Genomic DNA, 57,062 nt, shown 5'->3' with positions numbered 1-57,062 from the left:
GACCCTGGCCCCGAGAACGTCCGCCGCGTCGCCGCCACCCTGGCCGCCGCCGGATGGCCGCTGGCCGGCATCGACGTCAGCGAGGTTATCCCCGGTGACGAGGACGGCGAGGCCGCCGAAGAGATCGCGTGCGGGCGCAGTGTGGCCGAAGGTGCCTCACAGGCGTGAGATGTCGATGACGAAGCGGTAGCGCACGTCGCTGGCGAGCACGCGCTCGTAGGCTTCGTTGACGTAATCCGGCTCGATGAGCTCGATTTCGGGCGTCACGTCGTGCTCGGCGCAGAAATCCAGCATCTCCTGGGTCTCGGCGATCCCGCCGATGTTCGACCCGGACAGGCTGCGCCGCGCCAGCGCCAGCGGGAACGCGCCCACCTCCATCGGATGCTCGGGGATGCCGAGCTCCACCAGCGTCCCGTCGACGTCGAGCAGGCCGAGGTAGTCGTTGAGCTTCAGGTTCGCCGACACCGTGTTGAGGATCAGGTCGAAGTTGCTGCGCAGCTTCTTGAAGGTGTCGGGATCGGCCGTCGCGTAGTAGTGGCTCGCGCCCAGGCGCAGCCCGTCCTCCATCTTCTTCAGCGACTGCGACAGCACGGTCACCTCGGCGCCCATCGCGGCGCCCAGCTTGACACCCATGTGCCCCAGGCCGCCCAGGCCGATGATCGCCAGGCGGGTGTTCGCCCCGGCGTTCCAGTGCCGCAGCGGCGAGAACAGCGTGATGCCGGCGCACAGCAGGGGCGCCGCCTTGTCCAGCGGCAGCGAGTCGGGGATGCGCACGACGAAGTTCTCATCGACGACGATCGCCTGGCTGTAGCCGCCCTGCGTGGGCGTTCCGTCTTTGTCGATCGAGTTGTAGGTGAATGTCGCGCCCGGTTTGCAGTACTGCTCGAGCCCGGCCTTGCAGCTACTGCACTCGCCGCACGAGTTGACCATGCAGCCCACGCCGACGTGGTCGCCCACCTTGTACTTGGTGACCTCCGAACCGACCTCGGACACCACGCCGGCGATCTCGTGGCCGGGGACTACCGGATAATTCGGTTGGCCCCATTCGGCTTTGACGGTGTGGATGTCGGAGTGGCAGATCCCGGCGAACTTGATGTCGATCGCTACGTCGTGCGGACCGGGGTCGCGGCGGGTGATGGTGGTCTTGGTCAGCGGTGCGGTCGCCGACGTAGCGGCATACGCAGAAACAGTGCTCATGGCAGATCCCTCTTTTTCGTTGCGTCTTAGAAAAGCTTAGCTAAGGTAAGGTTTTTAGGCCAATCGGCCGGGGCTCGTTAGTTGATCGCGGCGTTGACCATGCGGAGGTCGTCCACGATGCCGCGCGCGGCGAGCACGCCCTCGCCGGTCTGCCATATCTCGTCGTTGACGACGTAAACCCGGTTGTCGTGATTGGCGGACAGCTTGCGCCACGGGTCGCTGTCCAGGACGGCGGCGGCGCGGTCCGCGGCGGCGGGGGTGGCGCACGACACGTAGATCACGTCGGCGTCGGCGGCGGACAGATTCGGCACCTCCGCGAGGTCGGCATCGGTGGCGGCGATCTCGATATAGGGCTTGTCGGTGAACCGCTGGGTGGCCGGCCGGTCCACGCCGACGGCGGTGAGCACGCTGGCGGGAAAGTTGTTGGACCCGTAGATCCGGATGGTGGTGGTGGTCAGTTGCACGACCGACGCCTGGAAGTGGGCCGCGTCGTGGCTGGCGCCGATCTGGGTGGCCCGCTGGGTGAAGCCGCCGATCAGTCCGTCCACCGCGCCGCCACGTGCCGTGGCCGCGCCGACCCCGCGCAGGTTGTCCTGCCAGGCGGCGCCCGGCGCCGCGGTGAATACCGTCGGGGCGATCGCCGCCAGCTGCGGGTACAACTTCGGGGTCAACCCTTGCGAGCCCAGGATCAGGTCCGGGTGGGCCGCCGCGATCGCTTTGAGGTCGGGGTTGCTGCGCGTTCCGACGCCGGGCAGGCCGTGGACCGCCTTGCCCAGGTAGGACGGCTGGCTCGGGGAGCCGTCCGGCAGGGCGGCGGCCACGATACGGGATTGCAGGCCGAGCGCGCACAGGGCGTCGAGCTGATCACCGGAGAGGACCACGATGCGCTGCGCCTCGGCGGGAACGGTGGCGACGTCGGGGGTGACCCCGGCGGCGTTGTGGGCCTGCCGCGTGGGTGGGCCCGGGTCGGCCGCGGCCACGTCCCGCGCGCACGACTCGTCGGGCTGGCGGTCGTTTCCCAGCACCCCGGCCCCGGCGATCTGGGTGGTGGGCGTGACCAGCGATCGGGCCGACGGTTTGGAGCCGGATCCGGACCCGCAACCGCCGCATGCCACGACCAGTGTTGCGGCCACGGCCACGGTCGATTGCCACCTGAGCACGCGTCCGACGCTAACATTCGGCGACTTCGGAGCGGATTACGACAGTTTGTAGGACCAGGCCCGCCACCGACCTGATCGGGGGCTAAGATTCGAACCATTGGTTCTGGGCCCCGGTCCGAGAATGTTTGGAGGAGCTGTTGACAGCTGAAGCGCCCCCCTTGGGAGAACTCGAGGCCGTCCGCCCGTATCCGGCCAGAACCGGTCCCAAAGGGAACCTCATCTACAAACTGATCACGACCACCGATCACAAGCTGATCGGCATCATGTACTGCGTCGCCTGCTTCATCTTCTTCTTCATCGGCGGGCTGCTGGCGCTGCTGATGCGCACCGAGTTGGCCGCGCCGGGTCTGCAGTTCCTGTCGAACGAGCAGTTCAACCAGCTGTTCACCATGCACGGCACGATCATGCTGCTGTTCTACGCGACGCCGATCGTGTTCGGTTTCGCCAACCTGGTCCTGCCCCTGCAAATCGGCGCGCCCGACGTCGCCTTCCCGCGGCTCAACGCCTTCTCGTTCTGGCTGTTCCTGTTCGGCGCCACCATGGGTATGGCCGGTTTCGTCGTTCCGGGCGGGGCCGCGGACTTCGGCTGGACGGCCTACACCCCGCTGTCCGACGCCATCCACTCACCCGGCGCGGGCGGAGACCTGTGGATCATGGGCCTGATCGTCGCGGGTCTGGGCACCATCCTGGGTGCGGTCAACATGATCACCACGGTCGTCTGCATGCGCGCACCCGGGATGACGATGTTCCGGATGCCGATCTTCACCTGGAACATCCTGGTGACGTCCATCCTGGTGCTGATCGCGTTCCCGTTGCTGACCGCGGCGCTGTTCGGCCTGGCCGCCGACCGCCACCTGGGCGCCCACGTCTACGACGCGGCCAACGGCGGAGTCCTGCTGTGGCAGCACCTGTTCTGGTTCTTCGGCCATCCCGAGGTGTACATCATCGCGTTGCCGTTCTTCGGGATCATCACCGAAGTGATCCCGGTGTTCTCCCGCAAGCCGGTCTTCGGCTACACCACGCTGGTCTACGCGACCCTGTCGATCGCCGCGCTGTCGGTGGCGGTGTGGGCGCACCACATGTTCGCCACGGGAGCCGTTCTGCTGCCGTTCTTTTCGTTCATGACGTATCTGATCGCGGTGCCGACCGGGATCAAGTTCTTCAACTGGACCTTCACAATGTGGAAGGGCCAGTTGACCTTTGAGACGCCGATGCTGTTCTCGGTGGGCTTCCTGGTGACCTTCCTGCTGGGTGGTCTGACCGGCATCCTGCTGGCCAGCCCGCCGCTGGACTTCCACGTCACGGACACGTATTTCGTCGTCGCGCACTTCCACTACGTGCTGTTCGGCACCATCGTGTTCTCCACCTTCGCGGGTATCTACTTCTGGTTCCCGAAGATGACCGGCCGGCTGCTCGACGAGCGGCTGGGCAAGCTGCACTTCTGGTTGACGTTCATCGGCTTTCACACCACGTTCCTGGTGCAGCACTGGCTGGGCGATCAGGGGATGCCGCGCCGCTACGCGGACTATCTGCCCACCGACGGCTTCCAGGGGCTGAACATCGTCTCGACGATCGGGGCGTTCATCCTGGGCGCGTCGATGTTCCCGTTCGTCTGGAACGTCTTCAAGAGCTGGCGCTACGGCGAGGTCGTCACGGTCGACGACCCGTGGGGCTACGGCAACTCGCTGGAGTGGGCGACCAGTTGCCCGCCGCCGCGGCACAACTTCACGGAGCTGCCCCGAATCCGTTCGGAGCGACCGGCATTCGAGTTGCACTACCCGCACATGGTCGAGCGGCTGCGCGCCGAGGCGCACGTGGGCCGAGCCCATGGGCCGGCGAGCGGCGACGTCACCAGAGCCGACGACGTCAGCGTTCGCAGCTGACGGGCGGCGGAGGCCCTAAGCGAGGCTAAGTCAGGGGTGAACACTCCATACAGGGTGTCGGTGCTGATCACCGTCACCGGCGCGGATCATCCGGGTGTGACGTCGGCCCTCTTCGACGCGCTGTCGCGGCACGGAGTCGAGCTGCTCAACGTCGAACAGGTGGTGATCCGGGGGCGGCTGACGCTCGGTGTGCTGGTGTCCTGCTCGGCCGAGGTCGCGGAAAGCCCCGCGTTGCGCGCCGACGTCGAGACCGCGATCCACGGGGTCGGGCTCGATGTCAGCATCGAGCGCAGCGACGACGTGCCGATCATCCGGCAACCGTCGACCCACACCATCTTCGTACTGGGCCGGCCGATTACCGCCGGCGCGTTCGGCGCGGTGGCCCGCGAGGCCGCGGCGCTGGGCGTCAACTTCGATGTGATTCGCGGGATTTCCGACTATCCGGTGACCGGGCTGGAGTTGCGGGTCTCGGTGCCGCCGGGAGCCGACGGCCGCCTGCGGACGGCCCTGAACCGGGTGTCCTCCGAGGAGCGCGTCGACATCGCGGTCGAGGACTACGGCCTGGCCTGGCGCACCAAACGGCTCATCGTGTTCGACGTCGACTCGACGCTGGTGCAGGGCGAGGTCATCGAGATGCTGGCCGCCCGCGCGGGCGCCGAGGGAACCGTCGCCGCGATCACCGAGGCCGCGATGCGCGGCGAGCTGGACTTCGCGCAGTCGCTGCAGCAGCGGGTGGCGACGCTGGCGGGCCTGCCCGCGACCGTGATCGACGAGGTCGCCGCCCAACTGGAACTGATGCCCGGGGCCCGCACCACGCTGCGGACGTTGCGGCGCTTGGGTTTTCACTGCGGCGTGGTCTCCGGGGGATTCCGGCGGATCATCGAACCGCTGGCACATGAGCTGATGCTGGACTTCGTCGCCGCCAACGAGCTCGAGATCGTCGACGGCACACTGACCGGCCGGGTCGTCGGCCCGATCATCGACCGGCCCGGAAAAGCCAAGGCGCTTCGCGACTTCGCGCAGCAGGCCGGGGTGCCCATGGCGCAGACCGTCGCGGTCGGCGACGGTGCCAACGACATCGACATGCTGGCCGCGGCGGGCCTGGGCGTGGCGTTCAACGCCAAGCCGGCGCTGCGTGAGGTCGCCGACGCGTCGTTGAGCCACCCGTATCTGGACACCGTGCTGTTCCTGCTGGGCGTGACCCGCGGCGAGATCGAGGCCGCCGACGCCGGCGATCTTGGAGTGCGACGTGTGGAGATCCCCTCGGATTAGTGGCCGCCGCGGGCAAGCACCCGGCGGCTTTGGCGACGCCGGGGTACGGCACGATGATCGGGTGCCCGAAACCGGCGACACCGCATCCGATCCCGATCTGCTGATCGACTTGCGGGCTGTGTCGTTACGCCGCGGCGGGCGCACCTTGGTCGGGCCGGTGGACTGGGCGGTCGAACTCGACGAACGCTGGGTGATCGTCGGCCCCAACGGCGCCGGCAAGACGTCGTTGCTGCGGATCGCGGCGGCCGCCGAGCACCCGTCCTCGGGCGTCGCCCACGTGCTCGGCGAGCGGCTGGGCCGCGTCGACGTCACCGAGTTGCGCGCCCGCATCGGCCTGTCGTCCTCGGCGCTGGCGCAGCGGGTACCCGACGACGAAGTGGTGCGCGATCTCGTCGTCTCGGCCGGTTACGCGGTGCTGGGCCGATGGCGGGAGCGCTACGAAGACATCGACTACCGGCGCGCGATCGACATGCTGGAGAGCCTGGGCGCCGAGCATCTCGCGGAGCGCAGTTACGGCACGCTGTCGGAAGGCGAACGCAAACGGGTGCAGATCGCCCGTGCCCTCATGACCGACCCGGAGCTGCTGCTGCTCGACGAGCCCGCCGCCGGCCTGGACCTGGGCGGCCGGGAGGAGTTGGTGGCCAGGCTGGCGGATCTGGCCGCCGACCCCGACGCGCCCGCGCTGGTGCTGGTCACCCACCACGTCGAGGAAGTCCCTCCAGGCTTCAGCCACTGCATGCTGCTGTCGGAGGGCCGGGTGGTCGCGGCGGGCCTGCTGTCCGACGTGCTGACCGCCGAGAACCTGTCGGCGGCGTTCGGGCAGTCGATCGCCCTCGAGATGGTCGACGGGCGCTATTTCGCGCGGCGCGTCCGCAGCCGCGCGGCCCACCGGAGGCCGCTATGACCGCACCGCACGACGAGCCCCCACTGGTTCCGCGGCCGGCCGCGACCGTGATGCTGATCCGTGACGACGGGCCCGGCCTCAGCGTGTTCCTGATGCGACGGCACTCGCGGATGGAATTCGCGGCGGGCACGATGGTGTTCCCGGGCGGCGGCGTCGACGACCGCGACCGCAACGCCGAGATCGCGTGGGCGGGCCCGCCCCCGCAGTGGTGGGCGCAGCGCTTCGGCATCGAACCCGACCTGGCCGAGGCGCTGGTCTGCGCCGCGGCCCGTGAGACCTTCGAGGAATCGGGGGTGCTGTTCGCCGGGCCGGCGGGGCAGGCCGGTTCGGCACCGGACAGCATCGTCGGCGATGCCTCGGTGTACGGCGACGCCCGCCGCGCGCTGGCCGCCGGCACGCTGTCCTTCGCCGACTTTCTGCGCCGCGAAAACTTGGAACTGCGGGCCGACCTGCTGCGGCCGTGGGCCAACTGGGTCACCCCGGAAGCCGAACGGACGCGGCGATACGACACCTATTTCTTTGTGGCGGCGCTGCCGCGGGGTCAGCGTGCCGACGGTGAGAACACCGAATCCGACCGCGCCGGCTGGACGACACCGCAGGACGCCATCGACGACTTCGCCGCCGGCCGTTGCTTCTTGCTGCCGCCCACGTGGACGCAGCTGGACTCGCTCGCCGGCCGCACGGTGGCCGACGTGTTGGCGGTCGAACGGCAGATCGTGCCCGTGCAGCCGCATCTCGAAATCCAGGGCGACAACTGGATTTTCGAGTTCTTCGACTCCGACCGCTACCACCAGGCGCGCGAGGCCGGGGGAATGGGGTGGCGGCATTGAGCGAGTTCGTCAGCGTCGTGGTCAGTGACGGCTCGCGCGACGCCGGCCTGGCCATGTTGCTGCTGTCGCGGCCGCCCACGAACGCGATGACCCGGCAGGTCTACCGCGAGATCGTGGCCGCGGCCGACGAGCTGGGGCGCCGCGACGACGTCGCCGCCGTCATCCTGTTCGGTGGCCACGAAATCTTCTCCGCCGGCGACGACATGCCCGAGCTGCGGACGCTGAGCCCGAACGAGGTCGACACCGCGGACCGGGTGCGCCGGGCAGCCGTCGACGCCGTCGCCGCGATCCCCAAGCCGACCGTCGCCGCGATCACCGGATACGCGCTGGGCGCCGGCCTCACCCTGGCCCTGGCCGCCGACTGGCGGATCAGCGGCGACAACGTCAAGTTCGGTGCGACGGAGATCCTGGCGGGCCTGGTCCCCGGCGGCGGCGCAATGGCTCGCCTGGCCCGCGTGGCCGGGGCGAGCCGGGCCAAGGACCTGGTGTTCAGTGGGCGCTTCTTCGACGCCGAGGAGGCCCTGGCGCTGGGCCTGATCGACGAGATGGTGGCCCCCGACGACGTCTACGACGCCGCCGCCGCGTGGGCGCGCCGCTTCCTCGACGGGCCGTCGCGCGCGCTGGCCGCCGCCAAGGCCGGCATCAACGCCGTCTTCGACCCGCATCCGGGCGCCGGTTAGGCTGCCCTGCATGACGAGGAGTTCGACTGACGCCGTCCCCAACCCGCGTGCCACCGCCGAGCAGGTCGAAGCCGCCCGCCATGACAGCAAGCTCGCCCAGGTGCTTTATCACGACTGGGAAGCCGAGACGTACGACGAAAAGTGGTCGATCTCGTATGACCAGCGCTGCATCGATTACGCCCGGGACTGTTTCGACGCCGTCGCGCCCGAGGAGGTCCTGCGCGACCTGCCCTACGATCGGGCCCTCGAATTGGGTTGCGGGACAGGGTTTTTCCTGCTGAACCTGATCCAGTCGGGCGTTGCCCGCCGCGGTTCTGTCACCGATCTCTCGCCCGGCATGGTCAAGGTCGCCACCCGCAACGGCCAATCGTTGGGACTCGACATCGACGGCCGGGTGGCCGACGCCGAGGGCATCCCGTACGACGACGACACCTTCGATCTGGTCGTCGGGCACGCCGTCCTGCACCACATTCCCGACGTCGAGCTGTCGCTGCGCGAGGTGGTCCGGGTGCTGCGCCCGGGCGGGCGGTTCGTCTTCGCCGGGGAACCGAGCAATGCCGGCGAGGTCTATGCGCGCGCGCTCTCGACGCTGACCTGGCGGATCGTCACCAACGCCACCAAGTTGCCGGGACTGACCGGTTGGCGGCGCCCGCAGGCCGAGCTGGACGAGTCCTCGCGCGCGGCGGCGCTCGAGGCGCTCGTCGACCTGCACACCTTCGCGCCGGAGGACCTGGAGCGGATGGCCACCAGCGCCGGCGCCGTCGACGTCGCGACCTCGACCGTCGAGTTCACCGCCGCGATGCTGGGCTGGCCCCTGCGGACCTTCGAGTGCGCGGTGCCGCCGGGGCGGCTGGGCTGGGGCTGGGCGAAATTCGCGTTCACCAGCTGGAAGACGCTCAGCTGGGTGGACGCCAACGTGATGCGGCACGTGGTGCCGAAGGGCTGGTTCTACAACGTGATGATCACGGGGGTCAAACCGTCCTGAGCGTCGGCGGCCTGAGCTTCGGCACCGACGACGTCGAATATCTGCGGTCGGAAGCGGGCACCGCGGCGCTCGCCGCCGTCGCTGACCTCCCGCTGACGGACCGCACCCGCATCGCCGACGTCGCCTCCGTGCGCGCCCGCTTCGGCGGCCGGGCGCCGGTTCTGGTCGAGACGACACTGCTGCGCCGCCGTGCGGCGGACAAGCTCGGCCAGCTCGGTGACGTGTCCGATTGGCTGTTCACCGACGAGGCCCTGCAGCAGGCGACCGCGGCGCCGGTGGCCCTGCACCGGGCCGGGCGCCTGGCAAAGGCCGGGAGCGCACTGGTTCACGACGCGACGTGTTCGATCGGCACCGAGGTGGCCGCGCTGCGCGCGTCCGGCACCGACGCGGTGGGCAGCGACATCGACCCCGTGCGCCTGGCGATGGCGCGCCACAACCTGGGACCCGGCGCTGCCCTGTGCCGCGCCGACGCGCTGCGTCCGGTAACCCGCGACGCCGTCGCGCTCGTCGATCCGGCGCGACGGGTGGGCGGGCGGCGCCGTTGGCGCCCGGCCGACTATCAACCGGGCCTGGCGCAGTTGCTCGACGCCTATCGCGGTCGCGATCTCGTCGTAAAGTGCAGTCCCGGAATAGATTTCGAGTACCTGCGGCGCGCCGGATTCGACGCCGAAATCGAGGTGACGTCGTATGGCGGTTCGGTTCGGGAAGCGTGTCTGTGGTCGGCCGGGCTGACCGCGCCGGGGGTGCGTCGTCGAGCGAGCGTCCTGGATATTGGCGAGCAGATCACCGACGCCGAGCCCGCCGACTGCCCGACGCGGCCCGCCGGCCGATGGATCGTCGACCCCGACGGCGCCGTCGTACGGGCCGGGCTGGTGCGCCACTACGGCGCGCGGCACGGGCTGTGGCAACTCGATCCCGATATCGCCTACCTGTCCGGTGCCGAGCTGCCCCCGGCGGTCCGCGGCTTCGAGGTGCTCGAGCAGCTTGCGTTCGACGAGCGTCGGCTCCGGCAGGCGCTGTCCGCGCGGGACTGCGGGGCGCTGGAGATCCTGGTCCGGGGCGTGCGCGTCGACCCCGACGGGCTGCGGCGCCGGCTGCGGCTGCGCGGCAGGGGTTCCCTGTCGGTGATCGTCACCCGGGTCGGCTCCGGACCCGCGAGTCATGCGACGGCCTTCGTGTGCCGTGCCTCTCGATAGTGCCCAGGTAGGCTGGCTGCCATCGATCTTCCAGGCGCCCCGCCTGCGTGATTTTGCGAGGGACGAATTCGAACAATGCGCTACCTGATAGTGAGCACCGTGCTGGCCGCCGTGGCCCTGCTGGGCTGGCCGGCCGCCGCCGCGCCGGCGACGTGTGCCGGGATGGGGGGCACCGTCGACGACACCCAGCTGTGCCACGTGCACACCACGGGGTCCACCTACGCCATCACCATGACGTTTCCCGCCGACTACCCCGACGAACAGGCGCTGACCGACTACATCGCCCAAAACCGCGACGGCTTCCTCAACGTCGCCCAGACGTCCGGCGGGCGCGACCAGCCCTACCAAATGGAGACCAGCGCCGACCAACGCACCTCCGGTCAGCCGCCCCGCACCCGCAGCGTGGTGCTGAAGTTCTTCCAGGACCTGGGCGGATCGCATCCGTCCAGTTGGTACAAGGCGTTCAACTACAACCTGGCGACCAAGCAGCCCATCACCTTCGACAACCTGTTCGCGCCCGGCACGACGCCGCTGGACAGCATCTTCCCGCTGGTGCAGCGCGACCTGGAGAATCAGAGCGCGTTCGGTGCCGCCATCCTGCCCTCGACGGGCCACGACCCGTCGCACTACCAGAACTTCGCCATCACCGACGACCAGCTGATCTTCTACTTCGCCCCCGGTGAGATGCTGCCGGCGGTCGCCGGTCCCGCCCAGGCCCAGGTGCCGCGCAGCGCGATCCCGCCCCTGGCCGTCTAGAGCCGCCTGGTCAGTGCACCGGGCCGGCCAGCCACTCCATGGCCGCGGCACCGATGCCCAGCGCCACCTGGGCCACGCAGCCGATGATCGGGACGAAGAACGCCCGCCGCTGGCGCACCAGGAGGTATACGGCGACCACGAAGTCGGCGACCAAGACCGCGGCGCCGCCCCAGATCCCCAACGTCGTGGCGCGGTCAATCCAGGCCGGGTCGCCGCATTTCACGGAACCGCACGGGTCGGTAACCATGACGAACAGGCCGAGCAGCACGATCGTCACCCCGAACAGCGCCCCATGCACGATCAGCAGGACAAGCGTCGCGGCGAGGTCCGCGGGCCGGCCGCGTCGATCGGCGCTCATGCCGGCCCGAATCCGTAGACCTGGCCGTCGCTGGTGCACGCCACCACCCTGCGATCCACCCCGACCGACACCCCGACGGGATACCCGGTGGCCGCGGGCAGCGGATAGCTGCCCAGGGTGTGGCCGTTGCCCGGATCGAAGGCCAGCAGCGACATGCCGGGCGCGCCCTGGCCGGGCGGGGCGCCGACGACCGTGTAGCCAACGCCGCCGCCGGCCAGGCTCGACGACGACAGCGGGCCGACGTCGTCGCGCCGCCAAGCCTGATCGGCGTGATCGCCGGCATCCTTGAAGGCCGCGAGCCGGGTGTCGGGTCCGCCGCCGGCCACGATCAAACCCTGCGGGGTCACCGAGGGCGGCGTCTGCGCCAGAAAACCAAGCGGCACAGACCATTTCACCTTCCCATCGGCGGCGTGCAGCGCCCACAGCCGTTGGTCGCGGCCATTGACGTAGACGGTCGATCCGTCGGCGGAAAGCACCGGGCTGGCGATCACGCCGGCGCCGACCGCGTCGCTGCTCCACTCGCGCGTGAGCAGCGGCGTCTGGCCCGGATGGTATTTCAGCCCGACGAGTTCCGCGGCCACCGCGCCCGGCTGCCAGACGCCGATCACCGCCATCTGGCCGGCCTGCGAGAAGGCGGGGGCCGCGGCGACCGGACAGCCTTGGCGCGCCGGCGCGCAATCGGCCAGCCCGCGCGTCGCATCGGTCGGGTCGACGCCGTCGACCAGATCCAGCGCACTGCCCACCACCATGCCGCGGTGGGCGTCGAACGTCAGGACCTGACCCAGATGCGTGATGACCAACAGTTGACCATCACCCAAAAACCTTGGCGTGGTGGGCATTCCGATCACCGGCTGGCGCCACCGAGTCCACTGCGTCACCGGAAAGGAGAGGAAGGCGCCGGGCTGCCCGACGTAGAGATTGTCGAAGCCGTCGAACAGCGGACCGGCGAAGCCGCCACCCTGGACCATCCGGACGCACCAGCGTTGCCGGCCGTTGTCGTCGTTCTCCCACTCCATGAGCGAACATCCGCCCGGGGTCTGCGCGTTGAGGGCGAGATAGCCGCGTGCGCTCAGTGCGGGCCCGGCGGCCAGGCTGCCCTTGACGGACCGCGTCCACTGCAGCGACAGTTTGGTGGCCCCGCTGGTGGGGGTGTAGCTGCTGTTGGTCGCGTCGGCGTATTGCGCGGGCCAGCCTTGCGATGCCGAGGCTTGCACCCACGAGTCGGTGTTGGCGCAACCGCCGAGCCCCACGATCAGCGCGGCGACCGCCCCCACGAATGACCAACGCCGAAGACCGAGTTGTCGGGCAAGCACCTCGATTTCCCAAATCCTTCCGCGGCCGTTGGTTCGTTTCCAGAGCAGCGATCGAGTACAGGTGAGGGTAACCCGTGGCGGCTCGGATAAGCTCTCCGGCCATGACGACCATGTGGGGTGCTCCGCTCCATCGCCGTTGGCGTGGATCGATGTTGCGCGACCCACGCCAGGCCAAGTTCTTCACGCTGGCCTCGCTGAAGTGGGTGCTGGCCAACCGCGCCTACACCCCGTGGTACCTGGTGCGCTACTGGCGGCTGCTGAAGTTCAAGCTGGCCAACCCGCACATCATCACCCGCGGCATGGTGTTTCTCGGCAAGGACGTCGAGATCCATTGCACGCCCGAGCTGGCGCAGCTGGAGATCGGTCGCTGGGTGCACATCGGCGACAAGAACACGATCCGCGCGCACGAGGGCTCGCTGCGCTTCGGCGACAAGGTGGTGCTGGGCCGCGACAACGTCATCAATTGCTATCTCGACATCGAGCTCGGGGATTCGGCGCTGATGGCCGACTGGTGCTACATCTGTGATTTCGACCATCGCATGGACGACATCAACCTCCCGATCAAGGACCAGGGCATCGTCAAGTCCCCGGTCCGGATCGGGCCGGACACCTGGGTCGGAGTGAAGGTGACCGTGTTACGGGGCACCACCATCGGACGCGGCTGCGTGCTGGGATCGCACGCGGTGGTTCGCGGCGTGGTGCCCGACTACTCGATCGCGGTCGGCGCACCGGCCAAGGTGGTCAAAAACCGGCAGCTGTCCTGGGAGAGTTCGGCCGCGCAGCGCGCGGAACTGGCGGCCGCGCTGGCCGATATCGAGCGCAAAAAGGCTGCCCGCTAAGCGATTTGGAGTACTACGAGGGCTGGTCGTCGACCTCGAAGCGGTAGTTGACGGTGCCGCCGTCGACGCCGGTGACGGTCACGTTCACCCCGTAGTTCTTCCCACTCGTGGTCAGCTGGCAGCGCAGCGTCGCGCCCTCGACACCCTTGAGGTTGTCGGGGCACGTCACCGAATCGGGTTTGGTTCCAATCTGCGGGGTGAGTTTCTCGCTGATCGTCTTGGCGACCTGGTTTTTGTCGACCGTCTCGACCATGTCGAACTTGACGTCGCTGCCGTTGACGCTGGTGACGGTGACATTGACGTTGTAGGTCTGCCCGCCCGCCTTCATCTCGCAGTTCAGCTGCGCCCCGACCTTCGCGTCCAGGTCGCTGGGGCAGTTCACCGACTCCGGCTTGTTGCCCGCGGGGTCCGTCATCTTCGAGGTGATCTGGCCGGCGACATCGCTTTTGCTGACGGAGTGCGATGACGACACCGAACACGAACACGCGGCGACGCCGGCCATCAGGCCCGCTGCTGCTCCGGAAACCAGCAACGTCCGAACGATCGACTGAGCCATAACGCCTCCCGTGGGCTGTGCAACTGCGGGCAACTGTGAATCGGCTGATAATTGCATGCCAGACATCTTGGGGTGGGCGGATTGCGTAAACATCCGCCGAACGGCGATCTCGCACCGGCGGCTTTGCTGGTGAAACCGTGCGGCGGTTGGTTACGGTACCGAGGTAACACAGCGGAGGGGGTGCCGCGAATGACGAGCCGGGTGATCGCGGTTGCGAGCGCCGCGGGGGCCACGGTGTTGGCCGGCATCGTGGTTACCGCCTGCAGCGGCACGTCCACGATGGCGTCGACACCCTCGACGTCGACATCCGTGGTGTCGATTCCGGCCGCTTCGACCGACTACACCACGCTGCTGATCCAGGGCAGCGACGTCAGCACGACACCGCCCAACGTCTTCACCCCGGCGGAGCCGCCCGTCCAAAACCCCAACGCGATGCCCGGCGCGGCGGTGGTGTTCAAAAACCAGGATGACAGCACCCGAATCGGCGACACCGTCCTGATCCTGACCGACGCCGGCGCCGCGGCCAACGCGATGAACGGGTCGGTCGCGTCACTGGGCAACACGGTGACCGGCGGTAACCCGCAGCCGATTTCGGTGGGCGACGGGGGCACGATGGTTGCCGGCACGTCGCCGGATAGGTCCAAAGAGGTGACCGTGCTGCTGTTCACCGAGGGCAAGGCGTTCGTCACGCTGGAATTCGACGGCGCGCCCGGCAACGACGTGCCCACCGACTACGCTCTTACGGTCGCCCAGCAGCAGGACGGCGCCGTCAAGAACAAGCTGCCCGGCTGAGGGCGGTTTAAGTAGGGCGGTTGAGCCGCCAGATATGGGTGGACAGAACGGTGGCGAAGGCACACCACAATCCATAAGGCGAAAGTGCCAGTCCCGCCTTCGGTTTGGCCTGCGCCGTCCGGCGGATCAGGTCCGCGCTGCTGGCCGCCAGGACGGCTGCACCGAGGGCGGACGCGCCGAGCTTGTGATACCGGAAGAAAAGCCAACTCCACCCGGCGTTGAGGAGCAGGTTGGCTCCGAACGCGGCGGCATAGCGACGCGCCTTGTCGTGCTGTGCTGCTTGGCGCAACTCATCGATAGCCGCCGCCGACGTGGCGGCGATGTCGGCGTAGAGGGCGGTCCAGACGACGGGAAAGACGACTCCGGCTGGCTGGTATCGCGGTTTGCGAAGCCGTGCATACCAGGTAGGGACACGTCGTGGGCTGGCGATGCTTCCGGTGCCGGCTGCCGCGCCGACGGCCAGCGTTGTCGCGGCCAGTGTCGAGCTGTTCATACTGTGCTCCGGTTCATGACGGGCCAACTCCGCTTGCTGCTCAACAGGTTTGGCGTTGGTGCAGAGCTACCCAATCGCGACGCGGGTATGCCTACCGGTCCGGCAGGGCGTGCTCGACGATGGGCAGCCGCGGTTGTGGTTGCCGTTCACGGCGTTTGGCGGCCAGATACACCTGGGCGGTTTGGATGGCCACGGTGTGCCAGTCGAAGTCGGAGGTGAGACGCTCGCGGGCGGCGTCGGCGCGTCGCTGCGCGGCGCGCGGGTCGTCGAGCACCGTGCGCACCGCGGCGGTCAGCCCGGCCACGTCGCGCGGCGGACAGGACACCCCGGTCTTGCCGTTGATCACCGCTTCGCCCAGGCCGCCGATGTTCGACGTCACGAGCGGGGTGCCGGCCGCGGCGGCTTCCAGAGCGGCGAGCCCGAACGGCTCGTAATGGCTGGGCAGCACGGCGGCGTCGGCCCGATGCAGCAACGCCAGCAGCTCATTGTGATCGCAATGCCCGACGAACCGAGTTGCCTTGAGCACCCGGTGTTTACGGGCCTGCTCGACGAGCCAGTCCTGCTTGGTGCCCTCGCCGGCGACGGTCAGCGTGGTGCCCGGATGCGTGCGCCTGATCCGCGGCAGCGCGGCGATCACGTCGTGCACGCCCTTCTCGTACTCCAGCCGCCCGACGTAGAGCAGCTCGGCCGGCCCGCTGCGGGGACGGCGGGGCGCGAACGGCCAGCGCGCCGCGTCGATGCCGTTGGGGATCACCGTGGTCTCGGCCAGGCCTGGACCGAACAGTTCGGTGATCTCGTCGGTCATCGACGCCGAACACGTGATCAGCGAATCGGATTCACGCACCAGCCACGACTCGACCGCGTGCACCTGACGGCTGATCGCCCCGGAAACCCAGCCCGAATGCCGCCCGGCCTCCGTCGCGTGGATCGTGGAAACGATTGGCACGTCGTAGTATTCGGCGAGTGCGATGGCCGGATGGGCGACCAGCCAGTCGTGGGCATGCACCACGTCGGGACGCCACGGCCGGTCGCTGCCGTATTTCTTCAACCGCAGACCGGCGCGGATCATCGCGTGACCCATCGCCAGGGTCCAGGCCATCATGTCGGCACCGAAGCTGAATTCGTGCGGGTCCTGCGCGGCCGCGATCACCCGGACGCCCTCGCTGAATTCGTCGGAGGGCGGATGCGTGCTGGGATCGGTGCCCGACGGACGCCGCGACAGCACGACGACGTCGTGACCGGCCGCGGCCAGCGCGGTGGACAGGTGATGCACGTGCCGGCCGAGCCCGCCGATCACCACCGGCGGGTATTCCCACGACACCATGAGGATCTTCATCGGGGCAGCCTTCGGGCGTCCAGGGCGCCGAACAGGCCGTCGGCGCGGTTCCAGCCGTCGGCCAGGCGCTCCGCGGTCTCGCGCCGGCCCGATGCCAGCGCGCCGGCGATCTCGCGGGTCGCGTGCGCATGCAGGTGCGCGCGGTAGCGGGCGTAGTCGGCGGCCGAGTCCTTACTGACCATGAACGGCCAGTCGCTGGAGACGGTCAGCAGGGTCTCGCGCAGGATCTGATCGGCGACGCGATCGCGGGGGAGCGGCCCGTCCAGCGATGCCGTCTGCGACCTGGTCTGTGACAAGGCCTTGTCGACGGTGCTCAGGGCGGTGTCGACGACTTCGGTGTTGAGCTGGACTAGATCGGCGACCTGCTCGCCCGCCCAAACCTGCCAGTCCTTGCCCGAGCCCCACGAACTCGGCGGCAAGGCGACGGCGTCGCCGACGAATCCGCCGGCCAGCGCGTCGCTGAGCGTGCCCACCCGGACACCGGCGGCGGGCAGGGCGCGCAGCAGCCGCGCCAGCCACGTCGGCCCCTCGTACCACCAGTGGCCGAACAGTTCGGTGTCGAACGCCGCGACCACATGGGCGGGGCGCCCGATGCGATCCGACTCGGACAACAACCGCGCGCGCACCACGTCGACGAAGTCGGCGACGTGGACGTCGACGGCGCGGTCGGCCCGCTCGGGGTCGTAGGGCGCCTTGGCCTCCGATCCCACGTTGCGGCCGGTGACACGGGCCGGCTTGAGGCCGGTGAGGTGGTCGTAGGTGTGGAAGTCGCGATAGGCCGCATGGCCGGGATAGCCCGACTTCGGCGACCACACCCGGTAGCTGACCTGCAGGTCGCGCCCGAACGCGACCACGCCGGTGTCGCCGACGGGCCGCCCCAGCGCGGTATCGCCGTGCAGCGACGGGCCGTCGACCATGAAGTGGGTGACGCCCGCCGCGGCGTAATCGTGTTCCATGCCCGGGGCGTAGGCGCATTCGGGCGCCCAGATGCCGCCCGGGGTGTGGGCCAGCCGCAGCTGCGGGTCGGCCAGGCCTTCGCGCAGCGCGAACTCGCGCAGCCGGGGCGCGAGCAGCGGCTGGAACGGGTGGGCCAGCGGGCCGCCGAGCAGCTCCACCGTGCCCGCGTCGATCAGGCCGCGCAGCAGCGGGCTGCCCCCGTGCCGCCACAGTGTGGCGAAATCCTCCAGCGCGGCATCGGCTTCGGCGCATTCGCGAATCCCGAAGGCCCGCAACGCTTCCGGTGTGCACGATTGGTAGCCGGCCGACTTGGATCTGGGAACCGAGCGGACACTGGCCGCCTCGGCCGCCCGCAGCCGCCAGTTGGCCAGCCAGTGATGCATGCCGTCGAGGCAGTACGGGTCGTCCAGCTGGGCGTTGACCACCGGCGTGACGCCGAGGGTGATCACGCCGCGGCGATCCTCGTCGGCCAAGGTGCGCAGCACCCGCAACAGCGGCAGGTAGGCCGCGGCCCAGGACTGGTAGAGCCATTCCTCGCCCACCGGCCAGCGCCCGTGGTGGGCGAGCCACGGCAGGTGGGTGTGCAGCACCAGGGTGAACATCCCGGGCACGCGGTCGATGTTCACGGGCGCACCGCGATCGCGATGAGATCCAGGCTGTCATCTATGTCGTGCGCGCTCGAGTCGCCCGCCTCGATCAGGTCGAAGTCGTCGGTGCTGACGGCGGCGACGTCCGCGGCCAGCTCGGGCGGCCACGGCGCGTCGGCCACCGCGCGCGCGATCTGCGCGTCGATGATCGAGCCGCCGTGCCGGGCGTCCATCTCGCGCAGCCGCGGACCGTGGAACACACCACTGATCGACACCTCGCCGAAACCGCCGTCGACCAGCAGCTCGGTCAGCTCGCGCGCGTTGAGTTCGCGGGTGTGGAACGGATTGACCGGGGTGTCGCGACCCGGGGAGAAGGTGATGCGGTTGGGCGTCGACATCATCAACAACCCGGACGGACGCAGCACCCGGGCGCATTCGGCCACGAACCGGGCCTGGTCCCACAGGTGCTCGATCACCTGGAAGTTCACCACCACGTCCACAGACGCATCGGGCAGCGGCAGGTCGGCCAGGTTTGCCTGCATGACGTCCACCCTGGCGTAGCGGGCGCGGACGTGGGCCACCGCGGCCTCGTCGTAGTCGACCGCGACGACCCGGCGGGCGACGCCCGCGATCAGGTCGGCGCCGTAACCTTCGCCACATCCGGCCTCGAGCACGTCGCGGCCGGCGCAGCGCGGCGCAAGGCGTTCGTACACCACCTCGTGGCGGCGAAACCAATAGTTCTCGATGTCCAGATCGGGGATCGTGCGCTCGCCTGTCAGCGTCAACACCGCGTCAGGCGCAGGCGAGGTGCTGCCGGGGACGCGTTGCGGGACGTCGGGGACGAATGCGCTCATTGCATAGGGAGGCTAACGCGAAGTGTCCGATTCGCGAACCGGGCCGAAGGAACGTGCACTACGACCCGCTATGGTGTGAGTGCAGAACGCACAAACTTACCTCGTAGTAATACCGCTGTGCGTTGCTAAACGTGTACCGAGTTCCCGCAGTCGCGCACTGCGGAACTCCTTCGAGGAGGACGAACCACACTCATGACGAACATCGTGGTCCTGATCAAGCAGGTCCCAGACACGTGGTCGGAGCGCAAGCTCACTGACGGCGATTTCACGCTGGACCGCGAGGCCGCCGACGCGGTGCTGGACGAGATCAACGAGCGCGCCGTGGAAGAGGCGCTGCAGATTCGGGAGAAAGAGGCCGCCGACGGCGTCGAGGGGTCGGTGACCGTGCTGACCGCCGGTCCCGAGCGCGCCACCGAGGCGATCCGCAAGGCCCTGTCCATGGGCGCCGACAAGGCCGTCCACCTCAAGGACGACGGCATGCACGGCTCGGACGTGATCCAGACCGGGTGGGCGCTGGCCCGCGCGCTGGGCACCATCGAGGGCACCGAGCTGGTCATCGCCGGTAACGAGGCCACCGACGGCGTCGGCGGTGCGGTGCCGGCGATCATCGCCGAGTACCTCGGGCTGCCGCAGCTCACCCACCTGCGCAAGCTGTCGCTCGAGGGCGGCAAGGTCATCGGCGAGCGCGAGACCGACGACGGCGTGTTCACCCTCGAGGCCACACTGCCCGCGGTCGTGAGCGTCAACGAGAAGATCAACGAGCCGCGCTTCCCGTCCTTCAAAGGCATCATGGCCGCCAAGAAGAAGGAAGTCACTGTCCTGACGCTGGCCGAGATCGGGGTCGAGGGCGACGAGGTCGGGCTGGCCAATGCCGGCACCACGGTGCTGTCGTCGACGCCGAAGCCGCCGAAGACCGCGGGCGAGAAGGTCGCCGACGAAGGTGAAGGCGGCAACCAGATCGCCCAGTACCTGGTCGGCCAGAAGATCATCTGAACCCCACGCCCGTCATCTAACGAGAAGAGCGATATAACCCATGGCTGAAGTATTGGTGCTCGTCGAGCACGCCGAAGGCGCCCTGAAGAAGGTCACCTCCGAATTGATCACCGCCGCCCGCGCGCTGGGTGAGCCGGCCGCCGTCGTTGTCGGCGCGCCCGGCACGGCCGCGCCGCTGGCCGACGGGCTGAAGGAGGCCGGCGCCGCCAAGATCTACGTCGCCGAGTCCGACGCCGTCGACAACTACCTGATCACCCCTACGGTCGACGTGCTGGCCGCGCTGGCCGAGTCCAACGCGCCCGCCGCCGTGCTGCTGGCGGCCAACGCCGACGGCAAGGAGATCGCGGGACGGCTGGCGGCCCGGATCGGCTCCGGTCTGCTCGTCGACGTGGTCGACGTCAAGGAGGGCGCCAAGGCCACCCATTCCATCTTCGGTGGAGCGTTCACCGTCGAGGCGCAGGCCAACGGCGACACCCCGGTGATCACGGTGCGGGCCGGCGCCATCGACGCCGAGCCGGCCGCGGGCGCCGGCGAGCAGGTCACCGTGGAGGTGCCGGCTCCCGCCGAGAACGCCACCAAGATCACGTCGCGCGAGCCCGCCGTCGCCGGTGACCGCCCGGAGCTGACCGAGGCCACCATCGTGGTCTCCGGTGGCCGTGGCGTCGGCAGCGCCGAGAACTTCAACGTCGTCGAGGCGCTGGCCGATTCGCTGGGTGCTGCGGTCGGGGCGTCACGCGCCGCCGTCGACTCCGGCTACTACCCGGGCCAGTTCCAGGTCGGCCAGACGGGCAAGACGGTTTCTCCGCAGCTCTACATCGCGCTGGGCATCTCCGGTGCGATCCAGCACCGCGCGGGCATGCAGACGTCGAAGACCATCGTCGCGGTCAACAAGGACGAAGAGGCGCCCATCTTCGAGATCGCCGATTACGGCGTGGTGGGCGACCTGTTCAAGGTCGCCCCGCAGCTCACCGACGCGATCAAGGCCCGCAAGGGCTGACGGCCCCACCGAGTTAACCAACGGCCCCGCGGATTACCCCGCGGGGCTGTTGTTTTCGCCACTATTTCTGCGACATTTCGTCACCTGACGTGCACCGACACGTCACAGCGGCGATGCCGATCGGTACATCGACTGCGCGACGTTGTTTCCCATGAGCATTGCTTCTGTCCTGATAGCCGGCGACCAGCCGGAGGCGATCGGTTCGTCTGGACCGCGCTACTCGCTGCTGTTGGCCACCGACCCCGATTCGATCGAGGCGGCCCAGCGGCTCCGCTACGAGGTGTTCACCAGCACGCCGGGCTTCGCGCTGCCGGCCGCCGACCACGTCGACGCGGACCGCTTCGACGAGTACTGCGATCACTTGCTGGTCCGCGACGACGACACCGGTGAGCTGGTGGGTTGTTACCGGATGTTGGCGCCGGCCGGGGCCATCGCGGCCGGTGGGCTTTACACCGCAACGGAATTCGACGTACGCGCCTTCGACCCGCTGCGGCCGTCGCTGGTGGAGATGGGGCGCGCCGTGGTGCGCGACGGTCACCGCAACGGCGGCGTGGTGCTGCTGATGTGGGCGGGCATCCTGGCCTACCTGGACCGCTACAGCTACGACTACGTGACGGGGTGCGTGTCGGTGCCCATCGGCGCCGAATCGGACGGTGACGTCCCGGGCAGCCAGCTGCGCGGCGTCCGGGACTTCATCCTGAGCCGGCACGGCGCGCCGGAGCGGTACCGCGTCGAGCCGCACCTGCCGGTGCGCGTCGACGGGCGGGCCCTCGACGACATTCCCGCGCCGCCGCGGCCGTCGGTTCCAGCGCTGATGCGTGGCTACCTGCGGCTGGGCGCGCAGGTCTGCGGCGAGCCGGCGCACGATCCGGATTTCGGCGTGGGTGACTTCTGCGTGCTGCTGGACAAACGACGGGCCGATACCCGATATCTCAAGCGGCTCCGGTCGGTGTCGGCGGCTTCTCAAATGGCGGATGAGATGGCCGGCGGCGCACGATGACCGCCGCCCACGCCTGGCTGCCCCGCGCGACGTGCGATAGCAGCTGCGTGGGTGTGGGTACCGCGTCGTCGTCGCGGTGGCGGGTGGTGCTGCGGGTGACGCTTCGCGTCCTGTTGGCGGTGCTGCTGGCGCCCGGGGTACCGCTGGCGCTGGTGCCGCTGCCGGGCCAGCTGCGGGTGCAGCGCTTCTATTGCCGCGCGGTGCTGCGCTGTTTCGGGGTGCGGATTCGGGTGTCGGGCAGCCCGATTCGCAACCTACGCGGGGTCCTGGTGGTCAGCCCGCACATGTCCTGGCTGGACGTCTTCGCCATCGGTTCGGTGTTGCCGGGGTCGTTCGTCGCCCGCGCGGACATGTTCACCGGACCCCTGGCCCGCATGCTCAAGATCATCCCCATCGAGCGGGCCAGTCTGCGACGGCTGCCCGAAGTGGTAGACACCGTCGCGGATCGGCTGCGTGCCGGTCAAACCGTGGTGGCCTTCCCCGAAGGCACCACCTGGTGCGGCGTCGCCTGCGGTTCCTTCTATCCGGCGATGTTCCAGGCCGCGATTGACGCCGGCCGCCCGGTGCAGCCGCTTCGGTTGACCTACCACCACGCCGATGGCGCCGTTTCCACCGCTCCCGCGTTCGTCGGCGACGACACCCTGTGGCGGTCGATCTGCCGGTTGCTCACCGTGCGCCGCACGTGGGCGCACGTTCACGTCGAATCCCTGCAGCTACCGGGCGCCGATCGGCGGGCGCTGGCCCGCCGCTGCCAGTGGGCCGTGGGCGTCGGGGTGTCGCGGCGCGCGGGGCAGCAGTCGGGTCGGGGACACGTGCTGGTGGCTTCCTAGCTTCGGGGCCGCCCTGGCCTGCAGGTATCGTGGGGCGGGTCATGGTCTATCTCGATCACGCCGCGACGACCCCGATGCACCCCGCCGCCATCGAGGCGATGACGGCTGCGCTGGCCACCGTGGGCAACGCCTCCTCGCTGCACACCAGCGGCCGCGCGGCGCGGCGCCGGGTCGAGGAATCGCGCGAGCTGATCGCCGAGAAGCTGGGCGCGCGTCCGTCGGAGGTGATCTTCACCGCGGGCGGCACCGAGAGCGACAACCTGGCGGTCAAGGGGATCTATTGGGCCCGGCGGGGAGCCGAGCCGCGCCGCCGGCGCATCGTCACGAGTGAGGTCGAACACCACGCCGTCCTCGACTCGGTGAACTGGCTCGTCGAACACGAGGACGCCGAAGTTACCTGGCTGCCCACCGCACCCGACGGGTCGGTGTCGGCGGCCGCGCTGCGCGAGGTGCTGACCCGTCATGACGACGTCGCGCTCGTGTCGGTGATGTGGGCCAACAACGAAGTCGGCACCGTCATGCCGGTCGCCGAACTCGCGGCCGTCGCAGCCGAATTCGGCGTCCCGATGCACAGCGACGCCATTCAGGCGGTCGGGCAGCTGCCCGTCGACTTCAGCGCCAGCGGGCTGTCGGCGATGAGTGTGGCCGCACACAAGTTCGGCGGTCCGCCGGCGGTCGGGGCGTTGCTGCTGCGGCGGGACGTCACCTGTGTACCGCTGTCGCACGGCGGTGGGCAGGAGCGCGACATCCGTTCCGGCACACCCGATGTGGCCGGCGCCGTCGGAATGGCGGCGGCGGCCCGCATCGCGGTGGACGGACTCGCGGCCAACGGTGCGCGGTTGCGAACGTTACGCGATCGCCTGGTCGAGGGCGTACTCGCGGGCATCGACGACGTCGTTGTCAACGGCGCCGCCGACCCGTCCCCCGCAAGCGGGAGGTACCCCCAGCGGCTCCCGGGCAATGCGCACTTCACCTTCCGCGGCTGTGAGGGCGATGCGCTGCTGATGCTGTTGGACGCCAACGGGATCGAGTGCTCGACCGGTTCGGCGTGCACCGCCGGTGTCGCGCAGCCGTCACACGTGCTGATCGCGATGGGCGCCGATCCGGCCAGCGCCCGCGGCTCGTTGCGTCTTTCGTTGGGGCACACCAGTGTTGACGCCGACATCGACGCCGTGTTGGGGGTGCTGCCGGGCGCGGTGGATCGGGCCCGGCGCGCCGCCCTGGCGGCGGCTGGAGCGGGTCGATGAAGGTCCTCGCCGCGATGAGCGGTGGCGTGGACTCGTCGGTCGCCGCCGCGCGCATGGTGGACGCCGGGCACGACGTGGTCGGCGTGCACCTGGCGCTGTCCAGCGCGCCCGGCACGCTGCGCACCGGATCGCGCGGGTGCTGCTCGAAAGAAGACGCCTCCGATGCGCGCCGAGTGGCCGACGTGCTCGGAATCCCGTTCTACGTATGGGATTTCGCGGACCGGTTCAAAGCGGACGTGATCGACGATTTCGTGTCGTCGTATGCGCGTGGGGAGACCCCCAACCCCTGCGTGCGATGCAATCAGCGCATCAAGTTCTCGGCGCTGTCCGCGAGAGCCCTCGCGCTCGGCTTCGACACGGTGGCCACCGGGCACTACGCCCGGTTGTCGCAGGGTCGGCTGCGTCGTGCCGTCGATGAGGACAAGGACCAGTCCTACGTGCTGGCCGTGCTGACGGCCGAGCAGTTGCGCCACGCCGCGTTCCCGATCGGCGACACCCCCAAGCCGCAGATCCGTGCCGAGGCCGCGCGCCGTGGCCTGGCGGTTGCCGACAAGCCGGACAGCCACGACATCTGCTTCATCCCGTCCGGCGACACCCGCGCGTTTCTGGGGGAGCGCATCGGGGTGCGCCGCGGCGCGGTGGTCGACGCCGACGGCGCGGTGCTGGCCACCCACGACGGCGTGCACGGTTTCACCATCGGCCAGCGCAAAGGCCTGGGCATCGCCGGGCCGGGACCCGATGGCCGCCCGCGCTACGTGACGGCCATCGATGCCGACACCGCGACCGTGCACGTGGGTGCGGCCGACGATCTCGATGTGGTTGCGCTGCGGGGGCGGGCGCCGGTCTTCACCGCGGGGGTGCCATTCGCGGGTCCCATCGAGTGCGCGGTTCAGGTGCGCGCCCACGGCGAAACCGCCGGTGCGGTGGCTGAATTGGTCGGCGACGAACTCGACGTGCGGTTGCGTACCCCGTTGCGCGGCGTGGCGCCCGGCCAGACGCTGGTGATGTATCGCCCGGACCCCGGCGGTGACGAGGTGCTGGGCAGCGCCACCATCACCGGCACCCGCGGCTAGCCCGGCACGTTGGCGACGATGTTGGTCATCACGATGTCCGACACCGTCTGCGGGAATCCGCAGAACGTGACCTCTAGCAGGGCCACCGACAGCACCCGGTAGTCGCGACCGCAGCCGCCGGGCCGCATCTGCAGCGAGTTGGCGTCGGCCTTCCACTCGCCGACGAACATCTGGCCGGCCACGCCGTCCGCGCAGTTCCCGACGGTCTTCACCAGCGCGCCGAACGCGCCCCGCGCTCCGTCGGCGTCCCGATAGGCCGCCGCGCCTTCGGAGATCAGCGCGCCGTCGGGCGGGTCCTGGAAGGTCGTCTTGTGGAATTCCTGGATGTCGGGCCCGAACGTCGCCGTCTCGGCGAACAGGAACCGGCACTCCCGCGGGGTGGTATTGGCCAGCGCGTCGATGTCCACCGGGGACGTGTCGTCCATCGTGGGGATGATCGTCAGGTGCTGGCCGGCGCCGGTAATCGCTTGCATGCGTGGCTGGTCCAGCAGGATGGTGTCGACATTGACGCCCTGCACACCCCGGTGGGGGGCGCCGAATCCCGGCACCGCGGTGCCGCCGACCACCCGGGTGCACGCCGCGATCAGCAACGCCGCGCCGCACAACAGCAGCGGGCGCGCCAATCCCCGGATCTGCGACACCGTTTGCACGTACCTCTCTCGCTCGAACCTACTCGACCGGCCCCGCGGCAGACACCCCCTGGCCGGGGTCCCGCGACGCGAGGTCGAATACGGTTGCCCGGTGAGTGTTTTCGGCACCGCCTTCGCCAGGGCCAGCGGCGTCGGGTCGTGGCCCGGCATCCAGGCGCGGCAGGCCGCCGAGGTCGTCGTCGGTGAACTGGCGGACGCGCTGGCCCACATCGTCGAGTTGCCGGCCAGGGGAGTCGGTGCCGACACGCTTGGCCGCGCGGGCGCACTCCTGATCGACGTGGCCATCGACACGGCGCCGCGCGGCTATCGCATCGCCGCGCGGCCCGGCGCGGTGACACGCCGGGCCGTCAGCCTCCTCGACGAGGACATGGACGCACTGGAGGAGGCGTGGGAGACCGCGGGCCTGCGCGGCGCTGGCCGCATGGTCAAGGTGCAGGCGCCCGGCCCGATCACGCTGGCGGCCGAGCTCGAGCTGGCCAACGGCCACCGGGCGATCACCGATTCCGGCGCGGTGCGCGATCTGGCGGCCTCGCTGGCCGAAGGCGTTGCCGCGCATCGGGCGGCGCTGGCGCGGCGGCTCGACACGCAGGTCGCTGTCCAGTTCGACGAACCGTCACTGTCGGCGGCGTTGGGCGGGGAGCTGAGGGGGGTGACCGCGCTGAGCCCGGTAGCCGCGCTCGACGAGGCGGTCGCCGGGTCGCTGCTCGACACGTGCGTCGCGGCGGCGGGCGCCGAGGTGCTGGTACACAGCTGCGCACCCGGATTGCCGTGGAATCTGTTGCAGCGCAGCACTATTGGCGCCGTATCGGTGGAAGCCGCCACGTTGCGGGCGGCGGACCTGGACGGCGTCGCGGCATTCGTCGAGTCGGGACGCACCGTCATGCTCGGGGTGGTCCCCGTGCGGCAACCGGACAAGAAGCCGTCGGCGGAAGAGGTCGCCGCCGCGGTCGCGGCGGTGACCGATCGGCTCGGATTCGGCCGCGCCGCGCTGCGCGACCGCATCGGCGTCACCCCCGCCTGCGGCCTGGCGACGGCCACGCCGCAGTGGGCCCGGACCGCGATCGAGCTGGCCCGCAAGGCCGCCGACGCGTTCGCCGAAGACCCGGACGCGATCACATAGGCAACCAATTGGTTGCATATCGCACGACCGTGTGCTGAACTGAAAGGCAACTAGGAGGTTGCATATGAGTACGGATCGGATTGAGAAGCAAACATTGCTGCGAGCACCGCTGGACCGCGTGTGGCGGGCCATCGCTGACGCCGAGGAGTTCGGGCGCTGGTTCGGTGTCCGCTTCGACGGGCCCTTTGTCGAGGGCGAGCCCGTCGGCGCGACGATCACCCCGACCACCGTCGACGAGGAGGTCGCCAAACGCCAGCAGCCGCATGCCGGGACCCGCTCCACCTGGCAGATCGTCGCCATCGAACCGCAGCGGCGGTTCGCCTACCGCTGGCATCCGTTTGCCGTCGAGCCGAACGTCGACTACGACCGGGAACCGACCACGCTGGTCGAGTTCGCCCTGTCGGAGACGCCCGACGGCGTGCTGCTCACCATCACCGAATCCGGCTTCGACGCCATCCCCGAGACGCGCCGCTTCGCGTCGTACGACGCCAACTCCGAGGGCTGGGAGATCCAGGCCGACCTGGTTCGCAGATACGCCGAGGGCCTGCGGGTGTGACCGCGCAGCTTTCGGTGGGTGCGCCGGTTTTCGACGCGCTCGGGGACCCCAACCGACTGCGCATCATCGTTCGGCTCTGCGATCTCGGTCCGAGTTCGACATCGCAAGTCATCAGCGTCATTCCGGTCACCCGGCAAGCGGCCAGCAAGCATCTGCAGCTGCTTGAATCGGTCGGTTTGGTCGCCAGCAGCCGGCGGGGGCGCGAGCGCATCTGGACCGTGCAAACCGAGCCGCTGGCCCGGGCCAGCGACTACCTGAACCAATTGTCGCGGCGCTGGGATGCCGCGGCGGACCGGTTGCGGGCTTTCGTGGAGGACTGAACGGGCCGGTGCTCGCCAAAGGCGTCGCAGACGCTGTCATCGCCCTTCGATAGCCTGCGGAGGTGAGCTCGCCAGAAGACGACCCGGTCCCGCCCGAGGTACGGCGCCAGTGGCGTGAGCTGGCCGACGAGGTGCGCGAACACCAGTTCCGCTACTACGTGCGCGACGCGCCGATCATCTCCGACGCGGAATTCGACGAGCTCCTGCGGCGGCTGGCCGCACTCGAGGACGAGCATCCCGAGTTGCGCACGCCCGATTCGCCCACCCAGCTCGTCGGCGGCGCGGGGTTCGCCACGGATTTCACCTCGGCCGAGCATCTGGAACGGATGCTGTCCCTGGACAACGTGTTCAGCACCGAAGAGTTCGACCTGTGGGCCGCCCGCGTCCGCGCCGAGGTGGGCAACGACGTCCCGTTCCTGTGCGAGCTCAAAATCGACGGTGTCGCATTGGCTTTGGTGTACCGCAATGGCCGCCTGGTCCGCGCGGCCACCCGCGGCGACGGGCGCACCGGCGAGGACGTCACGCTCAACGCGCGCACCATCGACGACGTCCCGGAGCGGTTGACGGCCCGCGACGGCTATCCGATACCCGACGTCCTCGAGGTGCGCGGCGAGGTGTTCTTCCGGCTCGACGATTTCGAAGCCCTCAACGCCGCACTGGTCGAGGACGGCAAGACGCCGTTCGCCAACCCGCGCAACAGCGCCGCGGGCTCCCTTCGCCAAAAGGACCCCGCGGTCACGGCCCGGCGCAAGCTCCGGATGATCTGCCACGGGGTCGGGCACGCCGAGGGATTCCGGCCGGCCACCCTGCACGACGCGTACCTCGCGCTGGGGGCGTGGGGCCTACCCGTCTCCGACCACACCACCCGGGTCGAGGACGCGGCCGGCGCCCTCGAGCGCATCGCCTACTGGGGCGAGCACCGTCACGACGTGGATCACGAAATCGACGGTGTCGTAGTCAAAGTCGACGATGTGGCGCTGCAGCGCAGGCTCGGTTCCACGTCGCGGGCGCCGCGGTGGGCGATCGCCTACAAGTATCCGCCCCAGGAGGTGCAGACCGAGCTGCTCGACATCCGGGTCAACGTCGGCCGCACCGGGCGCGTCACGCCGTTCGCGTTCATGACGCCGGTCACCGTCTCCGGATCCACGGTCGGTCTGGCCACACTGCACAACGCCGCCGAGGTCAAGCGCAAGGGGGTGCTGATCGGCGACACCGTGGTGATCCGCAAGGCCGGCGACGTGATTCCCGAAGTGCTGGGCCCCGTCGTCGACCTGCGCGACGGCTCGGAACGCGAATTCGTCATGCCCACAACGTGTCCCGAGTGCGGCACCACGCTGGCTCCGGCCAAGGAGGGCGACGCCGACATCCGTTGTCCCAACTCACGCTCCTGCCCGGCGCAACTGCGGGAGCGGGTGTTTCATGTCGCCGGTCGCGGCGCCTTCGACATCGAGGCGCTGGGATACGAGGCCGCCATCGCGCTGCTGCAGGCCGGAGTGATCTCCGACGAGGGAGACCTGTTCTCGCTCACCGAAGACGACCTGCTGCGCACCGAGTTGTTCACCACCAAGAGCGGCGCGGTGTCGGCCAATGGCAAGCGGCTGCTGGCCAACCTCGCCAAGGCCAAGTCGCAACCGCTCTGGCGAGTGCTGGTCGCGTTGTCCATCCGGCACGTCGGCCCGACGGCCGCGCGTGCGCTGGCAACCGAATTCGGCGATCTGCAAGCAATCGAAGGGGCGTCGACCGAACAGCTGGCCGCCGTCGAGGGCGTGGGACCGACGATCGCCGCCGCCGTCACCGAGTGGTTCACCGTGGACTGGCACCGCGCGATCGTCGACAAGTGGCGGGCTGCCGGAGTGCGGATGGCCGACGAGCGCGACGCCAGCGTGCCGCGCACGCTGGAAGGCCTGACGATCGTGGTTACCGGTTCCCTGCCCGGCTTTTCGCGTGACGACGCCAAGGAGGCGATCGTGTCGCGCGGCGGCAAGGCCGCCGGTTCGGTGTCGAAGAAGACCGACTATGTCGTTGCCGGCGACTCGCCGGGATCCAAATACGACAAGGCCGTCGAACTCGGCGTGCCGATCCTCGACGAGGACGGGTTTCGCCGGCTGCTGGAGGACGGACCGCCTGTGGGGGAGGAAGCCGCCGAATCGACGAAGTGAGGGTACGGTACTGGACCGTACAGCCCCGGCGGGCCTATTGTGTGCGCTATGGCCCAGGCTGCCGATCGGTGTGGCGACGCATCACCGTGGTCGCCCCGCGAAGCCGAGTTGCTTGCGGTGACTTTGCGGCTGCTGCAGGAGCACGGCTATGACCGGTTGACGGTGGACGAGGTGGCCAGCGCCGCCCGCGCCAGCAAGGCCACCGTGTATCGACGCTGGCCGTCCAAGGCCGAACTGGTGTTGGCCGCCTTCATCGAGGGCGTCCGTCAGGTCGCGGTCGCGCCGGAGACCGGCACGTTGCGGGGCGACTTGCTACGGCTCGGTGAGGTCTGCTGTCAGGAGACACGCCAACTCGCCAGCACGATCCGCGCGGTGATGGTCGAGGTGTCGCGCAACCCGGCACTCAACGAGGTGATGCAACGCCAATTCATCGATCAGCGCAGGGCCTTGATACGGCACGTGCTGCAACAGGCCGTTGATCGTGGCGAGATCGCCCAGGAGGCCATCACCGACGAACTCTGGGACCTACTGCCCGGCTATCTCATCTTCCGGTCCATCATGCCGGGCCGGCCGCCCACCCGTCGCACCGTGCAGGTTCTGGTCGACGACGTCCTCATCCCCGGGCTGACCCGATCAGGACGATGAATGTGTACGCTCGCGTCTCTTGTGCAGTACGGTTCAGTACCGTACTGTCATAGCTATCCATCGACCGCGGAGCGCCGGCAACCGCCTTAGCATCGAGGTCGACCGTATCGCCCGATGATCGAAAGGCTAACGGGTGAAGGGGATTTCGATTGCTACCGTCGTCAGACGCGGCTGGATGGTCCTGGTCGCCGCACTGGTGGTCGCCCTCGTGGGATTTGCCATCTATCGCCTGCACGGAATCTTCGGCTCGCACTACAACACGACGGCCAATAGCGGCCTCGCCAACGAGATCGTCCCGTTCAACCCCAAACAGGTGGTCCTCGAGGTCTTCGGCTCGCCGGGCGCGATGGCCACCATCAACTACCTTGACGTCAACGCCCAGCCGCAGGAAGTCAAAAACGCACCCCTGCCATGGTCGTACACGATCACCACGACCGAGCCCGCGGTCGTGGGCAACGTTGTGGCGCAGGGAAATGGCGACACCCTCGGCTGCCGCATCACCGTCAACGGGGAAGTCAAAGCCGAACGCACCGTCAACAAAGTCGACGCCTACACCTTCTGCCTGGATAAGTCTGGATAAGTCTGGATGAGCAACCATCAACAGTCGCGCCCCCGGGTGCCGCACACCATCCGCCGGCTTGCGCTGCCGATCCTGTTGTTCTGGGTGGCGCTGGCCGCCATCACCAACGTTGCGGTCCCGCAGCTGGAAGACGTTGGTAAAACACACAATGTGGCGCTGAACTCGCCCGACGCGCCATCGCTGAAGGCGATCAAGCGCATCGGCCAAGCGTTCCACGAGTTCGACACCGACAGCTCGGCGATGATCGTCCTCGAGGGCGACAAGCCGCTCGGCGCGGACGCCCACCAGTTCTACGACGCGATGATCCGCAAGCTCGAGCAGGACAAGAAGCACGTCGAGCACGTCCAGGACTTCTGGGGAGACACCCTGACCGCGGCCGGATCCCAGAGCACGGACGGCAAGGCCGCCTACGTCCAGCTGTTTCTCGCGGGCAATCAAGGCTCGGCATTGGCCAATGAGGGCGTGGGCGCCGTGCGCGACATCGTCGAGCACATGCAACCGCCGCCGGGCGTCAAAGCCTATGTCACAGGCGCGGCGCCGCTGATCTCCGATCAGTTCGACGTCGGCAGCAAGGGCACCGCAAAGGTCACCGCGATAACCATCGGCGTGATCGCGGTGATGTTGTTCTTCGTGTATCGCTCCATCCTCACGACGCTCCTCGTGCTCTTCACGGTGCTCATCGAGATGTCCGCGGCCCGTGGGCTCGTCGCGTTTCTCGGCAACGAAGGAATAATCGGGCTGTCGACGTACGCGACGAATCTGCTCACGTTGCTGGTCATCGCCGCCGGAACGGACTACGCGATATTCTTCGTCGGCCGCTATCAAGAAGCGCGCGGCTCCGGCGAGGACAAGGAAACCGCCTACCACACGATGTATCACGGAACGGCCCACATCGTTTTGGGTTCGGGCCTGACCGTTGCCGGCGCTGTGGCTTGCCTCAGCTTTACCCGGCTGCCCTATTTCCAAAGTCTCGGAATCCCTGCCGCGCTAGGCATTCTCGTCGCGCTATTCGCCTCGCTTACCCTCGGCCCGGCCGTGCTCACCCTGGGCGCCTTGGTAGGCATCTTCGAGCCGAAGCGCGCGATGAGAACCCGGGGATGGCGGCGGATCGGCACGGCCATCGTCCGCTGGCCCGCTCCCGTCCTCACCGCGGCGTGCGCGTTGGCCCTGGTGGGTCTGCTCGCGTTGCCCGGCTACAAGACGAGCTACGACACCCGCCCCTACATGCCCCAAAGCGCACCGGCCAATGTCGGTTACACCGCGGCCGAGCGCCATTTTTCCCGCGCCAGGCTGGAGCCCGAATTGTTGATGATCGAAACGGATCACGACATACGTAACCCGGCCGACATGCTCATCCTCGACCGGGTGGCCAAGGCGGTGTTCCACGTGCCGGGCGTCGCGCAGGTCCAGACCATCACCCGCCCTCTGGGAACGCCGATCGACCACAGCTCGCTCGCCTTCGTGGTCAGCAATCAGAGCGCGGCCCAGCAGCAGAACCTCACGTACCAGCGAGAGCGAGCGGACGACCTACTCAAGCAGGCCGGCGAATTGTCGAAGACGATCAACATTTTGCGGCAGCAGTACGTGCTGCAGCAGCAGCTGGCCGCCGCCACCCACAGCGAAACCCAAAGCTTTCACGACACCGTCGACACGATCAGGGACCTGCGCGACAAGATCGCGAATTTCGACGACTTCTTCAGGCCGATCCGTAGCTATTTCTATTGGGAAAAGCATTGCTTCGACATCCCCGCCTGCTGGGCGATCAGGTCCGTTCTGGACGCCCTGGACGGCATCGATCAGCTCACCGAAAAATTCGAAAACCTCACGGCCACTTTGGACAAGCTCGACGAGCTGCAGCCGAAACTGGTGGCCCTCATACCGCCGCAGATCGACAGCCAGGAGACCAATCGCGCATTGACGTTGGCGAGCCATGCGACGCAGTCCGGTATCAACGCGCAGACGCAGTCCGCGATCGACAACGCGACGGCGCTGGGGCGTGCGTTCGATGCCGCAAAGAACGATGACAGCTTCTACCTGCCTCCGGAGGTTTTCGACAATCCCGATTTCAAGCGCGGGCTGAAACTGTTCGTCTCGCCCGACGGCAAGGCGGCCCGCATGATCGTCACCCATGACGGCGATCCCGCCACGCCGGAAGGCATCTCACATATCGACCCGATCACCAAGGCCGCGCACGAGGCCCTGAAGGGCACGCCCATGGCCGGCGCCAAGGTCTACGTCGGCGGCACCGCGGCCACGTACAAGGACATCCAGGACGGCGCGAAGTACGACCTGATGATCGTGGCACTCGCCGCGCTCAGCCTCATATTGCTGATCATGATGATCATCACGCGCAGTCTGGTCGCCGCGCTGGTCATCGTTGGGACGGTAGCGCTTTCGCTGGGCGCCTCCTTCGGGCTTTCGGTGCTGGTCTGGCAGTACATCTTTGGGGTCAAGCTGTACTGGGTGGTGCTCGCACTGGCCGTGATCCTGCTGCTGGCCGTGGGATCCGACTACAACCTGCTGTTGATCTCGCGATTCAAGGAAGAGATCCGTGCCGGGTTGAAGACCGGGATCATCCGGGCGATGGCCGGTTCCGGGTCGGTGGTCACCTCCGCGGGCATCGTCTTCGCCGTTACCATGTGTGCGTTCGTGTTCAGCGGTTTCCAGGTCCTCGGTCAGATCGGGACCACGATCGGCCTCGGCCTGTTGTTCGACACGCTGATCGTGCGTTCCTTCATGACACCGTCCGTCGCAACGCTTTTGGGTCGCTGGTTCTGGTGGCCCCAACGGGTGCGTCCGCGCCCGGCCAGCACCATGCTGAGGCCATACGGGCCGCGTTCGGCGGTACGTCAATTGCTGCTGTGGGAGGACGGCGACCCGGCCGCGCCCAAATCCCCTGCGATGGCTCGATAATTCAGCGCAACATGGTGGCCACGATTCCGGCGAGGTAGCCCAGCCGGGCCACCTCCGAGGGCCGGAACTCGGGGCCCGGACGGCCCAGCACCACCGCGGTGTGCGGATCGCCCAACGGCGCGGCGACCATCGTGGTGTCCATCTCGCGCCATGCCTGCGGCACCCACTCGGCGTTGCCGTCGAGCGTCACGGCCCGCTCGATCGGCAGCCACGGCGCCGAATCCGCTTTGGTTTCCGGGGCACCGGGGCTGGCCGCGAGGCGATGCAGCTCGCCATCGGAACCCCGCACCACCGCGCACCAGCTCACCCGTAGCACCTTGGGCGCCCCGTCGACCAGAACCTGCAGCCGGGACGCGTTGTCCGCGGCCGCGGCGACATGGTCGAGCAGCTCCAGCTCGCGGTGCGCTTCCAGCAGGCCGGTGTGCGGACGCACACTCTCCACCCGAACCCCGGGCAGCGATTCGGCGGCGGTGATCAAGGTGTCGGGCATTGCCCCGAGCGGCAGTTCGATGACCAGGTCGTCGGTCGCGTAGCCCGAGCTGCGCTCCACCACGTCGAGCGACAGAATGTCGGCGCCCACCGAACCCAGCGCGACCGCCAGCGAGCCCAGGCTACCCGGGCGGTCCAGCAGCTCGATGCGCAACAGATACGACGGCACGCGCCCACTTTGGCACAGCGGGGCCGCGGCGGCATTTCGGCCGGAGAGGCCGACCGGCTCGAAAGCGGGAGGTCCGCGCCTAGGTAGGCTTTCCGCTCGTGTCCCAGATCTCCCGCGACGAGGTTGCGCACCTTGCCAGGCTGGCCCGACTGGCGTTGAGCGACGCCGAGCTGGACAGCTTCGCCGGCCAGCTCGATGCCATCCTGACCCACGTCAGCCAGATCCAGGCGGTCGACGTCGCCGGGGTCGAAGCGACCGACAACCCGCTCAAGGACGTCAACGTCACGCGCCCGGACGAGACGGCGCCGTGCCTCACACAGGAGCAGGCGCTGGCCGAGGCGCCCGAAGCCGTCGACGGCCGCTTCGCAGTCCCGCAGATCCTGGGAGAGGCCCAGTGACCGAGCTCATCCGGTCCGACGCCGCGACCCTGGCCGCCAAGATCGCCGCCAAGGAGGTGTCGTCGGTCGAGCTCACCCGGGCCTGCCTGGACCAGATCGAGGCAACCGACGAGCAGTACGGCGCGTTTTTGCACGTGGCCGCGGACGCGGCATTGGCGGCAGCGGCGGTCGTCGACAAGGCACTGGCCGCGGGCGAAGAACCGCCGTCGGCGCTGGCCGGGGTGCCACTGGCGCTCAAGGACGTGTTCACGACCACCGACATGCCGACGACCTGCGGCTCCAAGATCCTCGAGGGCTGGCGCTCGCCGTACGACGCCACCGTCACCGAGCGGCTGCGCGCCGCCGGCATCCCGATCCTGGGCAAGACCAACATGGACGAGTTCGCGATGGGCTCCTCGACCGAGAACTCCGCCTACGGCCCGACGCGCAACCCGTGGAACGTCGAGCGGGTGCCCGGCGGCTCCGGCGGGGGCAGCGCGGCGGCGCTGGCGGCGTTCCAGGCGCCGCTGGCCATCGGATCCGACACCGGCGGCTCGATCCGTCAGCCGGCCGCGCTGACCGCGACCGTTGGTGTCAAACCCACCTACGGCACGGTGTCGCGCTATGGCCTGGTGGCCTGCGCGTCGTCGCTCGATCAGGGTGGTCCGTGCGCGCGCACGGTGCTCGACACCGCGCTGCTGCACCACGTGATCGCCGGCCACGACGCCCGCGATTCGACCTCCGTCGACGCCGAGGTGCCCGACGTGGTGGGCGCCGCGAAAGCCGGTGCCGGCGGTGACCTGAAAGGCGTGCGCGTCGGGGTGGTGCGCCAGCTGCACAGCGGCGAGGGCTATCAGCCGGGGGTGCTGTCGTCGTTCGAGGCCGCGGTCGAGCAACTGCGGACCCTGGGCGCCGAAGTCAGCGAAGTCGACTGTCCCCATTTCGATTACGCGCTGCCCGCCTACTACCTGATCCTGCCGTCGGAGGTGTCGAGCAACCTGGCGCGCTTCGATGCGATGCGATACGGCCTACGCGTCGGTGACGACGGCACGCACAGCGCCGAGGAGGTGATGGCGCTGACCCGGGCCGCCGGTTTCGGTCCGGAGGTCAAGCGGCGCATCATGATCGGCACCTACGCGCTGTCGGCGGGCTATTACGACGCCTATTACAACCAGGCGCAGAAGGTCCGCACGTTGATCGCGCGCGACCTCGACGAGGCCTACCGATCCGTCGACGTTCTGGTGTCGCCGGCGACGCCGACCACCGCGTTCGGCCTGGGGGAGAAGATCGACGATCCCCTGGCGATGTACCTGTTCGACCTGTGCACGCTGCCGCTGAACCTGGCCGGCCACTGCGGCATGTCGGTGCCTTCGGGGCTGTCCCCCGATGACGGCCTGCCGGTGGGACTGCAGATCATGGCGCCGGCATTGGCGGACGATCGGCTGTACCGAGTGGGCGCGGCCTACGAGGCCGCCCGCGGACCCCTGCCGTCGGCCATCTGAGATCCCGCCCCCACGCCCGGCAGGGCAAGATAAGGGCATGCGGATCGGAATTCTCACCGGGGGCGGCGACTGCCCGGGGCTCAACGCCGTCATCCGGGCGGTGGTGCGCACCTGCGACTCCCGATACGGCTCGTCGGTGGTCGGATTCCAAGACGGTTGGCGCGGGTTGCTGGAGAACCGGCGAATGCAGCTGGCCAACGACGACCGCAACGACCGCCTGCTGGCCAAGGGCGGCACGATGCTGGGCACCGCTCGCGTTCACCCCGACAAACTGCGCGCCGGACTCAACCAGATCAAACAGACGCTGGATGACAACGGCATCGATGTGCTCATCCCGATCGGCGGCGAGGGCACCCTGACGGCCGCGCACTGGCTGTCCGAGGAAAACGTGCCTGTCGTCGGTGTGCCGAAAACCATCGACAACGACATCGATTGCACCGACGTGACTTTCGGCCACGACACCGCGTTGACGGTGGCTACCGACGCCATCGACCGGTTACACAGCACCGCCGAATCGCACCAGCGCGTGATGCTGGTGGAGGTGATGGGCAGGCATGCCGGATGGATCGCGCTGAACGCCGGGCTGGCCTCTGGCGCGCACATGACCCTCATCCCCGAACAGCCCTTCGATGTCGAGGAAGTGTGCCGGCTCGTCAAAAGGCGCTTCCAGCGCGGGGATTCGCACTTCATCTGCGTGGTTGCCGAGGGAGCCAAGCCCATCCCCGGCTCGATTGCGTTGCGCGAAGGCGGAATTGATGAGTTCGGCCACGAGCGTTTCACCGGCGTGGCCGCCCAGCTCGGCGCCGAGGTCGAAAAGCGGATCAACAAAGAGGTGCGGGTGACCGTGCTGGGCCACGTCCAGCGGGGCGGCACCCCGACGGCGTACGACCGCGTGCTGGCGACCCGGTTCGGGGTCAACGCCGCCGACGCCGCACACGCGGGCGAGTACGGCCAGATGGTCTCGCTGCGCGGCCAGGACATCGGCCGCGTGCCACTGGCGGACGCGGTGCGCCAACTCAAGCTGGTGCCCGAAAGCCGCTACGATGACGCCGCCGCTTTCTTCGGCTAAGCGCCGGCCCGCTCGCCCGAATCCGCCGCCGGATTCTTTCGGTCCCGGTAGATGGGCACATTTTCGTGGTTTAGCCGGAAGTCCTACGGGGTTATACGGGGGTATGAGCAACCGCGGTTCGGTTCGCGGAGTCGTTCACCAACCCGCCGCTCCGGCGGGGCCGCCAGGCCCCCGGCGCCGACCGCCACCTGCGCCTTTGCGGCGCGCCGAGCCTGATCCCACGGCGGATACCGCGCCGGAGCCCTACGGCCCGGCCCCGTCACCTCGCCGGCGTCCGGCCAGAGCTGCCGGGCCCGCGAAGCCGTCCAGGGCGGCCCCGGCACGGCCGGTCACGCCGCCGTGGTTTCACCCCGAGTGGCTGCGGGGCGGGACGGCACTCGACATCCTCAGCGAGCCGGACGCCGCGGAGTCGGCCGGCTTCAACTGGCGGGATGCGATCCGCCGCGTCACCGGGATCGAGCTGGGTCCGGGCAAGGACGCGACGCACGAACAGCAGCTGCAGGACCGCATCCGCACCGTCCTGGGCGGTGTGTTTCCCATCGCTGTCCTCAGCTTCAAAGGCGGCGTCGGCAAAACCGCGGTGGTCGAGGCGCTCGGCTCGACGTTCGCGCGCGTGCGCGGCGACCGGGTGCTCGCACTCGACCTCGACACCGGCGACCTGGCGGAGCGTCATGGTCGCCGAAACCCGCTGAGCATGGCCGATCTGCTGCTGGACGACTCGGCCACCCAATACCGGGACATCCGGGCGCACACCTACATGAACAGCTTCGGGCTCGAAGTCCTCGGGTTGCCGGACTATGGGCGCACCGACTGGCGACTGGAGCGCCGCGACGTCGTCAAAGCGTTCTCGATTCTGCGCAACCACTACTCGGTGCTGCTGATCGATTGCGTCAAGGCGGTCAACTCGGCCGTGATGGACGCCGTGCTGCCGGAGTCACGGGCGCTCGTGGTGGTCACCAGTACCTCCATCGATGCGGTACGGAAGAGCAGGACGACGCTGGAGTGGTTGTGCAACAACGGATATCAGCGGCTGATGAAGTCGACCGCGCTCGCCGTCAACCATGTCGAGCGGGCCAAGCCGGACGCCGTGGCGCTCAAGGAACTCGAGGATCTTTCCGCTCGCGTCGCCACCACCGTGCAGTTGCCGTTCGATCGGCATGTGCATGAGGGCACAGAGATCGGGCTGGACCGGCTCAGCAAGCAAAGCCGGCGCAGTTACCTGGAGCTCGCGGCCGCGCTGGCCGACATGGTCCCCGGCCGGCGTACCGAGTAGGACGCCCTAGTATCGACCGCATGACTGTTGCCGCGGGGACGCCCCACGCTTCGGGCGCTGAGCTGCTGGATTACGACGATGTCGTCGCGCGCTTCGATCCGGTGCTCGGCCTCGAGGTGCACGTCGAGCTGTCCACCGCCACCAAAATGTTCTGCGGCTGTTCCACGACCTTCGGTGCCGAGCCCAACACGCAGGTGTGCCCGGTGTGCCTCGGGCTGCCCGGCTCACTGCCGGTGCTCAACCGAACCGCGGTGGAGTCGGCGATCCGCATCGGACTCGCGCTCAACTGCGAAATCGTGCCCTGGTGCCGCTTCGCGCGGAAGAACTACTTCTATCCGGACATGCCGAAGAACTACCAGATCTCGCAGTACGACGAGCCGATCGCGATCAACGGCTACCTCGATGTACCGCTGGAAGACGGTGGCACGTGGCGGGTGCACATCGAGCGCGCCCACATGGAGGAGGACACCGGCAAGCTCACCCACATCGGCAGTGAGACGGGCCGCATCCACGGCGCGACGACGTCGCTGATCGACTACAACCGCGCCGGCGTGCCGCTGATCGAGATCGTCACCAAGCCCATCGTCGGGGCCGGGGCGCGGGCGCCGCAGATCGCCCGGTCGTACGTGACGGCGTTGCGAGATCTGTTGCGCGCGTTGGAGGTTTCCGATGTCCGGATGGATCAGGGCTCGATGCGCTGTGACGCCAACGTATCGCTGAAGCCGAAAGACACGGACGAGTTCGGCACCCGGACCGAGACGAAGAACGTCAACTCGCTGAGAAGTGTCGAGGTCGCCGTGCGCTACGAGATGCAGCGCCAGGGCGCCGTACTGGCATCGGGTGGCCGAATCATCCAGGAAACCAGGCACTTTCACGAGGCTGGGTACACCAGCCCGGGCCGCGCCAAAGAGACGGCCCAGGACTATCGCTACTTTCCCGAGCCCGACCTGGAGCCCGTCGCGCCCAGCCCCGAACTGGTCGAGCGGCTGCGCCAGACCATTCCGGAACTCCCGTGGTTGGGCCGTAAGCGGATTCAGCAGGAGTGGGGTGTTTCCGACGAGATCATGCGCGATCTGGTCAACGCCGGCGCGGTCGAACTGGTGGCCGCGACGGTCAAGCACGGCGCGTCCAGCAAGGAAGCCCGGTCCTGGTGGGGAAACTTCTTGGTGCAGAAGGCCAATGAGGCCGATGTCGCGTTGGACGAACTGCCCATCACCCCGGCCCAGGTAGCCGCGGTGATCGCTCTGGTCGACGAGGGAAAGCTGTCCAACAAGCTGGCCCGCGAGGTCGTGGAGGGCGTGCTGGCCGGGGAAGGCGAGCCCGATCAGGTGATGGCCGCCCGCGGTCTGGAGCTGGTGCGCGACGACTCGGTGACACAGGCCGCCGTCGACGAGGCCCTGGCCGCCAATCCCGATGTGGCGGAGAAGATTCGCGGCGGCAAGGTCGCCGCGGCCGGGGCTATCGTCGGCGCGGTGATGAAGGCGACCCGCGGGCAGGCCGACGCGGCGCGGGTGCGCGAGCTGGTCCTGGCGGCCTGCGGGCAGGGCTAGGCAAGGGCGCCGCTGGCCGCCCCCACCCCGCCGACTGTGAAATCCACGGCGCGACACGCCGATACGACGTCGCGAGATTCACGCTCGGCGCGGATAGACGCGGGGATAGACCGCGTCAGGTCTTGTCGTCGCTGTTGCGTGGGAAGCCGCCGCCCTGCGGGAACAACGGGAACACCACGTCGTCGAGCTTCTCGGCGTCCCCGGCCGTCTTGTTGACGGTGGCGCCCCAGACGTTTCCATCCGGCGACATCCGCAGGGCGAACGCGTGGGCGTGGGTGTCCTTGCGAACCACATCGGGTTCACCGGTTACCGCGCCGGTGTTCGGCGCGAGCCGAACCGCCACCGTCAACTTGGTATTGATCAGGTTGACGAGCACGGTCCCGTCCATGGCCGCGCATCCGGCCACGCCGGGCTTGTCCGGCCAGGTCCACACCGTGGAGACCTCGGAGGTCTTGGTGATGCGCTGCAACCGGTCCGCGGTGGGGGTGCGGTCGGCGACATAGAGCGAGCCGTCGACGGGGTCGATGCAAAGGCCGCCACCCGAACCGACGCCGGACAGCGCCGTCGTCGGCGGCGCCTGACCGATCGTGGTGGGCTGCTCGATGCGCAACACCTTGCCGGCCAGCGATTTGGGATCGGCGGCCGCGGCCGGGTTGCCCGCATCGCCGGTCAGCACCACCAGCGTGGTCGGACTGGTGAAGATCAGCGCTCCGGTGTTCCCGGTGGCGCCCTTGGGAATTCCGGTCAGGATGTCCTTCGGGATGTCCCCGTCGGCGATGCGGATCACCCGGTTGTCACTGGGCGTGCTGATGTAGGCGTACATCAGGCGGTCCTGTTGATACGTGGGCGACAGCACGATGTCCATCAGGCCGCCGTCGCCGGACGGGTCGACCGGGATGACCATCTTGACCTTCGGCTCGGCGCTGACCGAGATGTCCTTGACCGCCCCGGTGGTGCGCTCGGCGACCAAGGCGGTTTTGCTGTCGGGCCCCATGATGAGGCCGCTGGTGCTCTCCAGGCAGCCCTGCATCACCCCGGGCGCGGGGCACGCCTTGGGGAACGGTGTGGGCGGCAGCGGCGGCGGCGGGGGAGGCGTCGAACTGGGCTGCGGCTTGAGTTCGGGGTTGGTGGTGAACGGCTGGGACTGGGCGTCGTTGAATCGCGCGCAGCCGCTCGACACGAGCATCACCGCGGACAGCGCAGCGAGCGCGCACCGAACCGACCGCCCTGATCGCCCGAGTCGCATGATCGACAGGCTACGGACATGGCGGGCACCGCCGCCACAGACCTGCCGTGGCGGCATCGGCAGCACCGCCGGTTCGGCCCCGCCGGGCGCCCGGTTTCGGCGTGAGTTCACCGTTTCGAAACGATGCCGAGACCGTTTGGGGACAATCCGGGCCGATTTGGCGGGGTAAGTGCCGATTGCCTGGCGAAAGCGCCGCTCAAATCCCCAATTCACGCCCAAATGCCCTTACCCTGACACCCGTGACCAGTCAACCTAATGACGGACTTTGGCAGCGGCCCAGTGAGGCCGAAGAGCCAATCCCCGCACGGCCCGCCACGGCGCGGGTGGTCGACCCGGAAGATGACCTGACACCGGTCGGGTACCCCGGCGATTTCGGGGCCACCACCGTCATCCCGTACCAGGATCCCGGTCAGGCCGGCTCCGGGTACCACCTGCTCGACCAGCAGGAGCCCTTGCCCTACGTCCAGCCACACTCGGAGTCGGGCGCCTCGGCGGCGGAGCCCGCGGAGATCGACGCGGCCGAGGACGACGAGCGCCATCCCGAGGTCGGCAGGCGTGGCACCCAGCATCTCGGTTTGCTGGTTCTGCGGGTCGGGCTCGGCGTGGTGCTCGGCGCCCACGCGATGCAGAAGCTGTTCGGGTGGTGGGGCGGCCAGGGCGTGGCCGGGTTCAAGAACTCACTGTCCGACGCCGGCTATCAGCACGCCGACATCCTGGCCTACGTCAGCGCCGGGGGCGAGCTTGTCGCGGCCGCGCTGCTGGTGCTGGGGCTGTTCACCCCTCTCGCCGCGGCCGGCGCGCTGGCGTTCCTGATCAACGGCCTGCTGGTGACCATGTCGGCGAAGCCGCATTCGCACAGTTTCCCGTTCTTCCTGCCGGACGGGCACGAATACCAGATCACGCTGATCGTCCTCGCGGTCGCGGTGATCCTGGCCGGACCGGGCCGCTACGGCCTCGACGCCCGCCGGGGCTGGGCACATCGACCGTTCATCGGATCCTTCGCCGCCCTGCTCGCCGGCGTCGCCGCTGGCATCGGCGTGTGGGCGCTGCTCAACGGGGTCAATCCGCTCGCCTGAGCCTGGTCACTGATACGGGTTGGGAACCCGCCCCGAGCTGGCTTCGGTCAGCTGCGGCAGTGTCGCGAAGGTGACCGCCGGCAACCGCAGTTCTGCACCGCTTTTGAGGCGCGCCCGCGCCCAGGAACCCCGGTGGAACCGCAGCCCGTCGATGCCCTCCCAGGGCACCGTCCGGCTGCCCAGCAGGCTCCGCACCGTCACCCCCCGGTCGTCGGCAACCGTGCGTAGCCGGATGACCATCGCCGACAACACCACCGGGATGACGAGCAGCGGCGCCGACGCCGGCCAGGCCAGCACCGGTATCAACAACCCGAGGGTCAAGAATCCGACGGCGATGTGCGCCATCGGCGAAATCTTGATCACCACGGGCGGGCCGGCGGGTGTGGGGGCGGACGAACCGGTAGGCACCCGAGCATCATTGCACTGGCGGCAACGGATTTGACGGCTGAGCTGTGCGAAGGCTACCGTCGGGGGCTATGGAACCCGCCGGAAAGCCCGGAATGCTCGTAGTAATTAGTCGGCGCGTTGGTGGCTGACTAACACTTCAGCATTTGAAGCGATCCTCCCACCAACGCCCTCGTGCAGCAGCTGAGCTGACGGGGGTTTTTTCTTGCCCACAGACAACAAGGACGAAGAGGACGAGAGTGAGCGCACCCACGAGGCCACACGCCGGGTCGCAGGGAGCGGCCAACGGCGCGCCGAAACCCGCCGCGAAAGCTGCCCAGTCGAAGCGCGTCGCGCCGGAGCAACTGACCGGTGCCCAGTCGGTGATCCGGTCGCTGGAGGAGCTCGACGTCGACGTCATCTTCGGCATCCCCGGCGGCGCCGTGCTGCCCGTCTATGACCCGCTGTTCGACTCGAAGAAGCTGCGTCACGTGCTGGTCCGCCACGAGCAGGGCGCCGGTCACGCCGCCAGTGGTTACGCACACGCCACCGGCCGGGTCGGGGTCTGCATGGCCACCTCGGGTCCCGGCGCCACCAACCTGGTGACCGCGCTGGCCGACGCGCAGATGGATTCGATTCCCGTGGTCGCCGTGACCGGGCAGGTCGGTCGCGGGCTGATCGGCACCGACGCCTTCCAAGAGGCCGACATCTCGGGCATCACGATGCCGATCACCAAGCACAACTTCCTGGTTCGCTCCGGCGACGACATTCCCCGGGTGCTGGCGGAGGCGTTCCACATCGCGTCCTCGGGACGCCCGGGCGCCGTCCTCGTCGACATCCCCAAGGACGTGCTGCAGGGGCAGTGCACGTTCAGCTGGCCGCCGCGCATGGATCTGCCCGGTTACAAGCCGAACACCAAGCCGCACAGCCGGCAGATCCGCGAGGCGGCCAAGCTGATCGGCGCCGCGACCAAACCGGTGCTCTACGTCGGCGGTGGTGTGATCCGCGGTGAGGCGACCGAGCAGCTGCGGGATTTGGCCGAGCTGACCGGTATTCCGGTCGTCACCACGCTGATGGCGCGCGGCGCCTTCCCCGACAGCCACGAGCAGAACCTGGGCATGCCCGGCATGCACGGCACCGTCGCCGCGGTGGCCGCCCTGCAACGCAGCGACCTGCTGATCGCGCTGGGCACCCGCTTCGACGACCGGGTCACCGGACAGCTCGCCTCGTTCGCCCCCGAGGCCAAGGTCATCCACGCCGACATCGACCCGGCGGAGATCGGGAAGAACCGGCACGCCGATGTGCCGATCGTCGGCGACGTCAAAGCCGTTATCACCGAACTCATCTCGATGCTGCGGCACTACGAGATTCCGGGCAAGCTCGACATGGCCGATTGGTGGCGGTACCTGCACGAGGTCCAGTCCACCTATCCGCTGAGCTACGGCCCGCAGAGCGACGGCAGCCTCGGCCCGGAGTATGTGATCGAGAAGCTGGGCCAGATCGCCGGCCCGGACGCCGTCTACGTCGCCGGTGTCGGTCAGCACCAGATGTGGGCCGCGCAGTTCATTCGCTACGAAAAGCCGCGCACCTGGCTCAATTCCGGGGGGCTGGGCACCATGGGCTTCGCGATCCCGGCGGCCATGGGCGCCAAGATCGCCCGTCCCGAGGCGGAGGTCTGGGCGATCGACGGCGACGGGTGCTTCCAGATGACCAACCAGGAGTTGGCCACCTGCGCGATCGAAGGCATACCGATCAAGGTGGCGCTGATCAACAACGGCAACCTCGGCATGGTGCGCCAGTGGCAGAGCCTGTTCTACGGGGAGCGCTACTCGCAGACCGACTTGGCCACGCACTCGCACCGCATCCCGGACTTCGTGAAGCTGGCCGAGGCGCTCGGTTGCGTCGGATTGCGTTGCGAGCGTGAAGAAGACGTCGCCGACGTGATCAACCAGGCGCGAGCGATCACCGATCGCCCGGTGGTGATCGACTTCATCGTGGGCGCCGACGCGCAGGTGTGGCCGATGGTGGCCGCCGGGACCAGCAATGACGAGATCCAGGCGGCCCGCGGCATTCGCCCGCTGTTCGACGACGAGAGCGAAGGGCACGCGTGATGAACGCGAAGACACACACGTTGTCGGTGCTGGTCGAAGACAAGCCCGGAGCGCTCGCGAGGGTGGCAGCGCTGTTCTCGCGGCGCGGTTTCAACATCGAGTCGTTGGCGGTCGGGGCCACCGAGCAGAAGGACATGTCGCGGATGACCATCGTGGTCTCGTGCGAGGACACCCCGCTCGAGCAGGTCACCAAGCAGCTCAACAAGTTGATCAACGTCATCAAGATCATCGAGCAGGACGAACAGAACTCGGTCTCGCGGGAGCTGGCCCTGATCAAGGTGCGCGCCGACGCCGGTTCCCGCAGCCAGGTGATCGAGGCCGTAAATCTCTTCCGCGCCAAGGTGGTTGACGTATCGCCGGAGGCGCTGACCATCGAGGCCACCGGCGACCGCGGCAAGCTCGAGGCACTGCTGGGTGTTCTGGAGCCATTCGGCATTCGCGAAATCGTGCAATCCGGCATGGTCTCGATGGCCCGCGGTTCACGCGGCATCGGCACCGCCAAGTAACTCATCGAATAGAAGGAAAATTCACAGTGGCATTAGAGATGTTCTACGACGACGACGCAGACCTGTCGATCATCCAGGGCCGCAAGGTCGGCGTCATCGGATACGGCAGCCAAGGGCACGCGCACTCGCTGAGCCTGCGCGACTCGGGCGTGCAGGTCCGCGTCGGGCTGCAGGAGGGTTCGAAGTCCCGGCCCAAGGTTTCCGAGCAGGGCCTGGACGTTGACACGCCCGCCGAGGTCGCCAAGTGGGCCGACGTCATCATGTTGCTGGCGCCCGACACCGCGCAGGCCGACATCTTCAAAAACGAGATCGAGCCCAACCTGAACGCCGGTGACGCATTGTTTTTCGGCCACGGGCTCAACGTTCACTTCGGTTTGATCAAGCCGCCCGCCGATGTCACCATCGCGATGGTCGCCCCCAAGGGTCCCGGACACCTGGTGCGCCGCCAGTTCGTCGACGGCAAGGGCGTGCCGTGCCTGATCGCCGTCGACCAGGACCCCACCGGCAACGGCCAGGCGCTGGCGCTGTCCTACGCCAAGGCCATCGGCGGCACCCGGGCGGGCGTCATCAAAACCACCTTCAAAGACGAGACCGAAACCGACCTGTTCGGTGAGCAGGCCGTATTGTGCGGTGGCACAGAGGAACTGGTGAAGACGGGCTTCGACGTGATGGTCGAGGCGGGCTATCCGCCGGAGATGGCGTACTTCGAGGTACTGCACGAGCTGAAGCTGATCGTCGACCTGATGTACGAGGGTGGCATCGCCCGGATGAACTACTCGGTCTCCGACACCGCGGAATTCGGCGGATACCTGTCGGGTCCGCGCGTCATCGACGCCGACACCAAGGAGCGGATGCGCGCCATCCTGCGTGACATTCAGGACGGCAGCTTCGTCAAGAAGCTGGTGGCCAACGTCGAGGGTGGCAACAAGCAACTCGAGCAGCTGCGCAAGGAAAACGCCGAGCACCCCATCGAGGTCACGGGGAAGAAGCTGCGCGACCTGATGAGCTGGGTCGACCGCCCGATCACCGAGACGGCATAGCCTTTCGCGCCGAACGTGCACTCAGGGCGAGATTTTGGCGATTTTTTCGCCGTGAGTACACGTTCGGTGGCTTAGGACGCCGTGAAGCGGTCGGCTGTATGCACCACGCGGCGCGCCAGATGGTCGAGGGCGTTCTCGGTGGCTTCGTCGAGCTCGTGGATGTTGTCGTGGGTTGAGACCAGGCTCACCCCATAGGGATTGCCGTCGACGAACTTGATCGGATCGGTGTAGCCCGGCGGCACAATGATGCCGCCGAAGTGCATCAGCGTGAGGTACAGCGCGACCAGCGTGGTTTCCTGGCCGCCGTGCAGGGTGTTGGAGGACGTGAAGGCCGCGTACACCTTGTCGGCCAACTTGCCGTCGGCCCAGAGCCCGCCCAGCGAGTCGAGGAAGGCCCGCAATTGCGCTGCGGGCGAGCCGAACCGGGTCGGCGAGCCGAAGATCACCGCGTCGGCCCAGACGATGTCGTCGCCGGTGGCCGCGGGAAGATCCTTCGTCGCTTCGTAGTTGGCCGTCCAGGCCGGGTTCTCGGCGAACGACTCCGGGTCGCGCGTTTCGGCGACGTGGCGCAGCCGGACCTCGGCGCCAGCGGCCTCGGCCGCCGCGGCGATGCGCTGCGCCATCGTGGTGCCGTGACCGGTGGCCGAGTAGTAGATGATCGCGAGTTTGGTCATGGCCCCAGCCTAGGCATGCCCAGGCCGAATTCGCGGCGCAGCAGGGTACGCGCCGCGTAGTAGCCGGCCATGCCGTGCACGCCGCCGCCGGGCGGGGTGGCCGCGGAGCACAGATATGCCTTGGGAATCGGTGTGCGCCAAGGGTTCAGGCGCGGCGTGGGGCCGGCGATCGCGCGCCACGCCGAGTTTCCGCCCATCCCGATGTCGCCGCCGACGTAGTTGGCGTTGTGGTCAGACATCCGCGCGGCGGGCACCGCGCGGGCCGCCAGCACGATGTCGCGGAACCCGGGTGCGAACCGCTCGACCACCGCGGTCACGGCCTCCGTCGCGTCGACGGTCGAGCCCGCGGGCACGTGGGCGTAGGTCCAGAACGGGCGGCGGCCCCGGCCGTCGATCCGGCCCGGATCGGCGAGGTGAGGCGAGGCCGCCAGCACCATCGGCCACCGCGCGTGTCGTCCGGCCGCGATGTCGGCTTCGGCCTGCGCCATCTGCTCGCGGGTGCCGCCGAGATGAAGCGTCGGCGCGTGGCGCAACCGCTCGTCCGTCCACGGAATTTCGCCGCCGAGCACGAAGTCGACCTTGGCCACTCCGGGTCCAAAACGATAGCGGCGCAACGCTTTAGCGTACCGGGTCGGCAGGGCATCCCCGTAGATTCGCAGCAGCCCGGTCGGGGCCGTGTCGAACGCGACGACGCCGGTTGGCGGCCCGGCGATTTCGTAGTCTGCGGTGAGCTCGCCGCCATGCGCGCGCAGGTCGGCGATGAGCGCGTCAGTGATCGCCTGGCTGCCGCCCACCGGAATCGGCCAGCCGACCGAATGGGCGAGTGTCGCCAACATCAACCCGGCGCCGGCGGCCGTCATCGAGGGCATTCGCGAAATGACATGAGCGGCAACGCCGGTGAACAATGCGCGGGCGTCCTCGCCGGCCAGCGATCCCCACGCCGGGGTGCCCTGGGCCAGCATCCGCAGCCCCAGGCGCAGCGCTGAGGGCAACGACGGGGGCAGCGAGCGCTTATCGCCGAGCAGCAGCCCGACGACCGACGGGGAGTTCGCCACCAGCGGGCCCAGCAGCCGTCGCCAGGACGTCCCGTCGGTCAATTCGGCGCAGGTGCGCTCCAGGTCGCGGTAGGCGATCACGGCGGGCCGGCCCGGCAGCGGATTGGCGTACGCGATCTCGGGCACTTCCAGCCGCACCCCGCGGGCGGGCAGATCGAACTCCGCGAAGAACGGCGACGCCAGCGCCAGCGGGTGAACCGCCGAGCAGATGTCGTGTTGCACTCCGGGAAATTCCGGGTCGGCCGCAGTGCGGGCGCCGCCGCCGAAAGTCGGCTGGGCCTCGACGACCTGCACTTTGAGTCCCGCACGGGCGCAGATTACGGCCGCCGTCAGCCCGTTGGGCCCGCTGCCGACGACTGTGACGTCCACCGGTCAATTAGAGCGGAGACGCCGGCCTATAGCCTGGTCGGGTGAACTTGCCTGTTGTGTTAATCGCCGACAAACTCGCCCAATCGACCGTCGCCGCCCTGGGAGACCAGGTCGAGGTGCGCTGGGTAGACGGTCCCGACCGGGAGAAGCTGCTGGCCGCGGTGCCCGAGGCCGACGCGCTGCTGGTGCGCTCCGCCACCACCGTCGACGCCGAGGTGCTCGCCGCGGCGCCCAAGCTCAAGATCGTCGCGCGCGCCGGCGTCGGGCTCGACAACGTCGACGTCGACGCCGCCACGGAGCGCGGTGTGCTCGTCGTCAACGCGCCGACGTCGAACATCCACAGTGCCGCCGAGCACGCGCTGGCGCTGCTGCTGGCCGCGGCCCGCCAGATCGCGGCGGCCGATGCCTCGCTGCGCGAACACACCTGGAAACGCTCGTCGTTCTCGGGCACCGAGATTTTCGGCAAGACCGTCGGCGTCGTCGGGCTGGGCCGCATCGGCCAGTTGGTCGCCCAGCGGGTCGCGGCCTTCGGAACCCATGTCGTCGCCTACGACCCGTATGTGGCGCCGGCGCGCGCCGCGCAGCTCGGCATCGAGCTGCTCTCCCTCGACGAGCTGCTGACTCGGGCCGACTTCATCTCGGTGCACCTGCCGAAGACGCCGGAGACGGCCGGCCTGATCGACAAGGAGGCGCTGGCCAAGACGAAGCCGGGTGTCATCATCGTCAACGCCGCCCGCGGTGGGCTGGTGGACGAGGCGGCGCTGGCCGACGCGGTGAGCAACGGCCACGTGCGCGCCGCCGGTCTCGACGTGTTCTCCAGCGAACCCTGCACCGACAGCCCGCTGTTCGAGCTGCCGCAGGTGGTGGTCACACCGCATCTGGGCGCCTCCACCGCCGAGGCCCAGGACCGGGCGGGGACCGACGTGGCCGAAAGCGTGCGGCTGGCACTGGCGGGGGAGTTCGTCCCCGACGCGGTCAACGTCGGCGGCGGAGTGGTCAACGAGGAGGTGGCGCCCTGGCTCGACCTGGCGCGCAAGCTCGGAGTGCTGGCCGCCGCGCTGTCCGACGGCCTGCCGGCATCGCTGGTCGTGGAGGTGCGAGGCGAGCTCGCCTCGGAAGACGTTGAGGTGCTTCGGCTTTCGGCGCTGCGCGGCCTGTTCTCGGCGGTCATCGAGGACCCGGTCACGTTCGTCAACGCGCCGGCGCTGGCCGCCGAACGCGGCGTTAACGCCGAGCTCACCACCGCCTCGGAAAGCCCCAACCACCGCAGCGTGGTCGACGTGCGGGCGCTCGCCCACGACGGCTCGTGCGTCAACGTGGCGGGCACGCTGTCCGGTCCGCAGTTGGTCGAGAAGATCGTCCAGATCAACGGGCGCAACTTCGATCTGCGCGCCCAGGGCACGAACCTGGTGATCAACTACATCGACCAGCCCGGCGCGCTGGGCAAGATCGGCACCCTGCTGGGTGCGGCCGGGGTGAATATCCAAGCCGCGCAACTGTCCGAGGACGCCGAAGGTCCGAGCGCGACGATCCTGTTGCGGCTCGACCAAGACGTACCCGACGCAGTCCGGTCGGAGATCTCGACGGCGGTAGGGGCCAACAAGCTCGAAGTGGTTGACCTGTCGTGAAACTGGCGGTGATCGGCGGCGACGGCATCGGTCCCGAGGTGGTGGCCGAGGCTCTCAAAGTGCTCGACGCGGTCGTGCCGGGCGTGGAGCGGACCGACTACGACCTGGGCGCGCGCCGCTTCCACGCCACCGGCGAGCTGCTGCCGGACTCGGTGCTCGCCGAGCTGCGCGCGCATGACGCCATCCTGCTCGGCGCGGTCGGTGATCCGTCGGTGCCCAGCGGCGTGCTGGAGCGAGGCCTGTTGTTGCGCTTGCGTTTTGAGCTGGATCATCACGTCAACCTGCGACCGGCCCGGCTGTATCCCGGGGTGAGCGGTCCGCTGGCCGGAAATCCCGACATCGACTTCGTGGTGGTGCGCGAGGGGACCGAAGGGCCCTACACCGGCACTGGCGGCGCGATCCGTGTGGGCACGCCGCAGGAGGTGGCCACCGAGGTCAGCGTCAACACCGCGTTCGGTGTGCGCCGCGTGGTGGCCGACGCGTTCGAGCGCGCGCAGCGGCGTCGCAAGCACCTGACGCTGGTGCACAAGAACAACGTGCTCACCTTCGCCGGGAAGCTGTGGTCGCGGATCGTGGCGGAGGTCGGCGAAGACTATCCCGACGTCGAGGTGGCCTATCAGCACGTCGACGCCGCCACCATCTTCCTGGTCACCGACCCGGGGCGCTTCGACGTTATCGTCACCGACAACCTGTTCGGCGACATCATCACGGACTTGGCCGCGGCGGTGTGCGGCGGAATTGGCTTGGCCGCCAGTGGAAATATCGATGCCACCCGGGCCAATCCATCGATGTTCGAGCCCGTGCACGGCAGCGCGCCCGACATTGCCGGCCAGGGCATCGCGGATCCGACGGCGGCGATCATGTCGGTGGCGCTGCTGCTCGCCCACCTCGGTCAGGACGAGGCCGCCGCCCGGGTGGACCGGGCCGTGGCGACCTATCTGTCGAACCGCCCGAACGAACGGCTCGCCACCAGCGAAGTCGGCGAACGGATCGCAGCCGCGCTGTAGTCTCCAAACCCGGCGGGAGAAGCCGGGTCGGCACCAACGGGACCGCCAGCAAGGGAAACAACCCGCACCAGGCCCAGGCGGACGGATATCTCTCCGCCGCGATCAACGCGCCGAAGAGCGGCGGGCCCGCGGCGGCCATCAGCCGTTGGGTGGTGTTCTGTATACCCAGCGCCCGTCCGCTCCAGAACGGACCGGCGAATTCGGTGATCGCGGTTGCCTCCAAACCGTTGTCGAGCACCGCGAGCACCGAGATGGCGATCATGAGCGGCACGTCGAATCGCGAATTCATCCGGTCGCTCAGCGCCAGCAGGAACAGGGTCAGGGCCGCGGCGGCGGCGATGATGCGGACCGGCCACATCCGCGAGCCGACCCGGTCCGACCACCGGCCGACCCCGACGCGGCCCAGCGCGCCGAGCAGCTGCGCGAAGGTCACCAAAATCCCCGCGGCCCCGACCGACCAGCCATGGTGGTTCATCAGCCACACCAGCATGAACGTGACGGTCACGGTCTGCGGCATCATCAGCAGGCCCGCCACGGCGTGAATTCGCCAGAGCGCCAACGACCCCCGGTACGGGCTGGCCAGTTCGGCCACGGTGGCCGTCTTGCGGGACTTCCCCGGCGGATTCGCGACTCCGATCACGCTGACCACCGCGGCCACCGCGCACACCAACGCGGGCAACATCAGCCCCTCGCGGACACTGTGTTCGCCCAGTTCGGGGATCACCAGCGCGCCGAAGGCGATTCCCAGCGGTTGCGCGGTCTGGCGGATGCCCATCGCCAGGCCGCGCTGCTGCGGCGGGAACCAGCCGGACACCAGCCGGCCGCCGGCGGTGTTGCAACTCGCCGCGGCCATGCCACCGAGGAACAGATACACAGCGACCCACACCATCGAATGCACCGACGCCGCAGCGTATGCCGCCGCCGCGGTGAGCGCCGAACCCGCGGTCATCACGATTCGCTCGCCGACGCGATCCAGCACGTAGCCCCAGAGGATCAGCGTGGTGACCATGCCCCAGCTGGGCATGGACGACAGCAGACTGGCTTCGGTCAGTGAAATGCCGCGTAAGGCCTGCAGGGAGGGGATTAGGAATGCGACACCGTTGATGAAGAGGAAAGAACTTGCCGTTACCCCCAGCGAGACGACCACGATCGACCAGCGCGCCCCGGTGCTGAGTTGGCCCGCCTCTTTCGGGTCCGACGGCATCAGCCCATGCTCGCACGATGCCCGGCTGAGGCAGGCGTGATCGGCCATTACTAGGCTCGAATGCCTTGCTCCTCCTCGGGCCGTGCTGGCCCGCATCGTCGCAACGCTAGGCTCGTGCGAATGCGCCTTGGTCGAATCGCCAGCCCGGACGGCGTCGCCTTCGTCAGCATCGAGGGTCCGCTGGACGATCCCAGCGGGATGACCGCCCGCGAGATCGCCGAGCACCCGTTCGGCACGCCGACGTTCACCGGCCGATCCTGGCCGTTGGCCGACATCCGGCTGCTGGCGCCCATGCTGGCCGGCAAGGTGGTCTGCGTCGGGAAGAACTACGCCGATCACATCGCGGAGATGGGTGGCCAAACTGGCCCGACACCAGCGGATCCGGTGATATTCCTCAAGCCCAACACCGCCATCATCGGACCCAACGTGCCGATTCGGTTGCCCGCCAACGCATCACCCGTGCACTTCGAGGGCGAGCTGGCGGCGGTGATCGGCCGCCCGTGCAAGGACGTCCCGGCCGCCCAGGCCGCGGCCAACATCCTCGGCTACACCATCGCCAACGACGTGTCGGCGCGCGATCAACAACAGGCGGACGGCCAGTGGACTCGGGCCAAGGGCCACGATACGTTCTGCCCGGTCGGCCCGTGGATCGTCACCGACGTCGATCCGGCCGATCTCGAGCTGCGCACCGAAGTCAACGGCGACGTCAAGCAACACAGCCGAACCTCGTCGATGATCCACGACGTCGGCGACATCGTGGAATGGATCTCGGCCGTGATGACCCTGCTGCCCGGGGATCTCATCCTCACCGGAACGCCGGCCGGCGTCGGTCCCATCGAGGACGGCGACGTCGTCTCCATCAGCATCGAGGGAATCGGCAGCCTCGCCAATCCCGTAGTCCGCAAAGGAAAGCCGTGACAGTACGAGTCCGGTTCTGCCCGTCGCCCACCGGCACGCCGCACGTTGGCATGGTGCGCACCGCGCTGTTCAACTGGGCCTACGCGCGGCACACCGGCGGCACCTTCGTCTTTCGCATCGAGGACACCGACGCCGCGCGCGACACCGAGGAAAGCTATCTGGCGCTGCTCGACGCGCTGCGCTGGCTCGGCCTCGACTGGGACGAGGGGCCCGAGGTCGGCGGACCCTACGGCCCCTACCGGCAGTCGCAGCGCGGCGACATCTATCAGGAGGTGGTGGCCAAGCTGCTCGCGGCCGGGGAGGCCTACCATGCCTTTTCGACGCCGGAGGAGGTGGAGGCCCGTCACATCGCCGCGGGCCGCAACCCGAAGCTGGGCTACGACAACTTCGACCGACAGCTGACCGACCCCCAGCGGGCCGCGTTTCTCGCCGAGGGACGCAAGCCGGTGGTACGGCTGCGCATGCCCGACGAAGATCTGCACTGGGACGACCTGGTGCGCGGGCCCACCACCTTCGCGGCCGGCACCGTGCCCGACTTCGCGTTGACCCGGGCGAGCGGAGATCCGTTGTACACCTTGGTCAACCCGTGCGACGACGCGCTGATGAAGATCACGCACGTGCTGCGTGGCGAGGACCTGCTGCCGTCGACCCCGCGTCAGATTGCCCTGTATCAGGCGCTGATCCGGATCGGGGTCGCCGAACGGATCCCGCAATTCGCCCACCTGCCAACGGTATTGGGGGAGGGAACCAAGAAGCTCTCCAAGCGCGACCCGCAGTCGAATCTGTTCGCCCACCGCGACCGGGGTTTCATTCCCGAAGGGTTGCTGAATTATCTTGCATTACTGGGCTGGGCGATCGCCGACGATCACGATCTGTTCAGCCTCGACGAAATGGTGGCCGCCTTCGACGTGGTGGACGTCAACTCGAATCCGGCCCGATTCGACCAGAAGAAGGCCGACGCGCTCAACGCCGAGCACATCCGGATGCTCACCGCCGACGACTTCGCCGGCAGGCTGCGCGAATACTTCAACGCACACGGCCATCGCCTCGACTTGGATGACGCCTCGTTCGCCACCGCCGCCGAGCTGGTGCAGACCCGCATCGTGGTGCTCGCGGACGCATGGGACCTGCTGAAGTTCCTCAACGACGACGAGTACGCCATCGATCCGAAGGCCGCCGCCAAAGAACTCGGCGCAGACGGGGCCGCGGTGCTCGACGCGGCGCTGGCCGCGCTGGACGGCGTGACGGAGTGGACAACCGCGCGGATCGAGGACGCCCTCAAGGCCGCGCTGATCGAGGGACTGGCGCTCAAACCGCGCAAAGCGTTCGGCCCGATCCGCGTCGCCGCCACCGGGACGACGATCAGCCCGCCGTTATTTGAATCACTGGAGCTGCTCGGCCGCGAGCGCAGCCTGCGCCGGCTGCGGGCCGCCCGCGCTGGCGCGCTCTAAGTTTTTGGTACTCTGCACTGCGGTTTAGAAAGGTCGCCGGCAGCCGCGCAGCCACGGACGCTTGAGTCCGTAGAATGCGCTCTGACCTGCGGCTTTAGGCAGCCAATGGGGTATGGTGTAATTGGCAACACAGCTGATTCTGGTTCAGCCATTCTAGGTTCGAGTCCTGGTACCCCAGCAAAATCCGGCCACCACAAGCGATTAGGTGGGCATATGCGGGTGAGCTATGCTGACAGCTCGGATCGGTTCAGGCCCCGTCGTCTAGCGGCCTAGGACGCCGCCCTCTCACGGCGGTAGCGTGGGTTCGAATCCCATCGGGGCTACAAATCTTTACTGGCCGGTCCCCACCACCGCCGGCGCGGTCGACCCGCCCACCGGCATGGCCGGCAAACCGAGCTTGCGGTGGTCCCACGAACGCGCCCGTGCGGCCACGATGCGCACGCAGACCCGCTTGTTCATCATCTGCTCGACGAAGGGTTTCATGTCGTCGCTGTAGGGACCGGTGTAGCGCTCGAACACGCTGACGCCGACGCGGTGCGAGACCTCGGGATCGTCGACGATCTCGGCGACGCCTTCGAAGGACACCCCGCGCAGCGTGTCATAGGTGTCGCCGCCCTCGATCAAAAAGCTCACCCGCGGATCCCGTTTCAGGTTGACCGCCTTCTGCGACTTGGCCTTGGTCTCCAGCCAGATTTCGCCGTCGACCACCGCGTACCACATGGCGGTCAAATGCGGCTGGCCGTCCGGGCCGACGGTGGCCAATGTTCCGGTGCGGCTCTTGACGACAAAATCGGCGATCTCGTCCTCCGACATGACGATGCTCGCGCGCTGATTGGTTCCCATGGCGTCAGTCTGTCAGGTCGCTTTTGGACGTGCGCTGAGGGCGCCCTGAACGCACAGTCGCCGCCGTGAACGCACACTCGATTCGGATTACAGACGACGAGTCAGCGCTTCGGCCGCGGACAACAAATCAGCGGCCCAGCGGGCACCCGGCCGGCGCCCGATTCGGTCGATGGGCCCGGACACCGAGATGGCGGCCACGACGACGCCGCGGCTGTCGCGCACCGGCGCCGAGACGCTGGCAACCCCCGGCTCACGCTCGGCCACGCTTTGTGCCCAACCGCGCCGGCGCACGTCGGCCAGCGCCCGGTCGGTGAATTTCGCCGCCGGTAGCACCGCCTTCTGGGTGGCGGCGTCGCTATAGGCCAGCAGCACTTTGGCCCCCGACCCCGCGGTCATCGGCAGGCGCGCGCCGACCGGAACCGTATCGCGAAGGCCCGCAGCCGGTTCCAGCGCCGCGACACAGACCCGCGAGGTGCCCTCGCGACGGTACAGCTGCACGCTCTCGCCGGTGGTTTCGCGCAACTGCGGGAGCACCGCCGCACCGGCGGCCAGCAGCGGATCGTTGACGCGGGCCGCGAGTTCGGTGAGCGCGGGACCCAGCCGCCAGCGCCCTTCGTCGTCGCGCGCCAGCAGGCGATGGACCTCGAGGGCGGCCGCCAACCGGTAGGCGGTCGCGCGGGGTAAGCCGCTCCGCTCACACAGCTCGGCCAACCCGCACGGAGATTCCGCGATCGTGTGCAGCAGCCCCACGCTTTTGTCGAGGACGCCGATTCCGCTATCCTGTCTCACAAGGAGATACTAGCGTCTCGCATTGTGAGATAGCCAGTTCTGAGCGAATCGAGGCGATCGAAGATGGCAGGCACGCCGCGCACGCTGGCCGAAAAGGTTTGGGACGACCACGTTGTGGCGCCGGGTGAGGGCCCCGGGCCCGACTTGATCTATATCGACCTTCATCTGGTGCACGAGGTCACCAGCCCGCAGGCATTCGACGGGCTGCGCCTGGCCGGTCGCCCGGTGCGCCGGCCCGACCTGACGCTGGCGACCGAGGATCACAACGTGCCCACCATCGACATCGACAAGCCGATCGCCG

54 protein-coding genes, 2 tRNA genes and 2 pseudogenes (2 of these 58 cut by a window edge) are annotated in these 57,062 nt (G+C 68.5%); 40 read left to right on the top strand and 18 right to left on the bottom strand.

All coding sequences use genetic code 11. From position 1 onward, the window contains the following. Positions 1–168: the 3' end of a DUF3349 domain-containing protein gene (locus tag A5744_RS18060; RefSeq protein ID WP_076063312.1), read on the top strand. It extends 258 nt beyond the left edge of the window; the window shows 168 of its 426 coding nt (coding positions 259–426); the start codon falls outside the window, past its left edge; the stop codon is at positions 166–168. Here A5744_RS18060 and A5744_RS18055 read toward each other — a convergent pair. Both A5744_RS18055 and A5744_RS18050 read right to left on the bottom strand, forming a co-directional pair. Further along, complete coding sequence (locus tag A5744_RS18055) at positions 157–1,197, bottom strand: NAD(P)-dependent alcohol dehydrogenase (protein ID WP_076063310.1); 1,041 nt, start codon at positions 1,195–1,197, stop codon at positions 157–159. The two genes, A5744_RS18060 and A5744_RS18055, sit on opposite strands and share 12 nt — an antisense overlap. 77 nt (positions 1,198–1,274) lie before the next feature. After that, positions 1,275–2,357, bottom strand: a complete 1,083-nt coding sequence (locus A5744_RS18050; protein ID WP_240563092.1) for an iron-siderophore ABC transporter substrate-binding protein — start codon at positions 2,355–2,357, stop codon at positions 1,275–1,277. A gap of 137 nt (positions 2,358–2,494) precedes the next feature. Between A5744_RS18050 and ctaD the strand changes: the two genes are divergently transcribed. The 8 genes and pseudogenes from ctaD to A5744_RS18010 all read left to right on the top strand — a co-directional run bounded on the left by ctaD (position 2,495) and on the right by A5744_RS18010 (position 10,863). Next, positions 2,495–4,240 carry a cytochrome c oxidase subunit I gene (gene ctaD, locus A5744_RS18045; protein ID WP_076063387.1) on the top strand — a complete coding sequence of 582 codons (1,746 nt, stop codon included), beginning with the start codon at positions 2,495–2,497 and terminating at the stop codon, positions 4,238–4,240. 36 nt (positions 4,241–4,276) lie between these two features. Next, positions 4,277–5,512 (top strand): phosphoserine phosphatase SerB, encoded by a 1,236-nt coding sequence (gene serB, locus A5744_RS18040; protein WP_076063309.1) that lies wholly within the window; start codon positions 4,277–4,279, stop codon positions 5,510–5,512. A 61-nt stretch (positions 5,513–5,573) separates the two neighbouring features. After that, complete coding sequence (locus tag A5744_RS18035; RefSeq protein WP_076063307.1) at positions 5,574–6,416, top strand: ABC transporter ATP-binding protein; 843 nt, start codon at positions 5,574–5,576, stop codon at positions 6,414–6,416. Continuing rightward, the gene (locus tag A5744_RS18030; protein ID WP_076063305.1) at positions 6,413–7,246 is read left to right on the top strand and encodes an NUDIX domain-containing protein; all 834 of its coding nucleotides are present in this window, start codon (positions 6,413–6,415) and stop codon (positions 7,244–7,246) included. Before A5744_RS18035 ends, A5744_RS18030 begins: the two co-directional genes overlap by 4 nt. Beyond that, positions 7,243–7,905 (top strand): annotated as a pseudogene (locus tag A5744_RS18025) (enoyl-CoA hydratase); the annotation flags it as partial. The gene A5744_RS18030 and the pseudogene A5744_RS18025, both read left to right, overlap by 4 nt. Positions 7,906–7,936: 31 nt before the next feature. Beyond that, positions 7,937–8,911, top strand: coding sequence for a class I SAM-dependent methyltransferase (locus tag A5744_RS18020; protein ID WP_076063303.1), 975 nt, complete (start codon positions 7,937–7,939; stop codon positions 8,909–8,911). Then, on the top strand, positions 8,908–10,107 hold the full coding sequence (locus tag A5744_RS18015; protein ID WP_240563098.1) for a class I SAM-dependent methyltransferase: 1,200 nt from the start codon (positions 8,908–8,910) through the stop codon (positions 10,105–10,107). Before A5744_RS18020 ends, A5744_RS18015 begins: the two co-directional genes overlap by 4 nt. A gap of 75 nt (positions 10,108–10,182) precedes the next feature. Next, on the top strand, positions 10,183–10,863 hold the full coding sequence (locus A5744_RS18010; protein ID WP_076063301.1) for an esterase: 681 nt from the start codon (positions 10,183–10,185) through the stop codon (positions 10,861–10,863). Between the two features lie 10 nt (positions 10,864–10,873). Here the strand turns inward: A5744_RS18010 and A5744_RS18005 are convergent, their stop codons facing one another. Both A5744_RS18005 and A5744_RS18000 read right to left on the bottom strand, forming a co-directional pair. Beyond that, on the bottom strand, positions 10,874–11,221 hold the full coding sequence (locus tag A5744_RS18005) for a hypothetical protein (RefSeq protein ID WP_076063300.1): 348 nt from the start codon (positions 11,219–11,221) through the stop codon (positions 10,874–10,876). Then, on the bottom strand, positions 11,218–12,495 hold the full coding sequence (locus A5744_RS18000; RefSeq protein WP_139331405.1) for a PQQ-binding-like beta-propeller repeat protein: 1,278 nt from the start codon (positions 12,493–12,495) through the stop codon (positions 11,218–11,220). The genes A5744_RS18005 and A5744_RS18000 overlap by 4 nt, the downstream gene beginning before the upstream one ends. 140 nt (positions 12,496–12,635) lie before the next feature. On the opposite strand from A5744_RS18000, the gene A5744_RS17995 reads away from it, so the two are divergent. Further along, a complete protein-coding gene (locus A5744_RS17995) occupies positions 12,636–13,373 on the top strand; it encodes an acyltransferase (protein WP_076063382.1) in 738 nt (245 codons plus the stop codon). Between the two features lie 13 nt (positions 13,374–13,386). Here the strand turns inward: A5744_RS17995 and A5744_RS17990 are convergent, their stop codons facing one another. Continuing rightward, the gene (locus A5744_RS17990; RefSeq protein ID WP_076063298.1) at positions 13,387–13,929 is read right to left on the bottom strand and encodes a DUF4333 domain-containing protein; all 543 of its coding nucleotides are present in this window, start codon (positions 13,927–13,929) and stop codon (positions 13,387–13,389) included. A 189-nt stretch (positions 13,930–14,118) separates the two neighbouring features. Here A5744_RS17990 and A5744_RS17985 point away from each other — a divergent pair, with 189 nt between their 5' ends. Continuing rightward, on the top strand, positions 14,119–14,721 hold the full coding sequence (locus tag A5744_RS17985; RefSeq protein WP_240563090.1) for a hypothetical protein: 603 nt from the start codon (positions 14,119–14,121) through the stop codon (positions 14,719–14,721). Positions 14,722–14,728: 7 nt separating this feature from the next. On the opposite strand, the gene A5744_RS17980 is transcribed toward A5744_RS17985, so the two are convergent. The 4 genes from A5744_RS17980 to A5744_RS17965 form a co-directional block, all read right to left on the bottom strand. Continuing rightward, positions 14,729–15,214 carry a TspO/MBR family protein gene (locus A5744_RS17980; RefSeq protein WP_076063296.1) on the bottom strand — a complete coding sequence of 162 codons (486 nt, stop codon included), beginning with the start codon at positions 15,212–15,214 and terminating at the stop codon, positions 14,729–14,731. A gap of 91 nt (positions 15,215–15,305) precedes the next feature. Further along, entirely contained in the window at positions 15,306–16,550 is a 1,245-nt protein-coding gene (locus A5744_RS17975) for a glycosyltransferase family 4 protein (RefSeq protein WP_076063294.1), read from the bottom strand. After that, entirely contained in the window at positions 16,547–18,109 is a 1,563-nt protein-coding gene (locus A5744_RS17970) for a glycoside hydrolase family 57 protein (RefSeq protein WP_076063378.1), read from the bottom strand. The genes A5744_RS17975 and A5744_RS17970 overlap by 4 nt, the downstream gene beginning before the upstream one ends. Positions 18,110–18,129: 20 nt before the next feature. Then, positions 18,130–18,948, bottom strand: a complete 819-nt coding sequence (locus tag A5744_RS17965; RefSeq protein WP_076063292.1) for a class I SAM-dependent methyltransferase — start codon at positions 18,946–18,948, stop codon at positions 18,130–18,132. 192 nt (positions 18,949–19,140) lie between these two features. Here A5744_RS17965 and A5744_RS17960 point away from each other — a divergent pair, with 192 nt between their 5' ends. The 6 genes from A5744_RS17960 to mnmA all read left to right on the top strand — a co-directional run bounded on the left by A5744_RS17960 (position 19,141) and on the right by mnmA (position 25,088). After that, entirely contained in the window at positions 19,141–19,941 is an 801-nt protein-coding gene (locus A5744_RS17960; RefSeq protein ID WP_076063291.1) for an electron transfer flavoprotein subunit beta/FixA family protein, read from the top strand. 40 nt (positions 19,942–19,981) lie between these two features. Beyond that, positions 19,982–20,938, top strand: coding sequence for an electron transfer flavoprotein subunit alpha/FixB family protein (locus tag A5744_RS17955; protein ID WP_076063289.1), 957 nt, complete (start codon positions 19,982–19,984; stop codon positions 20,936–20,938). 151 nt (positions 20,939–21,089) lie between these two features. Continuing rightward, positions 21,090–21,938 (top strand): GNAT family N-acyltransferase, encoded by an 849-nt coding sequence (locus A5744_RS17950; protein ID WP_076063287.1) that lies wholly within the window; start codon positions 21,090–21,092, stop codon positions 21,936–21,938. After that, positions 21,935–22,768, top strand: a complete 834-nt coding sequence (locus A5744_RS17945; protein ID WP_076063285.1) for a lysophospholipid acyltransferase family protein — start codon at positions 21,935–21,937, stop codon at positions 22,766–22,768. Before A5744_RS17950 ends, A5744_RS17945 begins: the two co-directional genes overlap by 4 nt. 41 nt (positions 22,769–22,809) lie before the next feature. Next, complete coding sequence (locus A5744_RS17940) at positions 22,810–24,015, top strand: cysteine desulfurase family protein (RefSeq protein ID WP_076063283.1); 1,206 nt, start codon at positions 22,810–22,812, stop codon at positions 24,013–24,015. Beyond that, complete coding sequence (mnmA, locus tag A5744_RS17935; protein ID WP_076063282.1) at positions 24,012–25,088, top strand: tRNA 2-thiouridine(34) synthase MnmA; 1,077 nt, start codon at positions 24,012–24,014, stop codon at positions 25,086–25,088. Before A5744_RS17940 ends, mnmA begins: the two co-directional genes overlap by 4 nt. Here the strand turns inward: mnmA and A5744_RS17930 are convergent. Then, positions 25,085–25,720, bottom strand: a complete 636-nt coding sequence (locus tag A5744_RS17930; RefSeq protein WP_170874523.1) for a sensor domain-containing protein — start codon at positions 25,718–25,720, stop codon at positions 25,085–25,087. The two genes, mnmA and A5744_RS17930, sit on opposite strands and share 4 nt — an antisense overlap. Before the next feature lie 109 nt (positions 25,721–25,829). Here A5744_RS17930 and A5744_RS17925 point away from each other — a divergent pair, with 109 nt between their 5' ends. From A5744_RS17925 to A5744_RS17895, 7 genes are all read left to right on the top strand, one after another. After that, positions 25,830–26,858, top strand: a complete 1,029-nt coding sequence (locus A5744_RS17925; protein WP_076063280.1) for a methionine synthase — start codon at positions 25,830–25,832, stop codon at positions 26,856–26,858. A 64-nt stretch (positions 26,859–26,922) separates the two neighbouring features. Then, positions 26,923–27,414, top strand: a complete 492-nt coding sequence (locus tag A5744_RS17920; RefSeq protein WP_076063278.1) for an SRPBCC family protein — start codon at positions 26,923–26,925, stop codon at positions 27,412–27,414. Further along, complete coding sequence (locus A5744_RS17915) at positions 27,411–27,734, top strand: metalloregulator ArsR/SmtB family transcription factor (RefSeq protein WP_076063276.1); 324 nt, start codon at positions 27,411–27,413, stop codon at positions 27,732–27,734. Before A5744_RS17920 ends, A5744_RS17915 begins: the two co-directional genes overlap by 4 nt. 62 nt (positions 27,735–27,796) lie before the next feature. Next, a complete protein-coding gene (gene ligA, locus A5744_RS17910; RefSeq protein WP_076063274.1) occupies positions 27,797–29,893 on the top strand; it encodes an NAD-dependent DNA ligase LigA in 2,097 nt (698 codons plus the stop codon). A gap of 36 nt (positions 29,894–29,929) precedes the next feature. Beyond that, the gene (locus tag A5744_RS17905; protein ID WP_139331401.1) at positions 29,930–30,538 is read left to right on the top strand and encodes a TetR/AcrR family transcriptional regulator; all 609 of its coding nucleotides are present in this window, start codon (positions 29,930–29,932) and stop codon (positions 30,536–30,538) included. A 133-nt stretch (positions 30,539–30,671) separates the two neighbouring features. Beyond that, the gene (locus A5744_RS17900) at positions 30,672–31,118 is read left to right on the top strand and encodes an MmpS family transport accessory protein (protein WP_205866323.1); all 447 of its coding nucleotides are present in this window, start codon (positions 30,672–30,674) and stop codon (positions 31,116–31,118) included. A 6-nt stretch (positions 31,119–31,124) separates the two neighbouring features. Beyond that, positions 31,125–34,031, top strand: a complete 2,907-nt coding sequence (locus tag A5744_RS17895) for an MMPL family transporter (protein WP_076063268.1) — start codon at positions 31,125–31,127, stop codon at positions 34,029–34,031. 1 nt (position 34,032) lies between these two features. Here the strand turns inward: A5744_RS17895 and A5744_RS17890 are convergent, their stop codons facing one another. Continuing rightward, positions 34,033–34,689, bottom strand: coding sequence for an amino acid-binding protein (locus A5744_RS17890; RefSeq protein WP_076063265.1), 657 nt, complete (start codon positions 34,687–34,689; stop codon positions 34,033–34,035). Positions 34,690–34,787: 98 nt separating this feature from the next. Between A5744_RS17890 and gatC the strand changes: the two genes are divergently transcribed. The 5 genes from gatC (at position 34,788) to gatB (ending at position 40,460) form a co-directional block, all read left to right on the top strand. Beyond that, positions 34,788–35,087, top strand: coding sequence for an Asp-tRNA(Asn)/Glu-tRNA(Gln) amidotransferase subunit GatC (gatC, locus tag A5744_RS17885; protein WP_076063264.1), 300 nt, complete (start codon positions 34,788–34,790; stop codon positions 35,085–35,087). After that, entirely contained in the window at positions 35,084–36,568 is a 1,485-nt protein-coding gene (gene gatA / locus A5744_RS17880) for an Asp-tRNA(Asn)/Glu-tRNA(Gln) amidotransferase subunit GatA (RefSeq protein WP_076063262.1), read from the top strand. Before gatC ends, gatA begins: the two co-directional genes overlap by 4 nt. A gap of 37 nt (positions 36,569–36,605) precedes the next feature. Then, positions 36,606–37,637 carry an ATP-dependent 6-phosphofructokinase gene (locus A5744_RS17875; RefSeq protein WP_076063260.1) on the top strand — a complete coding sequence of 344 codons (1,032 nt, stop codon included), beginning with the start codon at positions 36,606–36,608 and terminating at the stop codon, positions 37,635–37,637. Positions 37,638–37,833: 196 nt separating this feature from the next. Continuing rightward, on the top strand, positions 37,834–38,910 hold the full coding sequence (locus A5744_RS17870; RefSeq protein WP_240563088.1) for a MinD/ParA family protein: 1,077 nt from the start codon (positions 37,834–37,836) through the stop codon (positions 38,908–38,910). A gap of 20 nt (positions 38,911–38,930) precedes the next feature. Continuing rightward, on the top strand, positions 38,931–40,460 hold the full coding sequence (gene gatB, locus A5744_RS17865; protein WP_076063258.1) for an Asp-tRNA(Asn)/Glu-tRNA(Gln) amidotransferase subunit GatB: 1,530 nt from the start codon (positions 38,931–38,933) through the stop codon (positions 40,458–40,460). Between the two features lie 115 nt (positions 40,461–40,575). Here gatB and A5744_RS17860 read toward each other — a convergent pair whose 3' ends face one another. Then, positions 40,576–41,706: a sorbosone dehydrogenase family protein gene (locus A5744_RS17860; RefSeq protein ID WP_076063373.1), complete on the bottom strand. Its 1,131-nt coding sequence runs from the start codon at positions 41,704–41,706 to the stop codon at positions 40,576–40,578. Between the two features lie 239 nt (positions 41,707–41,945). Here A5744_RS17860 and A5744_RS17855 point away from each other — a divergent pair, with 239 nt between their 5' ends. Continuing rightward, entirely contained in the window at positions 41,946–42,782 is an 837-nt protein-coding gene (locus A5744_RS17855) for a DoxX family protein (protein WP_076063256.1), read from the top strand. A 6-nt stretch (positions 42,783–42,788) separates the two neighbouring features. Here A5744_RS17855 and A5744_RS17850 read toward each other — a convergent pair whose 3' ends face one another. Beyond that, positions 42,789–43,127, bottom strand: a complete 339-nt coding sequence (locus tag A5744_RS17850; RefSeq protein ID WP_076063371.1) for a PH domain-containing protein — start codon at positions 43,125–43,127, stop codon at positions 42,789–42,791. A 299-nt stretch (positions 43,128–43,426) separates the two neighbouring features. Between A5744_RS17850 and A5744_RS17845 the strand changes: the two genes are divergently transcribed. The 3 genes from A5744_RS17845 to ilvC are packed head-to-tail and all read left to right on the top strand — an operon-like array spanning position 43,427 to position 46,823. Next, positions 43,427–45,277 carry an acetolactate synthase large subunit gene (locus A5744_RS17845; protein ID WP_076063254.1) on the top strand — a complete coding sequence of 617 codons (1,851 nt, stop codon included), beginning with the start codon at positions 43,427–43,429 and terminating at the stop codon, positions 45,275–45,277. After that, positions 45,277–45,783, top strand: a complete 507-nt coding sequence (gene ilvN, locus A5744_RS17840; RefSeq protein ID WP_076063252.1) for an acetolactate synthase small subunit — start codon at positions 45,277–45,279, stop codon at positions 45,781–45,783. The genes A5744_RS17845 and ilvN overlap by 1 nt, the downstream gene beginning before the upstream one ends. A gap of 38 nt (positions 45,784–45,821) precedes the next feature. Beyond that, positions 45,822–46,823, top strand: coding sequence for a ketol-acid reductoisomerase (gene ilvC / locus A5744_RS17835; protein WP_139329726.1), 1,002 nt, complete (start codon positions 45,822–45,824; stop codon positions 46,821–46,823). A gap of 71 nt (positions 46,824–46,894) precedes the next feature. Here the strand turns inward: ilvC and wrbA are convergent, their stop codons facing one another. Then, complete coding sequence (gene wrbA / locus A5744_RS17830) at positions 46,895–47,497, bottom strand: NAD(P)H:quinone oxidoreductase (protein WP_076063248.1); 603 nt, start codon at positions 47,495–47,497, stop codon at positions 46,895–46,897. Beyond that, positions 47,494–48,921: an NAD(P)/FAD-dependent oxidoreductase gene (locus tag A5744_RS17825; RefSeq protein ID WP_076063246.1), complete on the bottom strand. Its 1,428-nt coding sequence runs from the start codon at positions 48,919–48,921 to the stop codon at positions 47,494–47,496. The genes wrbA and A5744_RS17825 overlap by 4 nt, the downstream gene beginning before the upstream one ends. Positions 48,922–48,962: 41 nt before the next feature. Here A5744_RS17825 and serA point away from each other — a divergent pair, with 41 nt between their 5' ends. After that, positions 48,963–50,549: a phosphoglycerate dehydrogenase gene (gene serA / locus A5744_RS17820; RefSeq protein WP_076063243.1), complete on the top strand. Its 1,587-nt coding sequence runs from the start codon at positions 48,963–48,965 to the stop codon at positions 50,547–50,549. Continuing rightward, positions 50,546–51,556: a 3-isopropylmalate dehydrogenase gene (locus A5744_RS17815; protein WP_076063241.1), complete on the top strand. Its 1,011-nt coding sequence runs from the start codon at positions 50,546–50,548 to the stop codon at positions 51,554–51,556. Before serA ends, A5744_RS17815 begins: the two co-directional genes overlap by 4 nt. A gap of 133 nt (positions 51,557–51,689) precedes the next feature. Here A5744_RS17815 and A5744_RS17810 read toward each other — a convergent pair. Then, positions 51,690–52,760, bottom strand: a pseudogene (locus A5744_RS17810) (MFS transporter); the annotation flags it as partial. 120 nt (positions 52,761–52,880) lie between these two features. Here A5744_RS17810 and A5744_RS17805 point away from each other — a divergent pair. From A5744_RS17805 to A5744_RS17790, 4 genes are all read left to right on the top strand, one after another. Continuing rightward, positions 52,881–53,678 carry a fumarylacetoacetate hydrolase family protein gene (locus A5744_RS17805; RefSeq protein ID WP_076063239.1) on the top strand — a complete coding sequence of 266 codons (798 nt, stop codon included), beginning with the start codon at positions 52,881–52,883 and terminating at the stop codon, positions 53,676–53,678. Next, complete coding sequence (gene gltX, locus A5744_RS17800; protein ID WP_076063238.1) at positions 53,675–55,129, top strand: glutamate--tRNA ligase; 1,455 nt, start codon at positions 53,675–53,677, stop codon at positions 55,127–55,129. Before A5744_RS17805 ends, gltX begins: the two co-directional genes overlap by 4 nt. 106 nt (positions 55,130–55,235) lie before the next feature. Next, positions 55,236–55,307 (top strand) — tRNA-Gln (locus A5744_RS17795). A gap of 72 nt (positions 55,308–55,379) precedes the next feature. Then, positions 55,380–55,452: transfer RNA gene (locus A5744_RS17790), tRNA-Glu, on the top strand. A 7-nt stretch (positions 55,453–55,459) separates the two neighbouring features. On the opposite strand, the gene A5744_RS17785 is transcribed toward A5744_RS17790, so the two are convergent. Both A5744_RS17785 and A5744_RS17780 read right to left on the bottom strand, forming a co-directional pair. Next, on the bottom strand, positions 55,460–55,972 hold the full coding sequence (locus A5744_RS17785) for a PPOX class F420-dependent oxidoreductase (RefSeq protein WP_076063236.1): 513 nt from the start codon (positions 55,970–55,972) through the stop codon (positions 55,460–55,462). Between the two features lie 87 nt (positions 55,973–56,059). Then, positions 56,060–56,761 carry an IclR family transcriptional regulator gene (locus A5744_RS17780; protein WP_076063235.1) on the bottom strand — a complete coding sequence of 234 codons (702 nt, stop codon included), beginning with the start codon at positions 56,759–56,761 and terminating at the stop codon, positions 56,060–56,062. Between the two features lie 63 nt (positions 56,762–56,824). Here A5744_RS17780 and leuC point away from each other — a divergent pair, with 63 nt between their 5' ends. Further along, on the top strand, positions 56,825–57,062 hold the start of the coding sequence (gene leuC / locus A5744_RS17775; RefSeq protein WP_076063233.1) for a 3-isopropylmalate dehydratase large subunit. The gene runs 1,175 nt beyond the window's last position; the window shows 238 of its 1,413 coding nt (coding positions 1–238); its start codon is at positions 56,825–56,827; the stop codon falls past the right edge of the window.

The sequence above is a fragment of the Mycobacterium sp. IS-1264 genome (assembly GCF_001954195.1).
Lineage (GTDB): Bacteria > Actinomycetota > Actinomycetes > Mycobacteriales > Mycobacteriaceae > Mycobacterium.
This window is presented reverse-complemented; position numbering and strand designations above follow the sequence as displayed.

Coding starts and splice junctions, on each gene's coding strand:
- A5744_RS18010 (WP_076063301.1), top strand. CDS start 10,183: ATGCGCTACCTGATAGTGAGCACCGTGCTGGCCGCCGTGGCCCTGCTG.
- A5744_RS18055 (WP_076063310.1), bottom strand. CDS start 1,197: ATGAGCACTGTTTCTGCGTATGCCGCTACGTCGGCGACCGCACCGCTG.
- ilvC (WP_139329726.1), top strand. CDS start 45,822: ATGTTCTACGACGACGACGCAGACCTGTCGATCATCCAGGGCCGCAAG.
- A5744_RS17875 (WP_076063260.1), top strand. CDS start 36,606: ATGCGGATCGGAATTCTCACCGGGGGCGGCGACTGCCCGGGGCTCAAC.
- A5744_RS18030 (WP_076063305.1), top strand. CDS start 6,413: ATGACCGCACCGCACGACGAGCCCCCACTGGTTCCGCGGCCGGCCGCG.
- A5744_RS17805 (WP_076063239.1), top strand. CDS start 52,881: ATGCGCCTTGGTCGAATCGCCAGCCCGGACGGCGTCGCCTTCGTCAGC.
- A5744_RS17850 (WP_076063371.1), bottom strand. CDS start 43,127: ATGGCGCACATCGCCGTCGGATTCTTGACCCTCGGGTTGTTGATACCG.
- A5744_RS17980 (WP_076063296.1), bottom strand. CDS start 15,214: ATGAACAGCTCGACACTGGCCGCGACAACGCTGGCCGTCGGCGCGGCA.
- A5744_RS17995 (WP_076063382.1), top strand. CDS start 12,636: ATGACGACCATGTGGGGTGCTCCGCTCCATCGCCGTTGGCGTGGATCG.
- ilvN (WP_076063252.1), top strand. CDS start 45,277: ATGAACGCGAAGACACACACGTTGTCGGTGCTGGTCGAAGACAAGCCC.
- mnmA (WP_076063282.1), top strand. CDS start 24,012: ATGAAGGTCCTCGCCGCGATGAGCGGTGGCGTGGACTCGTCGGTCGCC.
- A5744_RS17990 (WP_076063298.1), bottom strand. CDS start 13,929: ATGGCTCAGTCGATCGTTCGGACGTTGCTGGTTTCCGGAGCAGCAGCG.
- A5744_RS18020 (WP_076063303.1), top strand. CDS start 7,937: ATGACGAGGAGTTCGACTGACGCCGTCCCCAACCCGCGTGCCACCGCC.
- wrbA (WP_076063248.1), bottom strand. CDS start 47,497: ATGACCAAACTCGCGATCATCTACTACTCGGCCACCGGTCACGGCACC.
- A5744_RS17895 (WP_076063268.1), top strand. CDS start 31,125: ATGAGCAACCATCAACAGTCGCGCCCCCGGGTGCCGCACACCATCCGC.
- A5744_RS17970 (WP_076063378.1), bottom strand. CDS start 18,109: ATGTTCACCCTGGTGCTGCACACCCACCTGCCGTGGCTCGCCCACCAC.
- A5744_RS17965 (WP_076063292.1), bottom strand. CDS start 18,948: ATGAGCGCATTCGTCCCCGACGTCCCGCAACGCGTCCCCGGCAGCACC.
- A5744_RS17960 (WP_076063291.1), top strand. CDS start 19,141: ATGACGAACATCGTGGTCCTGATCAAGCAGGTCCCAGACACGTGGTCG.
- A5744_RS17950 (WP_076063287.1), top strand. CDS start 21,090: ATGAGCATTGCTTCTGTCCTGATAGCCGGCGACCAGCCGGAGGCGATC.
- A5744_RS17975 (WP_076063294.1), bottom strand. CDS start 16,550: ATGAAGATCCTCATGGTGTCGTGGGAATACCCGCCGGTGGTGATCGGC.
- A5744_RS17945 (WP_076063285.1), top strand. CDS start 21,935: ATGACCGCCGCCCACGCCTGGCTGCCCCGCGCGACGTGCGATAGCAGC.
- A5744_RS17860 (WP_076063373.1), bottom strand. CDS start 41,706: ATGCGACTCGGGCGATCAGGGCGGTCGGTTCGGTGCGCGCTCGCTGCG.
- A5744_RS18005 (WP_076063300.1), bottom strand. CDS start 11,221: ATGAGCGCCGATCGACGCGGCCGGCCCGCGGACCTCGCCGCGACGCTT.
- A5744_RS17920 (WP_076063278.1), top strand. CDS start 26,923: ATGAGTACGGATCGGATTGAGAAGCAAACATTGCTGCGAGCACCGCTG.
- A5744_RS17955 (WP_076063289.1), top strand. CDS start 19,982: ATGGCTGAAGTATTGGTGCTCGTCGAGCACGCCGAAGGCGCCCTGAAG.
- gatB (WP_076063258.1), top strand. CDS start 38,931: ATGACTGTTGCCGCGGGGACGCCCCACGCTTCGGGCGCTGAGCTGCTG.
- A5744_RS17940 (WP_076063283.1), top strand. CDS start 22,810: ATGGTCTATCTCGATCACGCCGCGACGACCCCGATGCACCCCGCCGCC.
- A5744_RS17985 (WP_240563090.1), top strand. CDS start 14,119: ATGACGAGCCGGGTGATCGCGGTTGCGAGCGCCGCGGGGGCCACGGTG.
- A5744_RS17785 (WP_076063236.1), bottom strand. CDS start 55,972: ATGGGAACCAATCAGCGCGCGAGCATCGTCATGTCGGAGGACGAGATC.